Origin of the sequence: Pseudomonas sp. JL3 (assembly GCF_031570575.1) — a bacterium.
In the GTDB taxonomy this organism is placed as follows: Bacteria; Pseudomonadota; Gammaproteobacteria; order Pseudomonadales; family Pseudomonadaceae; genus Aquipseudomonas; species Aquipseudomonas cucumis.
The window spans coordinates 1-57,671 of record NZ_JAKWJK010000003.1 but is presented as its reverse complement, the minus strand read 5'-3'; the positions used below and the strand labels follow the sequence as shown (position 1 = coordinate 57,671).

The 57,671-nt window shown below is 54.1% G+C and carries 52 protein-coding genes and 2 pseudogenes (1 of these 54 running past the window's edge); 36 read left to right on the top strand and 18 right to left on the bottom strand.

Annotated elements, in window-relative coordinates; translation table 11 throughout:
- Positions 1-384, bottom strand: partial view of a GntR family transcriptional regulator gene (locus MMG91_RS06480; RefSeq protein ID WP_038980174.1) — the 5' portion only. 288 nt of this gene lie to the left of the window's left edge; only the first 384 of its 672 coding nucleotides appear in the window; it begins with the start codon at positions 382-384; its stop codon lies beyond the left edge, outside the window.
- Between the two features lie 365 nt (positions 385-749).
- Between MMG91_RS06480 and MMG91_RS06475 the strand changes: the two genes are divergently transcribed.
- A complete protein-coding gene (locus MMG91_RS06475; RefSeq protein ID WP_310659121.1) occupies positions 750-2,426 on the top strand; it encodes an MFS transporter in 1,677 nt (558 codons plus the stop codon).
- 64 nt (positions 2,427-2,490) lie between these two features.
- Here the strand turns inward: MMG91_RS06475 and MMG91_RS06470 are convergent, their stop codons facing one another.
- The 3 genes from MMG91_RS06470 to MMG91_RS06460 form a co-directional block, all read right to left on the bottom strand.
- Positions 2,491-3,018 carry a cytochrome b/b6 domain-containing protein gene (locus MMG91_RS06470; RefSeq protein WP_305449131.1) on the bottom strand — a complete coding sequence of 176 codons (528 nt, stop codon included), beginning with the start codon at positions 3,016-3,018 and terminating at the stop codon, positions 2,491-2,493.
- Between the two features lie 7 nt (positions 3,019-3,025).
- Complete coding sequence (locus tag MMG91_RS06465) at positions 3,026-3,289, bottom strand: PepSY domain-containing protein (protein ID WP_310659120.1); 264 nt, start codon at positions 3,287-3,289, stop codon at positions 3,026-3,028.
- A gap of 157 nt (positions 3,290-3,446) precedes the next feature.
- Positions 3,447-5,570, bottom strand: a complete 2,124-nt coding sequence (locus MMG91_RS06460; RefSeq protein WP_310659119.1) for a TonB-dependent siderophore receptor — start codon at positions 5,568-5,570, stop codon at positions 3,447-3,449.
- A 182-nt stretch (positions 5,571-5,752) separates the two neighbouring features.
- On the opposite strand from MMG91_RS06460, the gene MMG91_RS06455 reads away from it, so the two are divergent.
- The 6 genes from MMG91_RS06455 (at position 5,753) to MMG91_RS06430 (ending at position 11,154) form a co-directional block, all read left to right on the top strand.
- Positions 5,753-6,160 carry a metalloregulator ArsR/SmtB family transcription factor gene (locus tag MMG91_RS06455; RefSeq protein ID WP_305449134.1) on the top strand — a complete coding sequence of 136 codons (408 nt, stop codon included), beginning with the start codon at positions 5,753-5,755 and terminating at the stop codon, positions 6,158-6,160.
- Positions 6,150-6,866 carry an arsenical resistance protein ArsH gene (arsH, locus tag MMG91_RS06450; protein WP_305449135.1) on the top strand — a complete coding sequence of 239 codons (717 nt, stop codon included), beginning with the start codon at positions 6,150-6,152 and terminating at the stop codon, positions 6,864-6,866. Before MMG91_RS06455 ends, arsH begins: the two co-directional genes overlap by 11 nt.
- Before the next feature lie 10 nt (positions 6,867-6,876).
- A complete protein-coding gene (locus MMG91_RS06445) occupies positions 6,877-7,881 on the top strand; it encodes an ArsJ-associated glyceraldehyde-3-phosphate dehydrogenase (RefSeq protein ID WP_305505965.1) in 1,005 nt (334 codons plus the stop codon).
- 9 nt (positions 7,882-7,890) lie between these two features.
- Positions 7,891-9,111, top strand: coding sequence for an organoarsenical effux MFS transporter ArsJ (arsJ, locus tag MMG91_RS06440; RefSeq protein ID WP_310659118.1), 1,221 nt, complete (start codon positions 7,891-7,893; stop codon positions 9,109-9,111).
- A 340-nt stretch (positions 9,112-9,451) separates the two neighbouring features.
- The gene (locus MMG91_RS06435) at positions 9,452-10,051 is read left to right on the top strand and encodes a serine protease (RefSeq protein WP_305449777.1); all 600 of its coding nucleotides are present in this window, start codon (positions 9,452-9,454) and stop codon (positions 10,049-10,051) included.
- A gap of 200 nt (positions 10,052-10,251) precedes the next feature.
- Positions 10,252-11,154: a universal stress protein gene (locus MMG91_RS06430; protein WP_310659117.1), complete on the top strand. Its 903-nt coding sequence runs from the start codon at positions 10,252-10,254 to the stop codon at positions 11,152-11,154.
- Here the strand turns inward: MMG91_RS06430 and MMG91_RS06425 are convergent.
- On the bottom strand, positions 11,148-11,564 hold the full coding sequence (locus MMG91_RS06425) for a hypothetical protein (protein WP_305449139.1): 417 nt from the start codon (positions 11,562-11,564) through the stop codon (positions 11,148-11,150). The genes MMG91_RS06430 and MMG91_RS06425 overlap by 7 nt on opposite strands.
- Before the next feature lie 322 nt (positions 11,565-11,886).
- Between MMG91_RS06425 and MMG91_RS06420 the strand changes: the two genes are divergently transcribed.
- The gene (locus MMG91_RS06420) at positions 11,887-12,723 is read left to right on the top strand and encodes an undecaprenyl-diphosphate phosphatase (protein WP_305449143.1); all 837 of its coding nucleotides are present in this window, start codon (positions 11,887-11,889) and stop codon (positions 12,721-12,723) included.
- Between the two features lie 65 nt (positions 12,724-12,788).
- On the opposite strand, the gene rfaH is transcribed toward MMG91_RS06420, so the two are convergent.
- The 3 genes from rfaH to galU form a co-directional block, all read right to left on the bottom strand.
- Complete coding sequence (rfaH, locus tag MMG91_RS06415) at positions 12,789-13,295, bottom strand: transcription/translation regulatory transformer protein RfaH (protein ID WP_305449144.1); 507 nt, start codon at positions 13,293-13,295, stop codon at positions 12,789-12,791.
- Positions 13,292-13,723, bottom strand: a complete 432-nt coding sequence (locus tag MMG91_RS06410; protein WP_305505973.1) for a phosphomannomutase — start codon at positions 13,721-13,723, stop codon at positions 13,292-13,294. The genes rfaH and MMG91_RS06410 overlap by 4 nt, the downstream gene beginning before the upstream one ends.
- A gap of 76 nt (positions 13,724-13,799) precedes the next feature.
- Entirely contained in the window at positions 13,800-14,633 is an 834-nt protein-coding gene (galU, locus tag MMG91_RS06405) for a UTP--glucose-1-phosphate uridylyltransferase GalU (RefSeq protein WP_305449146.1), read from the bottom strand.
- A gap of 654 nt (positions 14,634-15,287) precedes the next feature.
- Between galU and MMG91_RS06400 the strand changes: the two genes are divergently transcribed.
- The 19 genes from MMG91_RS06400 to MMG91_RS06310 all read left to right on the top strand — a co-directional run bounded on the left by MMG91_RS06400 (position 15,288) and on the right by MMG91_RS06310 (position 36,173).
- A complete protein-coding gene (locus MMG91_RS06400) occupies positions 15,288-15,728 on the top strand; it encodes a low molecular weight protein-tyrosine-phosphatase (protein ID WP_238542604.1) in 441 nt (146 codons plus the stop codon).
- 45 nt (positions 15,729-15,773) lie between these two features.
- Positions 15,774-18,002, top strand: a complete 2,229-nt coding sequence (locus tag MMG91_RS06395) for a polysaccharide biosynthesis tyrosine autokinase (RefSeq protein WP_310659116.1) — start codon at positions 15,774-15,776, stop codon at positions 18,000-18,002.
- Positions 18,003-18,311: 309 nt separating this feature from the next.
- Positions 18,312-19,634, top strand: a complete 1,323-nt coding sequence (locus MMG91_RS06390; RefSeq protein WP_310659115.1) for a UDP-glucose/GDP-mannose dehydrogenase family protein — start codon at positions 18,312-18,314, stop codon at positions 19,632-19,634.
- A 272-nt stretch (positions 19,635-19,906) separates the two neighbouring features.
- A complete protein-coding gene (locus MMG91_RS06385; RefSeq protein WP_310659114.1) occupies positions 19,907-21,163 on the top strand; it encodes a hypothetical protein in 1,257 nt (418 codons plus the stop codon).
- Positions 21,164-21,170: 7 nt separating this feature from the next.
- Positions 21,171-22,361, top strand: coding sequence for a polysaccharide pyruvyl transferase family protein (locus MMG91_RS06380; RefSeq protein ID WP_310659113.1), 1,191 nt, complete (start codon positions 21,171-21,173; stop codon positions 22,359-22,361).
- A complete protein-coding gene (locus MMG91_RS06375) occupies positions 22,358-23,707 on the top strand; it encodes a hypothetical protein (RefSeq protein WP_310659112.1) in 1,350 nt (449 codons plus the stop codon). The genes MMG91_RS06380 and MMG91_RS06375 overlap by 4 nt, the downstream gene beginning before the upstream one ends.
- Positions 23,704-24,552 carry a glycosyltransferase gene (locus MMG91_RS06370; protein WP_310659111.1) on the top strand — a complete coding sequence of 283 codons (849 nt, stop codon included), beginning with the start codon at positions 23,704-23,706 and terminating at the stop codon, positions 24,550-24,552. The genes MMG91_RS06375 and MMG91_RS06370 overlap by 4 nt, the downstream gene beginning before the upstream one ends.
- 2 nt (positions 24,553-24,554) lie before the next feature.
- Positions 24,555-25,667, top strand: coding sequence for a glycosyltransferase family 4 protein (locus MMG91_RS06365; protein WP_310659110.1), 1,113 nt, complete (start codon positions 24,555-24,557; stop codon positions 25,665-25,667).
- A gap of 5 nt (positions 25,668-25,672) precedes the next feature.
- Complete coding sequence (locus MMG91_RS06360) at positions 25,673-26,722, top strand: glycoside hydrolase family 99-like domain-containing protein (RefSeq protein WP_310659109.1); 1,050 nt, start codon at positions 25,673-25,675, stop codon at positions 26,720-26,722.
- Positions 26,723-26,726: 4 nt separating this feature from the next.
- The gene (locus MMG91_RS06355; protein ID WP_310659108.1) at positions 26,727-27,854 is read left to right on the top strand and encodes a DUF1972 domain-containing protein; all 1,128 of its coding nucleotides are present in this window, start codon (positions 26,727-26,729) and stop codon (positions 27,852-27,854) included.
- Positions 27,851-28,918: a dTDP-glucose 4,6-dehydratase gene (rfbB, locus tag MMG91_RS06350; protein WP_310659107.1), complete on the top strand. Its 1,068-nt coding sequence runs from the start codon at positions 27,851-27,853 to the stop codon at positions 28,916-28,918. The genes MMG91_RS06355 and rfbB overlap by 4 nt, the downstream gene beginning before the upstream one ends.
- 45 nt (positions 28,919-28,963) lie before the next feature.
- Positions 28,964-29,842, top strand: a complete 879-nt coding sequence (rfbA, locus tag MMG91_RS06345) for a glucose-1-phosphate thymidylyltransferase RfbA (protein ID WP_008013087.1) — start codon at positions 28,964-28,966, stop codon at positions 29,840-29,842.
- Positions 29,839-30,378: a dTDP-4-dehydrorhamnose 3,5-epimerase gene (gene rfbC, locus MMG91_RS06340; protein WP_310659106.1), complete on the top strand. Its 540-nt coding sequence runs from the start codon at positions 29,839-29,841 to the stop codon at positions 30,376-30,378. The genes rfbA and rfbC overlap by 4 nt, the downstream gene beginning before the upstream one ends.
- Before the next feature lie 422 nt (positions 30,379-30,800).
- Entirely contained in the window at positions 30,801-31,079 is a 279-nt protein-coding gene (locus MMG91_RS06335) for a hypothetical protein (RefSeq protein ID WP_310659105.1), read from the top strand.
- A gap of 88 nt (positions 31,080-31,167) precedes the next feature.
- Positions 31,168-32,280, top strand: coding sequence for a polysaccharide biosynthesis/export family protein (locus tag MMG91_RS06330; RefSeq protein ID WP_310659104.1), 1,113 nt, complete (start codon positions 31,168-31,170; stop codon positions 32,278-32,280).
- A 14-nt stretch (positions 32,281-32,294) separates the two neighbouring features.
- Entirely contained in the window at positions 32,295-32,954 is a 660-nt protein-coding gene (locus MMG91_RS06325; RefSeq protein WP_310659103.1) for a YjbF family lipoprotein, read from the top strand.
- Positions 32,951-33,718 carry a capsule biosynthesis GfcC family protein gene (locus MMG91_RS06320; protein WP_310659102.1) on the top strand — a complete coding sequence of 256 codons (768 nt, stop codon included), beginning with the start codon at positions 32,951-32,953 and terminating at the stop codon, positions 33,716-33,718. The genes MMG91_RS06325 and MMG91_RS06320 overlap by 4 nt, the downstream gene beginning before the upstream one ends.
- Positions 33,715-35,817, top strand: coding sequence for a YjbH domain-containing protein (locus MMG91_RS06315; RefSeq protein ID WP_310659101.1), 2,103 nt, complete (start codon positions 33,715-33,717; stop codon positions 35,815-35,817). The genes MMG91_RS06320 and MMG91_RS06315 overlap by 4 nt, the downstream gene beginning before the upstream one ends.
- The gene (locus MMG91_RS06310) at positions 35,814-36,173 is read left to right on the top strand and encodes a VanZ family protein (protein WP_310659100.1); all 360 of its coding nucleotides are present in this window, start codon (positions 35,814-35,816) and stop codon (positions 36,171-36,173) included. Before MMG91_RS06315 ends, MMG91_RS06310 begins: the two co-directional genes overlap by 4 nt.
- Positions 36,174-36,389: 216 nt before the next feature.
- On the opposite strand, the pseudogene MMG91_RS06305 reads toward MMG91_RS06310, so the two are convergent.
- Positions 36,390-36,564: pseudogene (locus MMG91_RS06305) on the bottom strand (IS66 family transposase); the annotation flags it as partial.
- A 311-nt stretch (positions 36,565-36,875) separates the two neighbouring features.
- Positions 36,876-37,883: an acyltransferase gene (locus MMG91_RS06300; RefSeq protein ID WP_310659099.1), complete on the bottom strand. Its 1,008-nt coding sequence runs from the start codon at positions 37,881-37,883 to the stop codon at positions 36,876-36,878.
- Between the two features lie 682 nt (positions 37,884-38,565).
- On the opposite strand from MMG91_RS06300, the gene MMG91_RS06295 reads away from it, so the two are divergent.
- Positions 38,566-39,084 (top strand): N-acetyltransferase, encoded by a 519-nt coding sequence (locus MMG91_RS06295; RefSeq protein WP_310659098.1) that lies wholly within the window; start codon positions 38,566-38,568, stop codon positions 39,082-39,084.
- A gap of 161 nt (positions 39,085-39,245) precedes the next feature.
- On the opposite strand, the gene MMG91_RS06290 is transcribed toward MMG91_RS06295, so the two are convergent.
- The 5 genes and pseudogenes from MMG91_RS06290 to MMG91_RS06270 all read right to left on the bottom strand — a co-directional run.
- Entirely contained in the window at positions 39,246-40,640 is a 1,395-nt protein-coding gene (locus MMG91_RS06290; RefSeq protein WP_310659097.1) for an undecaprenyl-phosphate glucose phosphotransferase, read from the bottom strand.
- Between the two features lie 491 nt (positions 40,641-41,131).
- Entirely contained in the window at positions 41,132-41,800 is a 669-nt protein-coding gene (locus MMG91_RS06285) for a winged helix-turn-helix domain-containing protein (RefSeq protein ID WP_310659096.1), read from the bottom strand.
- A gap of 41 nt (positions 41,801-41,841) precedes the next feature.
- On the bottom strand, positions 41,842-42,597 hold the full coding sequence (locus MMG91_RS06280) for an EAL domain-containing protein (RefSeq protein WP_310659095.1): 756 nt from the start codon (positions 42,595-42,597) through the stop codon (positions 41,842-41,844).
- A gap of 11 nt (positions 42,598-42,608) precedes the next feature.
- Positions 42,609-43,340 (bottom strand): winged helix-turn-helix domain-containing protein, encoded by a 732-nt coding sequence (locus tag MMG91_RS06275; RefSeq protein WP_310659094.1) that lies wholly within the window; start codon positions 43,338-43,340, stop codon positions 42,609-42,611.
- Between the two features lie 598 nt (positions 43,341-43,938).
- Positions 43,939-44,279: pseudogene (locus MMG91_RS06270) on the bottom strand (VOC family protein); the annotation flags it as partial.
- A gap of 108 nt (positions 44,280-44,387) precedes the next feature.
- Here MMG91_RS06270 and MMG91_RS06265 point away from each other — a divergent pair.
- Complete coding sequence (locus MMG91_RS06265; protein ID WP_305506013.1) at positions 44,388-46,199, top strand: ABC transporter ATP-binding protein; 1,812 nt, start codon at positions 44,388-44,390, stop codon at positions 46,197-46,199.
- Between the two features lie 70 nt (positions 46,200-46,269).
- Here the strand turns inward: MMG91_RS06265 and MMG91_RS06260 are convergent, their stop codons facing one another.
- Positions 46,270-46,992 (bottom strand): pirin family protein, encoded by a 723-nt coding sequence (locus tag MMG91_RS06260; protein ID WP_310659093.1) that lies wholly within the window; start codon positions 46,990-46,992, stop codon positions 46,270-46,272.
- Positions 46,993-47,227: 235 nt separating this feature from the next.
- Here MMG91_RS06260 and MMG91_RS06255 point away from each other — a divergent pair, with 235 nt between their 5' ends.
- Together MMG91_RS06255 and MMG91_RS06250 are read left to right on the top strand one after the other, a co-directional pair.
- On the top strand, positions 47,228-48,178 hold the full coding sequence (locus MMG91_RS06255) for a GlxA family transcriptional regulator (protein ID WP_310659092.1): 951 nt from the start codon (positions 47,228-47,230) through the stop codon (positions 48,176-48,178).
- 183 nt (positions 48,179-48,361) lie between these two features.
- The gene (locus tag MMG91_RS06250) at positions 48,362-49,840 is read left to right on the top strand and encodes a winged helix-turn-helix domain-containing protein (protein WP_310659091.1); all 1,479 of its coding nucleotides are present in this window, start codon (positions 48,362-48,364) and stop codon (positions 49,838-49,840) included.
- On the opposite strand, the gene MMG91_RS06245 is transcribed toward MMG91_RS06250, so the two are convergent.
- Positions 49,805-52,609, bottom strand: coding sequence for a winged helix-turn-helix domain-containing protein (locus tag MMG91_RS06245; protein ID WP_310659090.1), 2,805 nt, complete (start codon positions 52,607-52,609; stop codon positions 49,805-49,807). The genes MMG91_RS06250 and MMG91_RS06245 overlap by 36 nt on opposite strands.
- Positions 52,610-52,838: 229 nt before the next feature.
- Here MMG91_RS06245 and MMG91_RS06240 point away from each other — a divergent pair, with 229 nt between their 5' ends.
- Positions 52,839-53,414: a flavodoxin family protein gene (locus MMG91_RS06240; protein ID WP_310659089.1), complete on the top strand. Its 576-nt coding sequence runs from the start codon at positions 52,839-52,841 to the stop codon at positions 53,412-53,414.
- A gap of 35 nt (positions 53,415-53,449) precedes the next feature.
- Complete coding sequence (locus MMG91_RS06235; RefSeq protein WP_310659088.1) at positions 53,450-54,274, top strand: alpha/beta hydrolase; 825 nt, start codon at positions 53,450-53,452, stop codon at positions 54,272-54,274.
- A gap of 33 nt (positions 54,275-54,307) precedes the next feature.
- Here MMG91_RS06235 and MMG91_RS06230 read toward each other — a convergent pair whose 3' ends face one another.
- Positions 54,308-54,772: a helix-turn-helix domain-containing protein gene (locus MMG91_RS06230; RefSeq protein ID WP_310659087.1), complete on the bottom strand. Its 465-nt coding sequence runs from the start codon at positions 54,770-54,772 to the stop codon at positions 54,308-54,310.
- A gap of 278 nt (positions 54,773-55,050) precedes the next feature.
- Between MMG91_RS06230 and MMG91_RS06225 the strand changes: the two genes are divergently transcribed.
- The 3 genes from MMG91_RS06225 to MMG91_RS06215 form a co-directional block, all read left to right on the top strand.
- Complete coding sequence (locus MMG91_RS06225) at positions 55,051-56,046, top strand: MBL fold metallo-hydrolase (RefSeq protein WP_310659086.1); 996 nt, start codon at positions 55,051-55,053, stop codon at positions 56,044-56,046.
- Between the two features lie 46 nt (positions 56,047-56,092).
- The gene (locus tag MMG91_RS06220; RefSeq protein WP_310659085.1) at positions 56,093-57,016 is read left to right on the top strand and encodes a LysR substrate-binding domain-containing protein; all 924 of its coding nucleotides are present in this window, start codon (positions 56,093-56,095) and stop codon (positions 57,014-57,016) included.
- Positions 57,017-57,414: 398 nt separating this feature from the next.
- A partial coding sequence (locus tag MMG91_RS06215; protein WP_310659084.1) for a DUF6124 family protein occupies positions 57,415-57,671 on the top strand: 257 nt, incomplete at its 3' end.

Sequence of the window (57,671 nt, the reverse complement as noted above, 5' to 3'; positions counted from 1 at the left end):
GTCCTCGCCAATGAACTCCTGACAGATACGCTCGGCCCGGGCGAAGGTTTCTTCGGTCATGTTGGGGATGGCCAGGCGCAGTATTTTGTCTTCCAGCAACATCCGCACTTCGAACATCTGCGCCAGCTCGGCATCGGACACCCGCGTGACCATCGCCCCGCGATTGCGCTGGAACATCACCAGCCCTTCAGCCTCCAGCCGCTTGAGGGCCTCGCGCACCGGAATCTTGCTGACGTTGAACTGGCGGGCAATGTCGTCCTGGCGAATCGGTTCGTCTTCGGCGAAATGCCCGGCGACGATGGCGTCGCGCAGATGACGGGTGATGATTTCCGAAGTCGAAGGCGTATTGCCAAGGTCGGGGGCGTTGAGTTTGGGTAGGTTCACGGCGGCGGTCGTTTGGAGTGAGATGGCGATAGGGTATACGAAATTCTTTCGCTGCGAAGTTCCAGACGATGGCCGCCCCGAAGAATAGGTATCAGCGGGGCGCTACCCAGACGCTTCGCGTGGGATCTCACCGGTCTGAATAGTCATTCGACAGCGCATCGGCCCGGATTCGAGCGGGATGCCCCGAGTGGATATCTGCGCGAAGCCGATTATGCTTCAAGGAACTTCGCAGCGATGCGAGGCCGCCAGCCTGTTTCCATGCTTCGCGCAGTCCTTGATCCGATGACATCAGCCCTGGGGCCTGGGTACGGTAAAAAGGTAACGAGGTACTCCGCCCTATAACAAGAGCAAGACGGAGAACACTCATGGCCGCAATCGACAACACATCCACGGGCAGCGCGCCCCACCACGGGATCACCAGGGAGGAGCGCAAGGTCATTTTCGCCTCGTCCCTGGGCACGGTGTTCGAGTGGTACGACTTCTACCTTTACGGCTCCCTCGCCGCGATCATAGCGAAGCATTTTTTCGCCGGCGTCAATGAGACAACGTCCTTCATCTTTGCGCTGCTCGCGTTCGCCGCGGGCTTCGCCGTACGCCCCTTCGGCGCGATCGTGTTCGGTCGACTGGGCGACATGATCGGGCGCAAGCACACGTTCCTCATCACCATTGTCATCATGGGTATCTCCACCGCCATAGTGGGCTTTCTGCCCGGCTATGCGACCATCGGCGTGGCGGCACCGATCATCCTGATCACCCTGCGCCTGTTGCAAGGCCTGGCCCTGGGCGGTGAGTACGGTGGCGCGGCGACCTATGTGGCCGAACATGCGCCGAAAGGCAAACGCGGCTACTTCACCTCGTGGATCCAGACCACCGCGACCCTCGGCCTGTTTCTTTCGCTGCTGGTGATCCTCGCCTGCCGCACCATTCTCGGCAATGAGGCCTTCGAGGCCTGGGGCTGGCGGATTCCGTTCCTGCTGTCGATCCTGCTGCTGATCATCTCGGTGTACATCCGCTTGCAACTCAGCGAGTCACCGGTGTTCTTGAAGATGAAGGAAGAAGGCAAGTCCTCCAAGGCGCCGCTGACCGAATCCTTCGCCCGCTGGGAAAACCTCAAGATAGTGATCATGGCCCTGCTCGGCGGCACTGCCGGCCAGGCGGTGGTCTGGTACACCGGACAGTTCTATGCGCTGTTTTTCCTGCTGCAGACGCTGAAGATCGACCCGCAGACTGCCAACTATCTGATTGCCGGCTCGCTGCTGATCGGTACGCCGTTTTTCATCATATTCGGCAGCCTGTCCGACCGCATCGGCCGCAAGGGCATCATCATGGCGGGCTGCATCCTTGCGGCGCTGACCTACTTCCCGATCTTCCATGCCTTGACCCAATACGGTAACCCCGACGTATTCGCCGCGCAGGAGAAGAACCCGGTCACGGTGATCGCTGATTCGAGTAAGTGCTCGTTCCAGTTCGACCCGGTGGGTAAGGCCAAATTCACCAGTTCCTGCGACCTTGCCAAGACTGTGCTGGCGAAGAAGGCCATACCCTATGAGAACGTGAAGGCCGAACCGGGTGCCATCGCACAAGTCCGCATCGGCGAGAAAGTGATTCAGAGCTTCGAGGGCACCGGCATGCCGGCCGCTGACTTCAAGGCCCGCAACGATGCCTTCGTCGCTACCCTCGGCACCGCCCTCAAGGACGCCGGTTACCCCGAGAAGGCCGACCCGGCCAAGACCAATTACCCGATGGTGTTGCTGCTCCTGACCATCCTGGTGATCTACGTCACCATGGTCTACGGCCCGATCGCCGCCTGGCTGGTGGAACTCTTCCCGGCGCGCATCCGCTACACCTCGATGTCGCTGCCGTACCACATCGGCAATGGCTGGTTCGGCGGCTTTCTGCCCACGGTGGCGTTCGCCATGGTCGCGGCCACGGGGGATATCTACTACGGGCTGTGGTACCCCATCGTCATCGCCGTGATGACGGCCATTCTTGGCACGTTCTTCCTGCCGGAAACCAAGGATCGGGAAATTCATCACACATAGGGTTGGCACTCGCCCTTTCCCGCGAGGGGGAGGGCAATGTGCGGTATCAAGGAAGCTTTGAGAGCTAGCGCTTACGACGGTGGCCCGTGATCATCGACAGCGGCAGGTTTTCACGCAAGCGTACGCTCTCCACCAGCGCTGCGAGGAGATGCACGCAAACCAATGTGAGCAGTGCATCGGCCATAAACTCATGGACATCACGCAGCCAGTCTTCGCCCCAGAAGTAGTCCACTTCCTCCATCAGGAAACCGCTGATACCCAGGCCGGTCATCAACAGCAGCATGAGAACCATCACCAATGCTCCGATAGGCGAGTGCCCCATTCGGTGATAGCCCTGGCCGGAAAACAGCGCCCGGCCATGCTGAGCGACACGCGTCGGGGTCGGCCAGAAGTCTGACCAACGCGCCGATGGCGGGCCGATGAACCCCCACACCACACGCACCAGTACGACAGCCACGGCGTAATAGCCGAGCCAGCGATGCCAGCCGTCGCCTTCCTCATTGAGGAAGTAGTCGCTGATGAAGACAACCGCCAGGGACCAATGACAAACGCGTACGAGAGGGTCCCAGAGGCGCAGGGTTTCTGCTTTCACATTCGTCCTATTCGATTTCTTCTTTCACGACTTTGCCGGTGACCGGGTCAAAGTAGATTTCGACTTTGCGCTTGTCTTTGTCCCAGCCGTAGATTTCGTAGCAATTGCCGGCAGTGACTTTGAATTTCTTGATGTTGTAGCCCTTGTTCTTGAGCTCTTCCTGAAATTTGGCCTGGTCCTGCCATTGGGCTTTGTCGGTTGTGGTGCATTGAGGGCCGGCAATGGCCAGGGGGGAGGCGGCAAGAAGCGAGAGCAACAGAAGTTTGCGCATGGGGTTTCCTCGAAATATTGTTGTTGTCTGACAACGCGAGAGATTCTCAATCACTCTTCGCGCGCTGAAGATTAAATGAGCTTTGAATCATTGTCACGATGTAGCGCACTGCAAACAAACGCCCCTGGATGCAGGGCGTTTGATTTCAGGTTTTCACTCAGAACCGGTAGTTGGTGCTCAGCTCCAGAGTGCGTGGCGCTCCGGGGGTGATCAGGTCCACCGAGCCATGGGCCGAGGCGTAATAGTCCTTGTCGAAGACGTTGCGCAAGCGTAGCGCCATGTCCCATTTCGGCAAGTTGTAGAGCAACGCCGCGTCCACGGTGGTGTAAGCGGGCATGACCACCTGGTTGTCCAGGGCGGTGTAACGGTCATCGACATAGTTCGCCCCCATGCCCACACGCCAAGTGTTGGTCAGTGAGCGCACCAGCCACAGGTTGGCACTGTGGCGCGGGGTCAGGGTCGGTGTCTGGCCTTCGTTGGCGACGCCGTTGGTCCGGCTGTTGGACTTGGTGATCTCGGCGTCCAGATAGGCATAGCCGGCATAGACCTGCCACTTGTCACTCAACTGCCCGCTGGCGGTCAACTCAAGACCGTCGGTGCGCTGCTCGCCCGACAGAACCAGTTTGGTCGGGTTCGCCGGATCGGTCGTTTTCATGTTGGTGCGTTCCAGACGGAACAGCGCCGCCGTCAACGCCAGGCGATTGTCGAGCAGGTCCCACTTGCCACCGATCTCGAAGTTGGTGGTTTGCTCCGGCTCAAGGTCCTGGTTGCTAGTGCTCAGGGCGAAGACTTCGGAGGAGGGTTGATAAGAACGACTCACCGAAATGTAGTAGGACTGAACCTGATCAGGCTGATAGACCAAGCCTGCACGCGGGCTCCAGGTGTTGTCGGTTCGGGACATTGAGGCACCCGTCAGGTCATCCGAGTATTCCTGGTCGAACACGTCATAGCGCACACCCAGCAAGGCTTTCCAGTGCGGGGTCAGTTCAATCAGATCCTGGACGTAGAAACCGGCCGTGTCCTGGGTAGTGGTGCCCTTGGCGGTTTGTCGGTTGGCCTGGAACGGCACATCGACCAGGCCATCGCGGTACACCGGGACCCGCGCTACGTTGGATTGGCTGAAGACGGATTGATCCTTGACCTGACGCCCCAGTTCCACGCCATAGAGCAGGTTGTGGTTCATCCCCGCGAGCCTGGCCTGTTGCTTCAGTTCGGTCTGGTTGAACCAGCCGTCTTCCTTGCGCTGCACATTGCCGCGATTGAGTTTTACCAGCAATTCGCCGTTGGGCGCGGTGACGAAACGGGTCGGGCTGGAGTCGGCGAGTGTGTTGTTGCGATCCAGATCGTAGTGGTAGTAGCGGCTGGTGTTGCTCAGGGTGAAGTCGTCGTTGATGCGGTAGTCGACGCCAGCCGTGAACGAGAACACTTCGCTGCGGGTGTAATCGTCATCCGGATCGGCGGAACCGAAACGCTTGTCCCGATCGACATCGACCGGGCGATCGCCCCGCGCGGGAATGCCGAAGTCGATCAAGCGTTTGTCGTAGAGGTACGTCGCCCCCAGGTTCAGCTCAAGATCGTCGGAGAGTTTGAAGTAGGCCGAAGGCGCAATGGCCTTGCGATCGATATAGCCATCATCGCGGAAGGTGTCGCTGTTCTCCAGCGCACCGGTCACCCGGAATGCCTTGTCGTTTTGCTGCTGATCGGCCCAGCCAGCATCGAACTGCGTGCGCTTTTTCCCCTCGCTGTCGAAGCTGACACCCACCTCCTGCTTGGGGGTGAAGTTGGGTTTCTTGCTGATGCTGTTGATCAGGCCACCGGATGAGCCGCGGCCATAGAGCACCGCTGCCGGTCCCTTGATCACTTCCACGCGCTCGACGTTGGACAGATCGCGGAAGTACAACGCATCGTCACGAACGCCGTCGACGTACATGTCGCCGATGGCACTGAAGCCGCGAATGGTGACCTGGTCGCGCTGACCATCGCCATTGGAAAGGCCGATGCCGGGAACGTTTTTCAGCACGTCTTCCATCGATTGCGCGCCCTGATCCTTGATCACGCTCTGGGGGATCACGTTCACCGTTTGCGGGATATCCCGTAGCGGGGCGTCGATCTTCAGTGCGCTGCGGCTGTCGGTCGGCTTGTAGTTCTGCTCGCTGTAATCACTGGTCACAGCGGTTGCAGGCAGGGCCAATACCGATTGGGTTTCTGCTTGCAAATCAGGTACTGCAAAAAGCCCCAGCAGTGAGAGAGAGGCGGGGTAAATGCGCGGTAAAGCCACCATGAGCTCCTTTTTTAATTATTGCGCTAATGATAACGATTATCTTTTGTAAGTAAATAAATATCATTCACATACAGGGCCGACACATTCGCCGTTGACCCATACATGCGGTAAAACGTATATTCGAAAAAACGCATATGCCGGTATTCATCCGACTGCGTGAACACCAAACGTTGAGAAACCCAATGGCTGACCAACTGACGCCGACCACTGTTTTCAAATGCCTGGCTGACGACAACCGGGCCCGCATGATGCTGCTCATCGCCCGTGAGGGAGAGCTGTGCGTCTGCGAGCTGACCTGTGCGTTGAATGAGAGCCAGCCCAAAGTCTCCAGGCACCTGGCGCAATTGCGCACATGCGGATTGCTCTCGGACCGTCGGCAGGGCCAATGGGTTTATTACCGACTGCACCCGGATCTGCCGGGCTGGGTGCATCAGGTGCTGACCGTGGTGCTCGAATCCAACGGGCACTGGTTGAGCCCGGATGCCAAACGCCTTGAAGAAATGGGTGACCGTCCCGAACGGGCAGCTGCCTGCTGTCCGGTTCGAGGACTCCAGAGCACTATTGCGCAGGACAATGACCATGCACGATGACCACATGCCCCAACTCGATACCGAACTGGTTGATCTCCCGTCGACCGACAAGCTCGGCATCGAACAAACCTCCAGCCACAAGCCGCGCATTTTGCTGTTGTACGGATCGACCCGTGAACGCTCCTTCAGTCGCTTGCTGGTCGAGGAGGCCGCCCGGTTGCTACAGCACTTCGGCGCCGAGACGCGGGTTTTCAATCCGTCTGGTTTGCCGCTGCCTGATGATGCTGGCGACGATCACCCGCGGGTGCAGGAACTGCGCGAATTGATGTTGTGGTCGGAAGGGCAGGTCTGGTGTTCACCAGAACGTCACGGTTCGATGAGCGCGGTCTTCAAGGCGCAGATCGACTGGGTGCCGCTCGCGATGGGCGCCGTACGCCCGACCCAGGGCAAGACCCTCGCCGTGATGCAAGTGTGCGGTGGCTCGCAGTCATTCAATGTAGTTAATCAGCTGCGGGTGCTGGGGCGCTGGATGCGCATGTTCACCATTCCCAACCAATCCTCCGTACCAAAGGCTTATATGGAATTCGACGATAACGGCCGGATGAAACCTTCGCCGTTCTACGACCGTGTCGTGGATGTGATGGAAGAGTTGGTGAAATTCACCTTGCTGCTGCGCGACCGTCAGGACTATCTGGTCAATCGTTATTCCGAGCGCAAGGAATCGGCGCAAGAACTCATGAAACGTGTCAATCAGCGCTCCATTTGAAGGGGGAAACATGACTATCAAAGTGGGCATCAATGGTTTTGGCCGCATCGGTCGCCTCGCTCTGCGCGCAGCCTGGCGCTGGCCAGAATTTGAGTTCGTGCAGATCAACGATCCGGCGGGCGACGCGGCAACCCATGCGCATCTGCTGAACTTCGACTCGGTGCATGGCCGTTGGAATGACCAGGCCGACTCCGAAGGTGACAGCATTGTCATCGACGGCAAACGAATCAAAGTGACCGCCAACAAGGCGATTGCCGACACCGATTGGTCGGGCTGCGATCTGGTGATTGAAGCCAGCGGCAAAATGAAGACCGTCGCGGTGCTTCAGGCTTACCTCGACCAAGGCGTGAAACGTGTGGTGGTCAGCGCTCCGGTGAAGGAGCAGGGCGCGCTGAACATCGTCATGGGCGTCAACCATCAGCTGTTCAACCCGACGGAGCATCGCATCGTCACCGCCGCGTCGTGCACCACCAACTGTCTGGCGCCGGTGGTGAAGGTGATCCACGAGAAACTGGGCATTCGCCACGGTTCGATCACCACCATCCACGACCTGACCAACACTCAAAGCATCCTCGATCAGCCGCACAAGGATCTGCGCCGAGCGCGAGCTTCGGGCATGAGTTTGATCCCGACCAGCACCGGCTCGGCCACCGCCATTGCCGAAATCTTCCCGGAACTGCGCGGGCGTCTCAATGGCCACGCCGTGCGCGTACCGTTGGCCAACGCTTCGCTGACCGACTGTGTCTTTGAGGTGGAGCGCGTCACCACTGTCGAAGAAGTGAATCAGTTCCTCAAGCACGCGTCCGAGAACGAACTGAAAGACATCCTCGGTTTCGAGGAGCGTCCGCTGGTGTCCATCGACTACCGCACCGACCCGCGCTCATCGATCATCGATGCGCTGTCGACCATGGTCATCAATGGCACCCAGGTCAAAATTTATGCCTGGTACGACAATGAGTGGGGTTACGCGAACCGCACCGTCGAACTGGCCAGAATGGTCGGCCTGGCCGTTTAAGGAGCGGTGATGAAAGCGTTGTCAGCCCTCGCGCCTCAAGTGCGGCAGTACCTGCTCGTGACGGGCAATTACTGGGCCTTCACCCTCACCGACGGTGCTTTGCGCATGTTGGTGGTGCTGCACTTTCACGCGTTGGGCTACAGCCCGCTGCAAATCGCGGCGTTGTTTCTGTTCTACGAACTCTTTGGTGTGATCACTAACCTGGTGGGTGGCTACCTCGGCGCCCGATTGGGCCTGAACCGGACCATGAACATCGGGCTGGGAATGCAGGTTGCGGCGCTGTTGATGCTGACAGTGCCAGTGGCCTGGCTGACGATTCCTTGGGTGATGGGCGCGCAGGCGTTGTCGGGGATTGCCAAAGACCTGAACAAGATGAGCGCCAAAAGCTCGATCAAGCTTCTGGTGCCCGATGGACAGCAGGGCAAGCTTTACCAATGGATAGCCATCCTCACCGGTTCGAAGAACGCACTCAAGGGTGTCGGTTTCTTTCTCGGCGGGGCATTGCTCGCCCTGATCGGGTTCAAAGGGGCATTGCTGGCCATGGCGGGTGTGCTGGCGCTGATTTGGGTCAGCAGCTTGATCCTGTTGAAAAAGGATCTGGGCAAGGCGAAAGCCAAGCCCAGGTTTCGCGACATTCTGTCCAAGAGCCGGGCCATCAACATTCTGTCAGCGGCCCGAATGTTTCTGTTCGGCGCTCGCGATGTCTGGTTTGTCGTGGCGTTGCCGGTGTACTTGAGCAGCGTCTTTGGCTGGGACTTCTGGAAGGTCGGTGGATTCCTCGCCGCCTGGGTGATCGGCTACGGCATCGTGCAATCGTTCGCCCCGCGAATCACCGGCAAGAAACGAGGGCATGTTCCTGATGGTCGCGCTGCCTTTTTGTGGGCGCTTGCTTTGGCGGGCCTGCCCGCGGCAATCGCTCTGGGCCTGAACAGCGGATTGTCGCAACAAGTGGTGCTGTTAGGCGGCTTGATGGTCTTTGGTGCGCTGTTCGCGGTGAACTCCTCGCTGCACAGCTACCTGATCGTGTCCTATGCCAAGGAAGACGGCGTGTCGCTTGACGTGGGTTTTTACTACATGTCCAACGCCATGGGACGGCTGATCGGCACCGTGCTCTCGGGCTGGGTTTATCAGGCTTTCGGGCTGGGGGCGTGTTTATGGATATCCAGCGCATTTGTTATTTTCGCGGCATTGATTTCTGTGGCGTTACCGAGGCATGCCGAAGCGAGTTAAATTGGCTGGCGGCGGCTGTTTCACTGGCTTTACTCGAAGTATGTAACTTTCATTTCTATTTTTCTTACTTGTGGTTTGCCATTTTTCAGGCGTCAAATATTTGCAATTTCTTATATGGATCGAAAAGCAATTAGCCTTAGCACAATTCATTCATACGCATTTATTAAAACCTCAGCCATAAATAAACGCACCAGACCAGGCTGCGAGGAAAACTGCAAGAACCTGACAACTAAAGATTTGCCACAACAAAAAATCAAATCCTCCTTATAAGTCGGTGATAATCATGATTAAAATCATGACCTACTTTTTAATAGGAGCTGGTATTGCAGGATGCAACGGTATGGTAAAGCCCGACTTGTCGGGACCTGCCAATGATTCATACTTTTCCGTCTTCTCGGGCTTTCCCTTGCCCTATCTGTACATGGCCTCGGCCGTGCAATGGAACGAAGACTACGCCGTCACCACTCGCCACACCCCCCTCATCCGTAACGTGGAATACAGCTGCAGCACTGGCTGCGACCTTGTTTTCATCCAGCACAAGGCCGACGGTCGCTACCCGTCATGGCGCGCACCGCGTGTGGGTGAACACATCACTGCCGTGGGGGCGAGCCCCTACATGACGACCGTCACCGGGCAAGGCAAAGTGTACCCGGCGCCTTTCATCAATAGCGATGAAGGCAGCGGTGAACGCTATGCCATCCATGATGCCCCGATGATAAAGGGGATGTCGGGTGGTCCCGTCATCGGTAATGACGGCAGCATTGTCGGTATCAATGTCGGCTTTTTCTCCACCACCCTTAATGATGTGAGTTTTCACCCTGGGTTAAAGGGGGCTGAGCGAGTCAGCATCTTTATCCCTTACTCGATCATTCAGCGTGAGTGGGAGCTGATGCAGGTGAAGCTTAACGATCCGCATGGCGCGAAATATGCGAAGAAGTAACTTCGCGTCGTCAATCAATTAGCCGCCAGGATGTGGATCATCGTGTTGGGTACGATGATCCACATCCTGGCTGGTTAGTTGAATCCAGGCGTATATTGATTGTGTCGATCCAGGTCATTGAGGCGATAGCAGATCGCTGGCGGCGCGACAGACGAGAGGCTGGGGGCTAGCAGATATCCCAGAACGTTTGGAGGTGTGACATGAGCCAATATCAACGACTCTTTCTAATAGCCGGCCCCACCATGCGTCACACGCCGGCGCTGCAGCGGGCCGTCGCCCTTGCCGAAGCCACGGGCGCAGCGCTGCATATCACGGTGTTCATCGAAGATTTCAACATCCTGGGTTTGATCCACGCCAGTGCGCGGTTTCGTGAGGCTTGTCAGCAAGAGAACGAAAAATGGCTCAAGGATGAAGCCGATCTGATCCGTGGGCGCGGGATCAACCTGAGCACCGAGGTGCTTTTCACACGCGACGCACTGCAAGAGATCCTGCAGCACGTGACAACAACGCAGGCGGATCTGGTCATCAAGGACGTGCAGCATGAGTCGGCGCTCAAACGCGTTTTCATCACGCCTCTGGATTGGCATCTGCTGCGTGAATGTCCGGTGCCTGTCCATCTGGTCAGCGAAGTCAGTTGCCCACTTCCGCGCGTGATCGTGGCGGCAGTCGATCCGTCGCATCCAGAGACTCAGATCACCGGAATCAACGACCTGATCATCCAGGCTGCGAACGAATTGGCAATGCAGTGCAATGCAGAAATGCATCTGCTGTATGCCTACGATCTATCGCAGACGCATATATCCGATGCGGGCGCGGGTGCAGTGACGATGCCCGGCTTCAACAGCGACGTGCGTAAGTCTTTGCACAAGTCATTCATCACATTGGCCGATCACTACGGCGTGCCCACCGAACGGCAACACTTCGTTGCAGGGCCGCCCGGTAAAGCGCTGGCTGACTTCGCTGCGCATCACCGGGCCGACGTTATCGTCATGGGCAATGCGCATCGCAAGGGGCTGGAGAAGTGGGTGGGCAGTACCACGGAGCATGTGCTGTATCGGGTGCCCTGCAACATTCTCGCAGTCGCCGGGCAAGCGGATCAATGAATGGATCCGTTGTTAAGTGAGCTGGAAAGGGGCCCTCGGCGGCCGGTTCGGGATTTTTTCAGGGCGCGTGCCGAGATATCCCGGTAGGTGTCACTATCGGTCGCCGCGAGCAGCTTTGCACCGTCCTTCAATGTGGCCATAAAGGTCACCTCGGTGTTTTTGCCGGCAAGCAGATAGCCGGCGATGGCTCCGACGGGACCGAGCAACATGGCACCCGCGAGCCCCAGGCCTATGGCGGACTTAATATTCTTGTTGGAATCAGTGTTCTGAATGGTCAGATCTTTAAACTCCGAGACCGGGAAGCTGGTTCCAAGCCGGGGTTTGAGGGACGTTTTGAGGGTGATGGTTCCAAGGTGATATTCCCCGTCGCCCTGCGGGAAGTCACCGGCGAGCACTATGATCTTTGCCATGTGGAATGTTCTCTTGGGCGATCATTTTTGGGTAGGACATTGCGCGCGCCCAAAGTCAAAACGTCAACGATCCGACGATGAGTGGCGTCCATGATTCGCGATCCACAAGTAGCAGTCCTGCAAAACAATTTCATTCGCAGGCGCAGGCCATTTGCAGGAGGCCGGCGCTGGTGTTCCGACATGGACGTTTTATAACGTTTAGCTCAACCAGGCAGAGAGTGCGCTTTAATCCTCCGCTGGTCCGACAGGTTTAATCGCGATCAGGACAAATGCTCGGCATCATCAACAGACCTTTCAGCCGAGAGGGTTTAACGGGGGATTAATGGACTTCTGGACCACCACGCAGGTATCGATTCTAGGGTTGGTTGAAGGGCTCACAGAGTTTTTGCCCATCTCCAGTACCGGACACCAGATTATTGCCGCGGACTTGCTCGACTTCGGCGGTGAGCGAGCCATGGCGTTCAATATCATCATTCAGTTGGGGGCCATTCTGGCGGTCGTCTGGGAGTTTCGTCGCAAGATTCTGGAGATCACTACCGGTTTGCCGACCCAGCGTAATGCGCAGCGTTTCACTCTGAATTTGTTGATCGGTTTCTTGCCCGCGGTTGTTCTGGGTGTGATGTTCGCCGACAAAATCCATGAGTATCTTTTCAACCCGATCACCGTAGCCGTGGCGCTGGTGATCGGTGGAGTCATCATGTTGTGGGCCGAACAACGTGAGCATGTGGTGGTTATCGATCACGTTGACGAAATGCGCTGGACCGATGCCTTGAAAGTCGGTTGTGCACAGTGCCTGGCGATGATCCCCGGCACTTCGCGCTCGGGATCGACGATTATCGGCGGGTTGCTGTTTGGCCTGTCACGCAAGACGGCTACCGAGTTTTCGTTCTTCCTGGCGATGCCGACGATGGTGGGGGCCGCGGTGTACTCGGGCTACAAGTACCGCGACCTGTTCCAGTCCGCCGACTTGCCGGTGTTTGCCCTGGGGTTTGTAGCCGCGTTCCTCTTTGCGATGATTGCCGTGCGCGGTTTGCTCAAGTTCATCGCCAATCATAGTTATGCAGTGTTTGCCTGGTACCGGATTGCGTTCGGCTTGCTGATTCTGGCGACATGGTTTTTGGGTTGGATCGACTGGAATCATCTCCCAGAGGGGGCGTAGGTTTTTCTGCGCACATAAAAACGCCGCTTGTTGAGCGGCGTTTTTATGTGGACGTGATGGTGGATCTAAATCTTGTTAACGCCCGCCAATGGCAGGCTGATCTGCTGTTCACGCTGCAGGAAATTCATCATCAGCAGCACTCGTTCCTCGCCGTCCATGGCCAGGAACACCGCCTCGAGATCGGAGAACGGGCCTTCAGTGATGCGCACCGTATCTCCGTGCCTCAACAATGTTGTCACAATCGCCTGGCTGTCTCGCTCCTGGAGCTCGTCGATCAGCGCATCGCGGATCGGCAGTGGCTGACCGCCGAACCCGACAACTCGCGAAACGCCACGGGTCGAGCGCAGCGGGCCCCAACTGTCCTGAAGGCTCAGTTGAATAAACAGATATCCCGGAAACAACGACTCGCTGATCACTCGACGCTGCCCGCGCAAAACGCGCTCACGCCGGTAGGTCGAGCGAAAACAGGCGTAGCCCTGGCGCTGTAAATGCTCTTCGGCGCGTTCATCCTGTTTGGGCTTGCACTGAAGCAGATACCAGGCTTTGGCGGCGTGCTCTGCAATCGCGTTCATGTAAATGCCTCCTGCGCGTCGATCTGCTTCAGCAGTTCGGCGGTTTTGTGCTGCATGAGCGAGCTGTCGCCGCGACTTTCCACGGTCAGGCACGTCACGCCATCATCGTTCAGAAGACGCAAGCTGAGACGCCAGTCGGCAAAGACCAGGTTCAGTCCATCGCTCTCGTCGATGTCGAGGGCGTCGGCGGCGTAGCGCTGCCTGATGCTCGCCAGTAACGCCGGACCATCCTTGACCTGACGGCGGATTTCCCCGGAAGAGGGGAAGGCACCGATGCGCTCTACCAGCAGCACCGGCGGTTTCTGCACGCGGGGAAAGATCAGCTCCGACGCATAGGCGCGCACGATGAGGTACGCGAGGTTGTTTTTAAGGTCAGCGCCATACGGGCGGCGACTGTCATCTGCCTTGAAACCGCTCAATGTCTTCATAGAGGCTTCGTCCATAGGGTAATAAAGACCAAAAAATCAATTCGATAACGCACACGATTGTCAGGGTTCAGCGCCGTCACAAGGTGTTTTGATGCAAGTGCTCGAAGCAGAAATTGGTAGCTTCGATGTAACCTTCGGCGCCGCCGCAATCGAAGCGTCGGCCCTTGAATTGATAAGCCAGAACGCAGCCGTCCTGGGCCTGTTTCATCAACGCGTCGGTAATCTGGATTTCACCGCCCTTGCCAGGTTCGGTGTCAGCGATCAGGTCGAAGATGTCGGGGGTCAGAATGTACCGGCCGATAATGGCCAGGTTGGACGGGGCGTCTTCCGGGCGGGGTTTTTCGACCATGCTGTTAACCCGGTAAATACCCTCGCGAATCAGTTCGCCGGCAATCACTCCGTACTTTTGAGTCTGCTCACGCGGCACTTCCTGGATCGCCACGATCGAGCAGCGGAATTGCTCGTAGAGCTTGAGCATTTGCGCCAGCACGCCATCGCCCTCAAGGTTCAGGCACAGGTCATCGGCCAGCACCACGGCGAACGGCTCATCACCGATCAACGAACGACCGCTGAGAATGGCGTGACCCAGGCCCTTCATCTCTACTTGGCGGGTATAGGAAAAAGTACAGGTATCGATCAGCTCACGAGTGCCTTCCAGGAATCGCTCCTTATCAGTGCCGCGAATCTGGTGTTCGAGCTCGAAGCTGACATCGAAATGATCCTCCAGCGCTCGCTTGCCCCGGCCGGTGACGATGGCCATATGTTGCAGACCGGCGTCGCGCGCTTCCTCGACGGCGTACTGGATCAGCGGCTTATTGACGATCGGCAGCATCTCCTTCGGCATGGCCTTCGTGGCGGGCAAAAAGCGGGTCCCATAGCCGGCTGCGGGGAATAGGCATTTACGAATCATGAAAGCGTCCTTGAAAGTAGACAGGTGGAATGGCTAATGGCAGTAGGAAAGGTTCGACGGGTTGTCGGAACCGGTAACGCTGAAGAGTGCGGGCTCTAAATGGCTCGATCACTCGAGAAAAATGTTGGCAACGCTGCATGGGCAGCGAAAGGCCTGTACGCCATGTTTCGCGCAAGGCGGGGGCAGAGAAAATCGGGTGGTCGGTTGGCCGGCGAGCATGCCTGGTTGTTCCACTGCATGCTCCTGACGCAACTCGCTGTAAACAAAGTTATTGCCCAAGGCATCTCTTACCCAACTTCTAACCGAATGTCTGACGCCCTGGCAATGCACTAACGGAACGGCTATATATTAGCCACTCGCTATTTCGGTGTAATTTAGATTGAACGGTCGTGGGAAAACGGCAATTGTTAGAAATTGTCTGGATAAATTCTCGAACTGTTATTTTCGGCTCTCAAAGAGTGAAATGTTATTTTTTGTCTGAAGAAAAAGTTGGGGGCTGTTCGAACGTCATGGTAATAAATACGCACTGATGGTTTGAAAGTTCCAGCTGCAGTTACTGGGGTTATACATACCCGGATTCATTCGTAGTTTAAAGCTCTTATGTTCGGCAAGTGCTATGTCACCGCCACTGTTGACAAGACGGGGAATGTTATCTTGCTTAAAAGGGTTTTGATTGTCTGCGTCGGCAATATTTGCCGCAGTCCCACCGCGGAGTATCTGCTACGCGGGGCACTCGTTCATTCCGATATCGAGGTCAGTTCGGCTGGCCTCGCTGCCTTGGCGGGCAAACCCATCGAGCCGACGGCACACGCCGTACTCAAGGAACATGGTCATCTGCCCGATGGGCATGAGGCCGTTCAACTCACGTCTCAAGCCGTCAGCGAGGCGGACTTGATTCTGGTGATGGAGCGACGGCATGTCAGCGGGGTACTCAACATTGCCCCTGAAGCGCGAGGCAAAGTGTTGCTACTGGGCAAATGGCAAGACGATCGCGAAATCAGCGACCCCTACCGTCAAGGCAAACCTGCATTTGTGCACGCTTATGCGTTGATCGAAGAAGCCGTACTCGCATGGGCTCAGCGCCTGGCGCGCTGATGGCCACTCCTTTTTGAATCGTAATACAGGCAAAGAATCCGACTTATGCAGCAAGCACCGGTAGTTAACGTGCGGGACGACGACAATGACGAGATTGATCTTCTCGGCTTGTTTGGAACACTCATCGACCATAAATGGCTGATTGCCGCGGTTACCGGTGCCTTTATGGTGGCTGGGGCCGCGTACGCGGTGCTTGCGACCCCGGTATACCAGGCGAATGCGCTGTTGCAGGTCGAAGCGAAAAAGAACGATTTGTTGGGTTTCTCCGATGTCAGCAGCATGTTGGGAAAAGAGTCGCCTTCGGCGACCGAGATCGAGCTGATCAAGTCTCGTGCGGTGATTGGCAAGACGGTCGATAACCTGAAACTTGATATTGTCATACAACCGATGTACTTCCCGGTGGTCGGTGAGTTCCTGGCTCGTCGATTCCAGAGTAAAAATCCCGGTGAAATAGCCGACCCCATGTTGGGGTTGAACAGTTTCGCCTGGGGAGGGGAGTCACTGAAGATATTCAAACTGGATCTGCCCGACTCGCAACTGGGCAAGAAGTTGACCCTGACCGCGGGTGAAAATGGTCATTACACCTTGGTGGACGAAGACGACAACGTATTGGCAGCCAGCCAGGCTGGACAACTTTTCGAACAAAATGGCGTTGCGTTTCAGATAGAAGAAATGCACGCCAATCCTGGAACCCGCTTCAGAATCATCCGCAATTCTCGCCTGACCAGCATCCTCGACTACCAAGAGGATTTGGATGTAACCGAGCGTGGAAAAGAGTCGGGCATGATCGGCCTGGCGCTGGAAAGCACAGATCCGAATCAGGCCATTAAAACCCTCAATGAAATTGCCGCTATTTATGTGCGGCAAAACGTAGAGCGCACTTCAGCTGAGGCAGCGCAAAGCCTGGCGTTTCTCAAAGAGCAACTTCCGGTGGTCAAGAAGGACCTGGAAAAAGCCGGGAATGCCTTGAATGAATACCAGACACGCAGTAAGTCCGTGGACATCACGCTCGAAACCAAAGCCATTCTCGATCAGATTGTCGGGCTTGATACCAGCATCTCCGAGTTGAAGTTGCAGCAAGCCGAGATGGACCGCAAGTTCACCCGCCAACATCCCGCCTATCGTGCATTGTTGACCCAGATTGGTGAGTTGAGCAGCAAGCAGAAAAGTTTGGCGTCCAAGGTGGAGAGCCTTCCCTCCACCCAGCAAGAGCTGCTGAGCCTTACCCGGGATGTAGAAGTCGGTACGGCCATTTATACCCAGCTGCTGAACAAGTCTCAGGAGCTGGATGTGATGCGCGCGGGGACGGTCGGTAACGTGCGTCTGATCGACACCGCGGATGTCAATTTTTTCAAACCGGTCAAACCGAAAAAAATCTTGATTGTATTGATCGCCACGATTCTTGGCGGCTTCCTGGCGGTGGTCCTGGTGCTGGTACGCAAGGCATTGAACCGGGGGCTGGAAAGTCCGGAAGCCATCGAGCAACTTGGGTTGCCGGTCTACGCATCGATTCCTTACAGCATTCTGCAGAAAAGTGAAGAAGACAAAGTCTCTCGCGGACGGGGACGTTCCGGCGCAGGTTCTACATTGCTGGCCGTCACTCATCCCACCGATCTGGCCGTCGAGGCGTTGCGCAGTTTGCGTACCAGTCTGCACTTCGCCATGCATGAGGCCGGCAATAACCGCCTGATGATTTCCGGGCCTAGCCCTCAGGTGGGTAAAACCTTCGTGTCGGTCAACCTCGCGGTGGTGATAGCACAAACCGGGTTGCGGGTATTGTTGATCGACGTCGACATGCGCAAAGGCTATCTGCACAAAGTGTTAGGTGTTTCTTCAGACAATGGGCTCTCCGATATCCTGGCCCGACGCTGCGATGTAGCCACTGCTATCCATAAGACCGAAATTGACAACTTCGATTTTGTCAGTCGAGGCCAAATCCCGCCCAATCCTTCCGAATTACTGATGCACGCCAATTTCAGCGCGCTATTGGAGCAGGCAAGCAAGCAATACGATCTGGTGATTCTTGATACGCCGCCGATATTGGCGGTGACAGACGCGGCGATCGTCGGGCGCTTGTCTGGGACTAACCTGATTGTGACGCGCTATGGCCTGAACCCGGCGAAAGAAATCGAATTGACAGTCCGCCGGTTCTCCCAGAATGGCGTTGCCATTAAAGGTGCGATTTTTAACGGCGTGGAGAAAAAGGCCTCCAATAAATATGGCTACAATGATTATGGTTATTACAACTATGCCTATGCCTCCGACAAAAACTGATGAATATCGAACAGGTCACGTCCTAAGTTCAGATGTCTGACGGCGTTACTATTGTTCTTGAGTTTTTATCGTTTATTGCTGCGCCGGATCATTAGCTATTAAGCATGATCAAATCGATATTTCATGGAAACACTACGTCTTGGGGAAGATGACGGAAAATCCTGGGGCGGTAGCGTGCCTTATGCCGCCCCTTCCTCATCGGCCATTCTGACCGCCGAACTTTAAGGCTATCAAGGAGCCTAGGATCTCTTAGGTTTCCAAGTGGACGGCGTGAGCCAAAAACCAACGTTTGTATCACAGGTAATCATCATGAAAGTCACTGTATTCGGAATTGGCTACGTAGGTCTTGTTCAAGGGGCGGTGCTAGCCGAGATTGGTCACGATGTAGTGTGTGTGGACGTAGATGAGCAAAAAGTAAGAAACCTGGAGCAGGGGATTATTCCAATCTATGAGCCTGGACTGGAAGTCTTAGTCAAAGAGAACTACGGCGCCGGAAGATTGAAATTCACTACCGATGCTATAGCTGCAGTAAAACATGGAGAGGTTCAATTCATTGCGGTAGGCACACCTCCTGATGAGGACGGATCTGCGGACCTGAAATATGTACTGGCCGTTGCCGAAACGATAGCAAGTAACATTGAAAGCAATTGTATTATCATTAACAAATCTACTGTTCCTGTTGGGACGGCCGATAAAGTGAGGGATCGAGTTGCGAGCGTACTTTCTCAACGCGGCCGCACTGATCTCTCATTTGATGTTGCATCGAATCCAGAATTTTTAAAAGAAGGTTCTGCAGTATCTGACTGCATGCGCCCGGATCGGATAATTGTCGGGACCGAGCAAGCCAACACCGAAGCAGTCATACGTGACCTATATGCGCCGTTTAATCGTAATCATGAAAAAATAATTGTCATGGACGTTCGCAGCGCTGAGCTGACGAAGTATGCAGCCAACTGCATGCTTGCAACAAAAATCAGCTTTATGAATGAGATCTCCAACCTCTCGGAGATGCTCGGAGCTGACATTGAAATGGTGCGTAAAGGTATCGGTTCGGACCCTCGAATAGGCTACCACTTCATTTATGCGGGGTCCGGATACGGCGGCTCCTGTTTCCCAAAGGATGTGAAGGCTCTTATTAAGGCTTCGGAGCAATTGGACTTCGATGCGAAAGTTCTAAAGTCTGTCGAATCACGAAATCACGAGCAAAAATCTGTTCTATCGAGAAAAATCCTAAAACATTACGACGGAAAAATAGAAGGTAAAGTTTTCGCGCTTTGGGGTTTAAGTTTCAAACCAAATACGGATGATATGCGTGAAGCTCCAAGTCGAGTTCTAATCGAAGAACTCTGGAAACATGGAGCCCACGTGCGTGCATTTGATCCGGAAGCTATGGAAGAAACTCAGCGAATTTATGGGAATCATGAAAATCTGAGTCTCTGTGGTACCAAAGAGGAAACTTTAAAAGATAGCGATGCCCTCATAATTATAACGGAATGGCAAGCATTTAAAGCTCCGGATTTCGATAATATAATACAGAAGCTTCGCAATCCCGTAGTATTTGATGGAAGGAACTTGTTTAATCCGAAAAAGATGCAAGATCTTGGGATCGAGTACTACTCAATCGGCAGATGAAGTAGTTGCCTTCGTTCATCTAAATGCTGTCTAACAAAATAACACCATAGAGTCTTTTGATTGTCGCGACAATAGCTTTTAAAAGACTCGACTCTTAATAATAGACCATCTATCAGCTGTGCGATGCGCGTCAAGAGTCATTGGTCTGACCTGGTTCAGGAAATTAAAACATAGTTCTGAATAGGTGGTCAGCCTAATGACTAGATCATATAAGCCCTTTCAGAAAAAAGTGAACGTACTTTAATTTGTCGTAGAGAAAGCGAAAAGTTACGATGGTGTTATTAAAAAAAGTACTAAATACACAGCTGATCTCAGCAGCGCTCAGAGTGACAACTCTTGTCTGCAAGCTCGTTTTCGTAATTTATCTAGGCGGAAAATTAAGCCTTTCCGATCTTGGGGACTACGGTCTGATTGCAGCTATGACCAGTTATTCAATTTATTTCATAGGGCTTGAGGCACACTCATACGTAAATAGAAAAGGGATAGGAGGGGATTCGAATAAATGGCGAGTCCTGATTAATAACCAGCTTGGGCTATATCTATTCACATCATTAGTCTTTGTTGTGATAACCCTGCTGTTGAGTCAACTGCATGCCATGCAATTCAAGTACATTTATTTTTTCTTGGGGATTACATTGGTTGAACACTTCGGCCAAGAGTCCTACAGGACACTAATCGCACTAAGAGATCAACTGGCTGCGAGTTTAAGTCTTTTTTTTCGCGCAGCATCTTGGGTAATAGCAACGGTTCTTGTGTTTCAGTTGGAAATATACCGGGTTGAACTGACGGATATATTTTCTCTGTGGTTAGCATTTGGAGCTGTCAGCACCATAGCTACATACATATATATTTCAAAAAAGTACACTAATACTTGGTATTTTACGCCCAAGCTTGATTATCACTGGTCAGTGTCCGCGATAAAAACCGCTTTAATTTTTCTCATGGCAACACTAAGCCTTAGGCTAATGCAGGTTTTAGATCGCGTCATTATCAACGCTACATCCGACAAGGAAACGCTAGGGATCTATGTTTTTTATACGAGCCTAAGCTTGGCGGCGAGCGCTCTATATATGTTCTTTGGGCCCAGCAGGATATATCCAGTCCTGGTAGCCCTTCATAAAGGTGATGACAAGGCGCAATTTAAACTCGTATCCAAAAAGCTCTTGCTTATATCCTTTCTCATGGGGGCTTTTTTTTGCTTGGCTATACCGTCATTTCTTGTAGTCGCTTCATTTTTTAGTAAGTCACAGCTATTCCATATACAGCAAAATCCGCTGTTATTGATATTGGTGTTAGCAGCCTTGCTAGCAAACGCAATAAACTTAGGCTATCAGTATATTCTCTACTGTAAAAATCTTGATAGAGTCATATTGTTATCCAACTGTATTGGGTTGTCCGCAAGTATTCTTTATTTGGCAATAATTTATTGGATATACCAGGTTGATGCAATCAATGTAGCTGTCGCAGTGTTGTTGTTTTACCTCGCGAGCATAGCATTTAAAATTTTCATAAATAAGCAGACTCAATAGGATGCCCATGAAGCAATATCAAATCGTAGGACCATTTGACAGATACAACTATGGAGACCTTTTGTTTCCGCTTATTCTGGAAAAAGCGCTGCAGTCTGAGTCCGGATCCATAGTAAATTACTACGGCTTAATTGATAGTGATCTATCCCAATATAGTGGAAAGCCGACCAGGTCAATTAAGGACTTTTACCAACAGACCAAAAGCGGTGATCACGTCATTATCGCTGGTGGTGAGTCTCTCTGCACTAGCTGGGCGGACCTTTACTCGTATTTGAGCCCGAAGTTTAATAAGGTTTACAAATCTAAGTTAGTTAGAGCGTTTGATAGAAGAACTATGCTCGTGTCAAAAATAGCGAAGCACCTATGCGGTGGTGCAAGCGATTTGCCATTCTCATTTAGCTCTTCAGAGTTGAATATGGATATTGACATCTCTTTGAACTGTGTCGGTGGTGCTGCAATTGTGTCGTGGACAGATACTAAACGCAGATTCCTGAAGAAGAAAATACAGAACCATAAAGCTATAGGTGTCAGAGACCGTAAAACATTTAGCGTACTGTCGGAAAAGGGAGATTTACCTTCGCTAAAATTAGTTCCTGACTCAGCCATTCTCATGGAAAGATTGTTGTCTGAAGAAATGGAACAGAGAAAACACTCATTCAGTCATTATAAATCTATTCAGAACGACTATATATTTTTCCAAGTGGGATGTGAAAAGACCGACGATTTAGACGAAGTGATATCTAATTTAGATTCCGTTTTGTCGAAAAGTAGTTTTGATTTGGTTCTTTGCCCAATCGGGCATGCGTTAGGTCATGAAGACCTGTTGCCGTTGAAGACTATACGAAATGCCTTAATTGGAAAGCATGGGGCTAGAGTTATTCTGATCGAGCCGGTTATAGATGTTTATGAAATAATGATGCTGATTTCGAAGTCCTCAATGTATATCGGAACAAGCCTGCACGGTACGATTACATCGTTGAGTTTTGGTGTTCCCTATATAACCTTCAACAAACAGATAAAAAAGCTAGAAGAGTATATTAAAACGTGGGGGGCTCCAGGTCTCACTACTCAATATAACGCAAAGGACATCTCTGTAGCCTTTGATAAAGTATCAGGTATTACAAAGCAGTCTATATTGGAACACACCCGTCCACAAAAAGACCTAGTGACAGAATTTATATCGGAACTGACATCATGAGCATTGCTGCAGAATTTTTTTTTCTGCTAATGTTTTTTGCTGCCTCCGCGCTAATTCATTCGGAGAAAACAGCAAACAAGAAACTATTTCTGTCGTTTTATGTTACTTATATATTTTTCTATGACTACATTAATTACTACTTGGGTCTGGCCTTCGGGGCAGACGTTATTGTTTTTAAGCTAGGTACGGAGATTTTCCTATTATCCGCACTACTTAAGATATTTCTTCATGGTCGCATGAGCGTACAGGCAATCAAGCCTCTACTTGCATGTGCTTTACTCGTTGCGGTTGCTGCAATCATTGGCCTGAACAAAGGATACAACCCAAAGAGTATTTATATTGACTTCCGAAGTGCTCATCTCCCAATTATCTTTTCAATAGTGTTGATTGAGGCGGGGGGGATTAAAGGGGTAAAGTTCGAGCATGTATTTAAGACTGTGGTGCTTCTTACGTTATTTAACGGTGTGTACTCCATCTACGAATATATGGCCTTCAATGGAAACTACGAAAATATATGGAGATATCAATCTCTTCTTAACTCAAAAATGGAGGTGAATAGTGATTACAATGAAGCTCAACTTGCTTATCAGATGGTCCGTGATGACAATCTAAGAGCTGCTGGCTTTTTAGTTTCTGCGCTGATAGCCGCGTACATATATGGGTTTATAGCTATACATTTAATTTGTAATATTCTTGTTTTTAAGAAGTCCAGGCGGGTTTTCTTGGATGGTATGCTTCTTGTTGCGTACATTGTGTTCTCCTATATAACGCAAGTGCGAACCAGTTTCTTGATGGTAGGCATTGCACTTCTATTTATATACTCATTGAAGTTAGTGAAGTCAGGGAAAGCTAAACAGGCGGTGGCTATTGGTGCATCTGTCTCTTTGGTAACGGGGTTGTTTGTTTTTCTGTCTTCTAACGTCGGAGTTAAAGACGCATCCTCACTTGGACGGATAGCTCAGTACAATACTTTTTTTTCTGACTTGACATTGTTAGGCGGGGGCTTAGGTAGTTACCCTAGATCATTCGATTCTTTTTATATATACAGTATTTTGGAGTTGGGAGTTTTCTCATTAATTTTGTATTACACATTATTTAGAATGAGCGTTACTCGGAAAAATCCTAGTCTTGAGCAAAAACGCTTTGGAATCTACACGCTTTTACAGTTTTCGTTATTTTTGTTTGTGTGCAGCTTTCAACACATATCTGGCTCTATGTACTATTTTTTAATTGTGTTCCTTCTTTCATATAACCATTTGTCCACAGAGCGTAAGGAACATTATTTAAAGAATAACCTCCCATTCAGGGTGGTAAACCCAATTTCCTATGAGGTGCGCCATCAATGAATACTAGAATAAATTTCATAGTGGTTTTGTACTCTACTGAGCCGGAAAACTCCAAAACTCTACGATCATTGAGTAATGTGGATTTCTCCAACTATGGAATTGATGCTACTTTCTGTATTCAGGATAATTCGCTGAGCGGGTTTGATCTAAGCTCAATCGAAAGGATGTTAGGGCGAGTTAATTATTATCATAGCGGAGAAAACAAAAAGCTTTCCATTGTTTACAATGAGCTCATTAAAGATAATTGTGAGTGTGATTACTACATAATACTGGATGATGATTCGGTTATAGATAGTTCCTATCTGTTGAGTTTGCTTCCATTTTTCGAGTCAGATGTAAAAGTCGCTATCCCACTTATAAAGCATAATGGTGACTTGATTTCTCCTGGGCGAGTTTCTGGGGTTCGAGGACACGCCCTCAAAGAATCTGACGTAGATATTGGGGTTGTAAAGTCATCTAACCTAGTAGCAATGATGAGTGGGACTGTTTTATCCAAAAGCATAGTTGAAGAGCTAAGGTTTGACGAGAGGTTAAGTTTCTACGGAGTGGATACCAAGTTCTTCCTGTCATATTCAAGAATATATGATGTTATTTTTATCCTTAATACAATTTTGGAACATGAGTCAGCGCTGCGCGACAATTTATCAGACTTCAGTTCTTTGAAAAGAAGGCTGACAAATCTGATTTTATCTAAGGTTTACGTATTTGATGATGTAAAATTTCATCGGATTAAAATTTCACTTTACGTACTTGCATTCGTGTCCAAGAAAATTATCACAACAAAAAACCTTAGCTACATTCTGTTATTGAACACCATCCGATCAATCATGACCAAGGCAAAATAATTATGACTGTCAAGATTCTTTGTCTCCACCAAGGTTCAGAGCTTTATGGGTCGGATAGAAGCTTTTTAAGTGCTGTCGAAGCATTGGCTCGTCATGTTGCTACTCACTCTATAGTTCCTTCTCCTGGAGATCTAGCACCACTCTTGGAGAGAAGTGGATCTACAGTCTCCTACTATCCATTCGGTGTATTGCGAAAAAAAAGTTTCCGCCGTCCTTTGCGATATCTATGGGAAATGTTATCTGCGGTGAAGCACTACTACCTGTCGTACAAAATGCATGATATTGTATATATCAATACCACCGTAATGTTTTCGGCACTCCTCTCCGCCTCGCTTTATCGAGGAACAAAAAAGACTTTTTTTTGTCATGTGAGAGAGATTCCGGGAAGCAAATCAATTTTTATTTTCAAAGCACTGTTAAGACTATCCGGTGCAAAATTAATTTTTAACTCTCAAGCGACTAAAAATGCATTTAACCTTAAAGGAGATGTGATTTATAACGGGGTGGAAGAAATATCATCGCCTTCGATGGTCTCTCAAGCAGCTCAGAAAACAAAAATTCTATTAATTGGTCGAATAAATACTTGGAAAGGGCAGGCGTTCTTTCTGGATTCGTTAAGTTCTCTTGCGCCAGAGCACCTGTCTAATTTAGATGTGCGCATAGTTGGAAGCGCATTCGAAGGCTATGAGTATCTTGAGACTGAGTTGTGTCAGAGAGTCAAAGGTTCTGAATTAAATGGAATTGTTAGTTTAATTCCATTTTCCGCCGATCCGACTGAGCATTACACGTGGGCTGATTATGTAGTTGTACCATCTATTAAACCTGAACCATTTGGCAGGGTGGCTATCGAAGCATTCTCTATGGGTTTACCCGTCATAGCTGCAGGGCACGGTGGTTTGGTCGAAATTGTATGCCAGGATAAGAATGGTTTTGTATTTGAGCCGAATAGTTCCACAGCGCTATCCCAAGTACTGAAAAATCTTCCATCTCCGAGTAGTTGCGATTATCGGGAGTTGTCAGTCGATGCTCTAAAAACATATCGAGCAAAATTTTCCTTAACCCAATACGCCGAGAATATTGCAAAAACTGTGCTGGGTAGAACTAATAAGGACTAGATGCCTTGAGAACTATATTCCTTCTACTGTGTATTACATTCTCTATTTTCTCTAATGCTGCAGATAAAATTGACGTTGGCGTATTTTATTACCCAGGCTGGAACCAACCACACACAGATCCATGGGCGAAAATCAAACCTTACCCGGATAGAGAGCCTTTGCTCGGGTGGTATAAAGAAAGCTCCCGAAAAGTCACGGCACAGCATGTGCGGTGGATGAGTGACTACGGAATAGACTATGTGCTCTATGATTGGTATTGGGATAATACTTATGGTGTTACTAGAACGCATGCCATAAATGCGTTCATGGCATTACCTCAAGATAAACTGGAATTTATGGTTATGTGGGCTAACCATACAAAGACCCCGGCCAGTCTGGATCAGTTTGATGAAATAGTGGCTTACTGGATAAAACACTATTTCTCCCATCGCAACTATAAGAAGGTTGATGGAAAACCTGCCGTCTTCATATTTTCGCCAGAGCGCTTTGCCTCCGATGCTCGTCGCTTTGGGTATAGCACCTCAATGCTATTGGAACGCGCTAACCATGCATCTGAAAAAGCCGGTTTTGGAGGCGTCTATTTTATTGGAAGTGTAAATCCTACTAAAGGTCACTCCCCCAGGGATCTGGAAAGCTCTGGATATAACGCATTATCGGCATATAACTATCAGGATTTGTCTAGCGGAGAAATCAAGAATACAAGCTTATCCATGAACTATAAAGAGCTAACAGTTGGGTATCAGCAAAAATGGGATTGGGTTCTTAATAATAGTGATATTCCTTACTTCATTCCTGTGACTTCAGGTTGGGATAAGCGTCCGTGGGGTGGAAGCTCAATACCAGATCACGATAATTCATCTAGTACACCACAGCAATTTTCAGAACAGTTGCAGTCAGCAAAAAAATATGTCACGGACAATCCACAAAAAACTCTTGGGAATATAGTTATTTGCTGTTGGAACGAATACGGCGAAGGCTCTGTTATAGAACCGAGCAAGAAGTTCGGTACTGAGTACTTGCAACTTATTAATAAAATCTTAAGAGGGAATAACTGAGCGTATGATTTCCAAGAACCTCTACATCCTCGGCATTCGCGGCATCCCCGCCAAACACGGCGGTTTTGAAACGTTTGCCGAAAAGCTCGCCCTCTATCTGGTTAAGCAGGGCTGGAAAGTCACTGTCTACTGCCAGGAAGACGGTTCCGGCGGTATATCGACCAGTGAATGGAAGGGTGTTCATCGGATTCATATCCCGATCGCCAATACCGGCGTGGCGGGCACGGTGTTTTTCGACTGGAAGGCCACCATCCATGCGCTGGGGCAGAAGGGATTGTTTCTGACCCTCGGCTACAACACGGCGGCGTTCAATATTCTGCAGAGGATCAAGGGCCAGACCAATGTCATCAATATGGATGGCATCGAATGGCGGCGGGAGAAGTGGGGACTCGTGGCGAAAACCTGGTTCTGGCTGAACGAGCGGGCGGGTTGCTGGATCGGCAACCACCTGGTAGCCGACCATCCGAAAATCAAGGATCACCTGGTCACCCGGGTCAAGGATTCGAAGGTCACTATGATCCCCTATGGCGGGGACCGGGTGAACGAGGCAGACCCTGCCGCGCTGGCCGGTTATGGCCTGGAGCCCCATGGTTTTTCGGTGGTTATCGCCCGGCCGGAGCCGGAGAACTCCTTTCTGCAGGTCGTCAAGGCTTTCAGCAGCAAGCGCCGTAACCATAAGTTGGTGGTGCTGGGTAACTTCACGCCAGAGAAGAACGAGTACCACAAGCGGGTGATGGACGCGGCCGGCGAGGAAGTGATCTTCCCCGGCGCTATCTATGAGGCGGCGGTGGTCCGGGCCCTGCGGTTTTTCAGTCGCTTTTACATCCATGGCCATCAAGTAGGGGGTACCAACCCTTCGCTGGTAGAGGCATTGGGCGCTGGCTGCTCGGTGATTGCCCATAACAACCATTTCAACCGTTGGGTTGCCGGTGATGCGGCGGTGTACTTCGACGACGAGCACGACTGTGCGACGTTGTTCGAGAAGTATCTGCGCGACGATCACAACCATTTGATCGCGGCGATGAAGGCTGAAAGCACCCGTCGCTTCAACGAAAAGTTCACTTGGGAAAACATCCTTTCCCAATATGAAAAATTACTGATCCAGTGGTACCCCAGGGAGTACAGCAAGTGACCCAACGTATTATTGTCACCGGCGGTGCCGGTTTTATCGGCTCCGCCGTCGTTCGCCATCTGATCGACAACACGGATGTGAGCGTACTCAATATCGACAAGCTCACCTACGCCGGCAATACCGAGTCCCTGGCGTCGGTGGCGGGCAGCCCCCGGTATGAATTCCAGCAGGTGGATATCTGCGACACCGAGGCGCTGCACGAACTGTTCGCGCGTTTCCAGCCCGATGCGGTGATGCACCTGGCGGCCGAGTCTCATGTAGACCGTTCCATCGACAGCCCGTCGGACTTCATCCAGACCAACATCGTCGGCACCTACAGCATGCTGGAAGCCAGCCGTCGCTATTGGTCAGGGCTGGCGGCGGAGCAGAAACAGGGCTTTCGCTTCCACCATATCTCCACCGATGAAGTCTATGGCGACCTGGAAGGCACCGACGACCTGTTCACCGAAACCACGCCCTACGAGCCGAGTTCGCCATACTCGGCATCCAAGGCTGGCTCCGACCATTTGGTGCGCGCCTGGCACCGCACGTATGGCCTGCCGGTGCTGGTCACCAACTGCTCGAACAACTACGGGCCTTTCCACTTCCCCGAGAAGCTGATTCCCCATGTGATTCTCAATGCCATCCACGGCAAGCCGCTGCCGGTATATGGCGATGGCTCGCAGATCCGCGACTGGCTGTTTGTCGAGGACCATGCCCGAGCGCTGTTCGAAGTGGTGTCGCGCGGCACCGTTGGCGAAACCTACAACATCGGCGGGCACAACGAGAAGCGCAACCTGCAAGTGGTGGAAACCATCTGCGAGTTGCTCGATGAGCTGCGTCCCCGTGATCAAGAGGTGGGCTCTTACAAGGACCTGATCACCTTCGTCACCGATCGTCCCGGGCATGATCGTCGTTACGCCATCGATGCGAGCAAAATCGAGCGTGAGCTCGGCTGGCGACCACAGGAAACCTTTGAAAGCGGTTTACGCAAAACGGTTCAGTGGTACCTGGATCATCAAGTTTGGTGGCAACGAGTCCTTAACGGTGAGTACCGCCCGGAGCGTCTTGGCCATATCGGTTGAACCATTTAAACCCTGCCTCTATTAAACTTTTAAGGGAATCCTCATATGAAAGGCATCATTCTGGCGGGAGGCTCCGGCACTCGCTTGCATCCCATTACTCGTGGTGTATCCAAACAACTGCTGCCGGTCTACGACAAGCCGATGATTTATTATCCGCTATCAGTATTAATGCTGGCGGGCATTCGCGAGATATTGATTATTTCCACACCGCAGGACTTGCCCAACTTCCAGAACCTGCTGGGTGATGGCTCTTCTTTCGGCATTGAACTCAGTTATGCCGAACAACCTTCTCCTGATGGTCTGGCTCAAGCCTTTCTGATCGGCGAGGATTTTATTGGCGACAGTAATGTGGCGCTGATTCTGGGCGATAACATCTTCTATGGGTACGGTTTCAGCGCCTTGTTGCGCGAAGCGTCACAACGACAGACCGGTGCCACCGTCTTTGGTTATCGAGTCAGCGATCCAGAGCGTTTTGGCGTTGTCGAGTTCGACAGTAATGGCAAAGCGATCTCGATCGAAGAGAAGCCTAAACATCCGAAGTCCGACTATGCCGTCACCGGCTTGTATTTCTACGACAAAGATGTGGTGCGCATTGCAAAGCAAGTGAAACCTTCGATACGCGGCGAGCTTGAAATCACTGACGTGAACAACGCCTACCTGGAGCGCGGGGACCTGCATGTCAGCGTACTCGGGCGTGGTTTTGCCTGGCTGGACACCGGGACCCATGATTCATTGATGGAGGCCGGGCACTTCGTCCAAACCATCGAAGCGCGGCAGGGCTTGAAAGTGGCCTGTCTGGAAGAGGTGGCGTACCACCAGGGTTGGTTGTCGGCTGCGCAATTGGATCAACAAGCCACCGCGCTATACAAAACCGGTTACGGTCAATACCTGGCACGGGTGCTGACAACGGAGCCTGCGAAATGAATGTCATCAACACCCGGCTGCCTGGTGTACTGATCATCGAGCCTAAAATCTTCGGCGATGCCCGCGGGTTCTTTCTTGAGAGCTATCACCAGCAACGTTATCGCGATGCCGGCATCGAGTTGCCTTTCGTCCAGGACAATCACTCGCGCTCGCAGTATGGCGTGTTGCGTGGTTTGCACTTCCAGCGGACTCGGCCCCAGGGCAAGTTGGTGCGAGTCACCCAAGGGGCAGTGTACGACGTGGTGGTAGACATCAATCCTGAATCCGCGACATGTGGTGAACATGTGGGGGTCAAGTTGACTGCCGACAACCATCTTCAGCTATGGGTGCCGCCAGGTTATGCCCACGGCTTTTGCGTGCTCAGCGATATCGCCGATTTTCAATACAAATGCACTGACCTGTATTTTCCCGAGGACGAGGGTGGGTTGCTCTGGAACGATCCGGAGCTGGACATTGCCTGGCCTTTGGAGTCGCCCCAACTTTCGGAAAAAGACCAACGCAATCCACGGTTGCGCGCGGTGTTGAACGGGGAATGACTGACTCGTCATTGTCTATAATTAACATTAACTATTTATGACCTGATGTTATTTAACAATGACGCTTTTGGCGCACTGCAATTTCGCGGACAAAATGCCGTGAAAATCCTGACTAATAATAACAATTGGCGCAAAAATAGGAATGAGTTGCATCTGGTGTTTTCAGGAAAAAACCATGATCTCGCTGGAAAACTCTTGGAAAATGCGCTCAATTTCCAATTTCCACTGTCTTCTGTAAATGCTTTACCCGTGAGGTGACCAGGTTTGGCATATGGCATGTAATACCTATAAATGACATCCTTCAGCAGAGGCGATGGTATGAACTGGCTGGTTCAATGGGCCGGTTTATTCGTTCTGCTGTTCCATTCCCGGTCCCTTAGTATCAAATCTAATGAAAGTTTGATGTCGAGAAGGAGTCTGATATGAAGAAGCTACTTACGGCCAGCTTGCTGGCTGTCATGAGTACCGCGGCATTGGCAGCGGATGAGCCCACCAATACACCGGCGAGCGAAGCAGTGAGCGAGCCGTTGTCCTTGAATACCCCGCTGGTCGGGAACGTTACGGTCGCCGAAACTGTGCTGATCGGCGCGGCCGTTCTTGGCGTAGCGGCGGCTGCTTCAAACTCCGGTGGCAATTCCAATGGCGGTACCTCTGGCACAGGTGGCACCACCGGCACTGGCGGTACGACCGGTACCAACTAATACCCCGCGAAGTGTGTTGTTCAAGATCACTCAGATTCCTCTGGGTGATCTTGTTTTAGATTTGCCCTCGACTAGCGTAGTGCCATTTATGATCCGTAGATTATCTGTTGTTATGCTGGCAAGCATCAGCTTGCACGGCTGTATGTTTTCGCCTGGTCAACACATGGACACCAGTCAAATGGTCAGTGACGGCTCTGGGGAAAGTAGCCGGGTGGAGCTTATTCCCATCACGCCTAAATTGATTGCCATGGACGCCGCCACGCAAGTTCGCGAATCGGTCCCTTCGATATTGACGTCCTATGTGCCTAGCGGTTATCGCGTGGGCGCCAATGACCTGTTGTTTATCACGGTCTGGGATCACCCCGAGTTGACAGCTCCTTCTGGGCCGCAACAGCAAATCGATGCCAACGGTCGTCTGGTGCGTCCGGACGGCACGCTGTTTTATCCCTACATCGGTAATATTCCAGCCGCCGGTAAAACCATCGAAGAGTTGCGAGCCTTTATCGCCGAGCGCTTGTCGCAATTTGTCGAAAGCCCTCAGGTCGACGTCAGCGTTTTGCGTTTCGCCAGCCAGACAGTGGTGATTTCCGGTGCGGTGCTCAAAGCCGGTCAGCAACCGATCACCACCAACCCATTGAGTGTGGTGGAGGCCATTGGCGTGGCCGGGGTGGACCCGTTGAATGCTGACCTGTCGGGCCTGACGTTGACCCGTGACGGGCGCGAATACAAGCTGGATCTGGACACGCTCAATCGCCAGGACTCACAGCTGCAGGGCGTCTACCTCAAGGGTGGCGACCGATTGTACTTGCCTTATAACGACCAAAAGCGAATCTATGTCATGGGTGAGGTCAACCAGCCTCGCGCGCTGAGCTTCAAGAGCAAATCGATCAACCTGACCGATGCTCTGGGCACGGTGGGTGGCTTGAACCAGACCACCTCCAATGGCAACGCGGTGTACGTGATTCGCGGCGCGGATAACTTGGAAACCGAACCGGCCAAAGTGTTCCAGCTCGATGCCGAATCCCCTTCGGCCCTGGTGCTGGCCACCCGTTTCGACTTGCAGCCGCAAGACATCGTCTATGTCGGCCCGGCCGGCGTGACGCGCTGGAACCGTTTGATCAGCCAGCTTCTGCCTACGGCCGCAGTCCTCGGGACCGGCGCCAGCTCTGTTAATAACCTCAGCGAAGCTAACAACAGATAAGGCTCTATCCCGTCGTGAAAATTTTGCCTACCAGCGCCGGTCTGACGATGGCGCTCTTGCTGTGCGGGTGTAACCCGTTGATGAAGGCCTCTTGGGACACTCTTGAACAGTCCATCGCGGGGCCTGCCTCCATCAACTTGACCCGCGCTCAGGTCGACGCCGTGCCTTATCCGCAGATCCTGGTCACCACCATCTCCAGCGAGGGGGTGATGGCCAGGGCCCGTCGGCGGGGCGATCTGGAGTTCTGGATCGCTTCCGGCAAGCAAGTAGTGATGATGCGCGACGGTCTTGTGGTGCGCACCGTTGGGCTGGGTGTTTCCCTGGATGGCACTCGCTTCGATGATGAGTCGCCGTTCAAACGCGGCCTTCAGCATTTACCCAACGGTTATACCAGCACGCGCTGGATCGACATCTATGACGGCAACCATATCGGTATCGCGGTCAACAGCCGTTTCAGCCCGCACGGCATCGAGACCATCAGCATTCTGGACAAGGATTACGCCTTGCTGCGCATTGACGAGCAGGTGGATGCACCCACCCTGAATTTCCACGCCACTAACCGCTACTGGGTCGACCCCCAGGACGGTTTTATCCTGCGCAGCGAGCAGCATCTGACGCCGCAGCTGTTCCTCAAAATCGTGCAGTTGCGCCCTGATCGGGGAGCTGGCCGGTGAAGTGTCCGAACCTTCTATTGCTTGGCTTGCTCTTGATCGGCCCGAGCGTGGGGCACGCTGGCGTCACGGTCAGCGGTGATGTGCGAAGCCCGGGCGAATTCGATGTCAAACCCGGGGCACGTTTGCTGGATGCCATTCACAACGCCCAACCCAACGCCGAGAGTTATTGGCTGGGGGCGGCCTGGCTGCATCGTTCATTGGAGGATCAGCAGACCCGGCTGAAGGCCGGCGTACTGTTCGATCTGAAACTGGTGCAACGGGGCGCCTTGCTCGATGGCAAGCACACGCGAGCAAATTTGAGTGCGCGCCTGTATGAGCAGATCGAGCGACTGCCGGTTACCGGCCGCCAGATCGCGGTGCTGGACCCGATCGCCGTGGAAGTGGGGTTCGCCCGCAATGCTCGGCTGGATGACGGCGACCGTCTGATTTACCCGATGCGACCCTCGACCGTGGAAATTCTCGGGGCAGTCGTGCAGCCCTGTCAGGTGCCTTACCGTGCTCTGCAGGAAGTGAGTGCCTATGCGCGCGATTGCGCCATTCTCGACGGCGCCGAGCGCGATTATCTGTGGCTGATCCAGCCCAATGGTCAGGTGCGGCGCGTGGGCGTGGCGGCATGGAATCGTGAGGAGGGCGTCGTGGCTGCTCCCGGCAGCAGGATTCTGGTTCCGATCAGGAGTGACGACCTTGAGACGCCAACCCCCGAACTCAATCAGCAACTGGCCGAGTTTCTCGCCACCCAACCCATGGCTGAGGTGGCTCCTTGAAGTGCCCGTTCAAGTTACGTTTTGCTGCTGCATTGCTCCTGCCTTGTGGATTGGCTCATGGTGAGCCGCGTTACACCCAAAGTGATTTCGGTGGCGTCGGTCTGTTACAGACGCCCACCGCACGCATGGCCCCCGCAGGGGAATTGAGCGCCACCGCCAGTCGTACCGATCCTTACTCGCGCTACAGTTTTTCCTTGCAGCCGCTCGATTGGCTGGAGGGATCGTTTCGTTACACTGCGATCACCAACCGCGCTTACGGTCCCGAGGATTTTAGCGGCGATCAGAGCTTCAAAGACAAAGCCATCGACGTCAAGGCACGGCTTTGGGAAGAAAGTCACTGGGCGCCGCAAGTCGCCATCGGCGCTCGGGACATCGGCGGTACCGGCTTATTTTCCAGCGAATATTTTGTCGCCAACAAGCGTTATGAAAACCTGGATTTCAGCCTCGGCATTGCCTGGGGCTATCTGGGTAATCGAGGGGATTTCAGTAACCCGCTGGCGGTCTTCGGCAGCAAGTTCAACGACCGGCCAGAGAGCAGTGCGGCTGTCGCCAGGGCAGGGGACGTGAACACCAACGCTTACTTCAGGGGCCACCCTTCGTTGTTTGGCGGGGTTGCCTATCAAACGCCGTGGGCGCCGCTGAGCCTGAAGCTCGAGTACGAGGGCAACGATTACAAGAATGAACCGCTGGACAACTCGATCAAACAAGACCTGCCGATCAACATTGGCGTGGTCTACAAGCTGGCCGACAGCATCGATCTGAGTGCCGGCTGGGAGCGGGGCAATACGGCGATGTTCGGCATCACCTTGCACACCAACTTTGTCAGCCGCAAGGCACCGGTCAAGACCTATGACCCTCCGGCTGAGCCATTGCCGGCGCAGGCGCCGACAACCCCGGCTGACCAGGTCAACTGGGCTGATGTTTCTGATCGGCTGCAGCAGAATGCCGGCTATAAAGTGAAACGCATCACCCAACGCGGTTCGGAGCTGATGGTCTATGGCGAGCAGTCCCGCTATTTCTATTCGGCCAAGGCCGTTGGGCGAGCCAGTCGGATTCTCGATAACAGCGTCAATCAGGATATCGACTGGTTCACCTTGGTAAACCAGCGTTATGACATGTCCATCGAGGAAACCAGCGTACCGCGGGAAACCTTCCGCGCGGTCGTGAACAACGACCAGCCGCTGAAGGATCTGCACCGTACGGCCGAGATCAATCCGGCGACAGCGCACCGGGAAACCACGCTCTACACCCAGGCGCTGGAGCCGTTCAGCTACGGCTTTGGCCTGGGCTACAAACAGAACATCGGCGGTCCCGACGGACTGCTTTATCAGTTCACCGCCGATGCCGACGCGGAGTACCGTTTCACCCGCAATACCTGGTGGAGCGGTTTGCTCAGTGCCAACCTGCTGAACAACTTCGACAAGTTCACCTACGATGCGCCGAGCGGGCTGCCGCGAGTGCGCACTGATTTGCGCCAATACATGACCACCTCCGATGTGACGATGCCGACCTTCCAGTTCAACCATGCGGCGCAGCTGGATCGGGATTTGTACGGGATGGTCTACGGCGGCTATCTGGAATCCATGTTCGCCGGCGTCGGCAGCGAAGTGCTGTATCGACCCACGGGGAAACGCTGGTCGGTGGGCGCAGACCTGAACTTCGTGCGTCAGCGGGACTATGATCAGGGCTTTGGCCTGCGTGGCTACAAGACCGTGACGGGCCATGTCACCAGCTATACTGAACTACCCAATGACATGCTTGCCGCGGTCAGTGTCGGGCGTTATCTGGCGCGGGACTGGGGCACCACAGTGGACTTGTCGCGGGTGTTCAAGAACGGCGTGAAGTTTGGCGCCTGGGTCACTCTGACCAGCGCGTCGAAGGAGGAGTATGGTGAGGGCAGCTTCGACAAAGGGATCTATGTTTCCATCCCGTTCGACGAGTTGATGAGTACCTCCACCATGCGTCGGGCCAACATCGTCTGGGCGCCGCTGACCCGCGATGGCGGTGCACGTCTGAGTCGCACCTACTCGCTGCAAACCATGACCGATGGGCGTGACAGCGACTTGTTCTACAACAACTTCGAGAAAATTATCGAATGATCATGTGGCTCAAAGGGCTGGTCGAGTTGCCATTCTGGCTTCGGGGTCTGATCTTTATCGCGGTGACCGTGATTCTGCTGTTCGCGGGTCTGCGCTCTCAGCCGGTCCCGGAGCTGTTCGTCGAAGAGGACAAGCTCCATCACTGGATCGGCTTTCTGGTATTTGCATGCAGCTGCCGTCTGGCCTTTCCCAATGTGAAATTTCGCTGGATAGCCGTGGGGTGTTTGCTCACGGGCGTACTCATCGAGGCCGCGCAGGGGTTGATGCCGCTGCGCACGGCTTCGCCCTACGACATGCTGGCAAATACTGTCGGCGTGTTGATGGGGTTATTGATTTCCAGGTACTGGGTGCGCTGAAAAGGCGCGAAATACCAAGCAGTCCTGCCGGCATGTTGCAACCGTAGATCCTCTCTCTATCCCTCTCAAGCAACACCTCTCTTGCCACTTCATTCAGTCAAATGCCTGTAGCCGCAGCCGAGCCTGGATTCGGCTTCACGGGCGCTGCATGACGTGAGGCCATCTTCGCTGACAAGCCAGCTCCTACAAATACCGTGAACGACGCGAACCCCCTAGGAGCCCGGCTTGCGGGGTCGCGGGATCGGCTGTCTGCTCTGGCTTGCGCCCGAAATGGCGCTGACGCAGCAGCGCGTTTTCCTCCTGATCTTGACCTTTCCGACTCGCACTCACTCAGCATTTGCTCAAGCAGTTGCTTGATCAAAACAGGGGTGTCAGGAAGGTCTTTGGGCATGGAATCATGTCCTAGATTATACCGAGTCAGGCGACTAATCGAGGCGTCAAAACCGCCAATAAGAGATCAACTAGATACTTTATGGCAGGGGGCGCTGCTATCGAAATGGTTACACAAACTCAGGTGGTTAAAGATAAACACCTTAAGCCTTCGGATGTAAAAAGCTATGGCAGATCCTCCCAGATACTATTGCATCGAAGCGGAGGATCTGACTTAGCTCATCAGCTAGTCCTGAAGCTACAAAGATGGCCGATTTTTAGAGCGTCTATCGATAGGGTAGGACTGATTACTGCGCAGCCAAGATTTACTGATTAGGTTCTAACTTGTAACTCTGGGCGGCTTTTGTTTTTAAAGTTAAAAATTGTTTTTTGTATAGGGGATTCAATTAATAAGTACACTATGTGTCCGATCACAATTGAGAAAGCTGTCAGTATCAGGCATGAGACAAAGCTTGGGGGTAGAAATTTTGCGCCAGCTTTGATCACATACATATGTATTAAGTAGGTGGTGTAAGAGCTGTCACCTAAGAGTTTGGGTGTGACTAGTGTTTTCTTCAGCTTTAGTCCGCTGGCCCCATAAATAATGAGGGCTGCACCAAGTCCTGCACTTAAAAATCGAGTGTTGAAATGTGGGCCATCAAGATATGCGCCGGTTGTTAAGGCCAGAAATCCAAAACCCATCAGCAGTAGGGCGTGTTTGCTAGAAGGGGTGGAGAGTTTGGCTATGATCATCCCTAGACAAAACTCTAATATGATAGGGTTTGTATAAAGCGTTAAGTAGTAATTGTCGAATTGGCTATGAGCAAGTGACAGCATGCAAAACATAAGGATGATTGCAGCGAGCCCCTTGCGGTAGTTAAAGGCAGTGAAGGCTGCGAAAACAATATAGAAAAACATTTCATAAACTAAAGTCCATCCGACTGGAATGATGGTGGACTGTACATCGCTGTTTGGGATTTTTGTAGGAAGAAACAAAAGGCTCTTGATTAAAAAATCAAGGTCAATGGTCTTTTCAGATAGCGATGGTTTGTACATTATCGCAAGCGCGATTAATATTGTAATGGTCCAGTACATTGGGGTTATTCGTACTAGTCTTTTATAGAGGAAGGATTTCCAGTCTAGCCTGCTTTCTTTGTATTTTTCTGTGGTTTTTACCATCAGGAAGCCGCTAATTACAAAAAAAATGTCCACGCCTGTCGCTAATATGTAATGAGCGAAAGGGGAGTTGTAATTTTTGTAAATAACCATAAAGCTTATTGCGTGAAAAAGCACGACCATTGATGCGGCTAATCCTCGCATGTAGTGAATTCCAATAAGCATTTTATTTCTCCTTCTGGGATTGTTTCGGTTGGGATGTTTTGGCTTTATGGTGTTCTATGTTTTGTGTGTGGTCAGGATTTATAATTTTCAATACTCTTAAGGGGCTGCGGATGGAGTGCGTCCGAACAAGGTTCTTTACCATTTATTTTGAGTTGGCGCGCGTTATGATGGCTGACAAATAATAACCTGGTGGACTTGTTAGGCTTTAGAGGGGAGGCTTGAGGCGCGTTTGCTTCGTGCGCTAAGTTAGATTCGAAGGGTTATACAGTGTACGAGCCTACCCTGCTGTTTGCTATGTCGAAGGGGCAATGAGGTTGACGAAGTATCCACTCTTGTGTGTTGGTTCCTTATGCTCGTCAACCATAACGTTTATCGGATTATTTGTAAGCGCCCAGCCAACACACCTTCCGAACTACAACATTAAGCGCGATGATGTCCGCATATTTTGATCTGGCCCCGAAATGTTCGACATCAAGTTGGGGGATGTCATGAAAAAGTAGATCCGCATCAACGTCATCTGGCTCTTCACCTTCGCCGAGCAGGCCATGTAATTACTGGATTACAGCCTTAAACACTGAATAGCGCTGAAGCGCTACCGGACGATGGGGCTGTGCTCATCGACAATAACCAAGTCGAAGGGAGTTTCCATCAATCTCTTCATGCGAATAAACCGGGGAGGTATATGATCAACATTCGTGAAGCAACTAGAGTCGACCTCGATGTTCTATGTGAAGTCGGCTGTGAGACCTATCGAGAGCATTTTTCGGCCATCTGGTCTCTCGCCGGCATGCAGAGCTTCCTCAATCAAGACTTCTCACCCGGCACGCTCAGTCAGTCACTCGAATCATCCGCCAGCCATTTGTGGCTTATAGCCTCAGACGAAAGCGGTAGGGTCGTAGGTTTTTCCAAAGTTAACTGGTCAACGCCAGCGCCGCTGACTGGCACAATGGGCGCGGAGCTTCAAAAAATTTACTTCCTCAAATCTGAAGCAGGACGAGGGTATGGGAAACAGCTTCTGCGTTTCATTTGCAATCGAGCGATAGAGCGCGGAGAACGGTTGCTCTGGCTTGACGTACTCAAGATCAATTCAAACGCCCGGCGCTTCTATCAGGATTTCGGTTTTCAAGCGATCGGTGAAATCCCTTTCAAGACTGACCTGGCTGAAATTGGGATGGTTGTAATGGTGTGTGAACTTTCCTGATAAGCGCGTCCGATGTGAGAACGCAGCCTTTGGCAGCGGCTACAAAAGAGAGTGCGAATGAAATGAGAAGGAGGGGCTCCGGACAGTCAGAGATCTGACTGCCCGGACTGCAGCGTTGTTAGCCGCAAGCTGTAGAATGGGCGGGGAGGGAATCGCAGCGGTTAATAGATATCCTTGGAAAACAGCGTGAAGGGGGTCTTGATCAGGATCTTGATGTCGAGCCACAACGACCAGTTGTTGATGTAGTTGAGGTCAATCTCCACCCGCTTTTGCATCTTGTCGAGTGTCTCGGTTTCGCCGCGGCAGCCGCTGATCTGGGCCAGCCCGGTGATGCCCGGTTTGATTCGATGGCGGGCCATGTAAGCCTGAATCTTTCCGGTGTAGTAGTCGTTATGGGCGATCGCATGGGGCCGCGGCCCGACCAGCGCCATATGGCCTTGCAGCACGTTGAAGAACTGCGGCAACTCATCAATGGAGGTGCGTCGTATGAAACGGCCGACCGGAGTAATGCGCGGGTCTTCACGACCGGCCTGGCGGACCTGATGATCGTCATGCAGGCGCATGGAGCGGAACTTCCAGACCTTGATGATCTTGCCGTTCCAGCCATGGCGCTCCTGTTTGAAGATAATCGGGCCTGGGGAGGAGATCTTCACCGCGACGGCGATTATCAGAAGCAGCGGACTGAAGCCGATTAGCGCCAGGGCGGCGAGGCTTCGGTCCAGCATTGTTTTGCTCAGCGCCGCTGTCGGGTAACTGGTCAGCGGGCTTTCATTGAGGTGGATGGCGGGCAGGCCATCCAGTTCGCTGACGGAATGATTGAGCAACGTCATGCTGCCCAGGTCGGGAACCCAGACCACATCGACATTCGAGTCGAGAAGGTCGATGTACAGCGCTTCGACCTGTTTGGCTTCGCTCAAGGGCAGTGCGATGTACAACCGCCGGATATCGTGCACCCGGATCAGCTCGCGCAATTCCTGCAACTGACCCACGATTCTGTGGGCATTGACGTTGGTAGACAACTCGTTGGGTTTTGAGCTGATCAGGCCGACCAGCGGCGGATATTCGGTTTTGGCCAGTTTGTCCGCCAGATTCACCGCCAGTTGGTCAGTGCCGATAATCAGCGTGTTGTTTTGGCTGTGCAATTGCCGATGGTAATGCTTGGAAAAACTGTGCAAAGGCAGGTACAGCAAGGCCTGTACGCAATAACCGGCTACAGCCCAGACCAGGATGATCTCCCGGGAGAACAATTCGCTGGTTTTGCTGATAAAGCCGATGCTGGTCAGTCCGGTCAGCGTCAGCAGCCACCCCAGCAGCAGTCGACCCAGGCCGGTGAGATAACCATGCTGCTTGTGATAAACCAGCAGCAGGGAGTAGGAGGGGACCGAACCCAGGAGAGTAAGCACCGCCAACACACGATAATGGGCTTCTATTTCCCCTGTCTGATAGAGCGCTAGAGCAAATAACAGCGCGTTGACCGACGTGATGGCAATTATCCATTGCCCCCAGAAGGTCAGTCCTTTGGATATGCTGTTTCGATTAATACGATTATGTACCATCGCGGTGTCCCTCGGGCCTGCGCCACATTGTGTATCAGTCGACGGTTAATAAAAGGCAGCCACGCACAAGGGCTGAGCGAACGAGGTTCAGTCAGAAGTTATTGTTATTATTAGAAGGGAATAACGCGGGCTTATGGCTGGCCATCCTGGCTTTGTTTTCAAGTCAGCTGATACGGTTGTCTCAGTGTCAGGTTTTTATACTAGTACCTAAATCTTTGTGTGTGTCTGACGAATTATAACGGACATACTTTCAGGGGGGCTTGTTATAAAAGGTCGTGCTCTTTTGTTAGGAGGATATCGCTCAATCGTCTATATAATTGCAGCATTCGATAAACGTTTGTCGGGCAGGAGAGGGATGAAACGGAGGCGAGCGCCAAGGGAGCGTTTATGGCGATAGTCAGGGTATGCAGTGCAAGGAGGCAGGTCATGGAGATGGGTGTATCAGTTGAGGTGGGAAATCGCATTTATTGTTATTGTTTTTGCGACCTCGCTCAGTAAGCGACTCTTATTCTTTGTGCCAGGCAGTAGCCTCGGTTTCTAACCGAGCGGACCAGTCGTTCGCCATTAGCAGCAGTCTTGAACTTTTTCTGCAGCCGGCTCAGGCACATTTCAAGTCCGCTATATTGGTCCGGATCTTTATCAATGCGTAGAATAAGATCATTTTTGCTGAGTACCCGTCGATCGCTGAGGACCAGTTGGGTGAGCATTAACGATTCGGTACCGGTCAATGGAATAGTGATATCTTCTTTGACCAATGTTCGATCGTCAGCATTAAACCACCAGATATCAGGATTGCCCTGAGACTCTTTAACCCGACTGACTGCCGAGATGAACTCTTCGTCGGCCACTGGTTTCTTGAGAAAGCCATCCACACCGAAGTGCGAAAAGTGATGGAGTTCCGAAGGTTCAGAGTTTGGGGTTATGAGGATGATTTCCGCATCTTTTTGATTTTTACGGATGAAACTGACATCGCTCAGCGATATGTCCGCCTGGTCGAGCAGGATGTGCGTGAATCGACTCTTTCGGATGCGTTCGCTGCTGAGTTTACCTGACTCGATTTCAAAGGATAAATACAGGCGTTGCGCGAGAAGCGACTCGATTGCTTGTCGTGCCAGTTGGTCGCGGGTGAAAATCAGAAAGCTGTTATTCGGAGTATTCACAATAAGGTTCCTTCCTAGTCTGGTGAAGTTTTTTTCAAAACTTAAATAAGCTCGGTCGGCGAGTAGTACCTCCCCTGAAAAAAGTCGAAGGGCATGCTGCGAGCCAGTGTGTGTAGTGCTTTGTGCTCCACCCGATCCGCCACGAATTTGATCTTGCTGTCATGGATCATGCCGCTCAGGCAGTCATAAGACCTGTTGAAAAAGTCCTGGCTGTTTTCGACCATGATGTCGAAGTTGGATTTGGTCAGGTCCACTTTTATGTAATCGAACAGCGCCAGGCTGATCAGTTTTTCGGTGCTGTCGTCGCTTAAATCATAGCCATCGAAAGCGATCTCGATCCCATTGTCTTTTAGTAGGTGGATGTGATTGATAATGGTTCTTTTTTCTTTCAGGTTGAACGACAGGAGCGAATTGCTGTTAATACTGGGGATTAGCTGTTGCTCATGCTTTTTGAGTATCGCTTGAGCATCGTTCATTTCCTTGATAAGCGCTTTATCCAATAAAGCAGATTGATTCATGGTCACGAACAGCTTGTTTGGCGCCGGGGCGGAATGGGAAGGCATGGCCTCAATCTGTGAGAGGGCATTCAATTGGATCCGAGTCAGGACTTCGTAATAAGTCGCCAGTGGATGATCGGAATGCAGCTGCTGATACCCCTTGTTCAGAGGTGCTTCCTGTTTGGTCGCCTTGGCATAAATTTCGCTGCCGAACAGTTCATCGTTTCGTTTCAGAATCGATTGCCTGAAGAATACCAATGCGAAGTTTTCGTGCATTATGGCTTGCCTGCTGGGCTCCATTACCTAGTCCTTTAAGAGTGAAAGTTTGTTTGATTGACTGACACGACTCCTCGAAGCAGTCGATAGCCATAACCACGAACACTGTGAATGATATTAATGCCAAAGTGTTTTTTGATTTTATTTCGAAGCCGGCTTATGGATTTCTCCAAGACGCGTGAATCATAGAGTTTTATATTCAAACCCATGGATTCGGCCATGCAGTCATGGTGCAGGATATTACCTTCTGCGTTAATAAGCGCATCCAGGGCTTTCATTTCCTGATAGGCCAGATCCAGTTTGTATTCATCGTTGTATAAATGCAGGCATGTTTGGTCCAGGGTCAATTTGACGCTGGGCTGCCATTCAGGAGTTTCGAACAACTCTGAGAGTAACCTGGCTTTTTCATCCTGATCGTTCGGTACATTGATGCAGTGATCGGCTCCGGCCAAGTAACATTCAATCTTGGTTTGCGGAGAGCGATAGTTGATTGCAACGATAATGGCCAGTTCTGTCGGATTCGTACGTAACTTTTTGATCAGCGCCAGGCAGTCATTAAGGATAGAGGGGCTTTCAATATCGATCAGTACGGTATCGAGTGTTTGCGTTTCGATATCCAGGCTTGGCGGGTTTGGATAATCTAATGTATAAACATGTGTGAGATTAGGTACAAATAATTGTCGAAGTTTCTCTGTCGAGCGCCAAGTGCGCCCAATAGCGAGAATACCCCTCTGGCTATTTTCGATTTTGCTCTCAGTGCTCATCATGTAAATTACTCATATGTGCTGGCGTTGCAATCTTAATACACAAAATACTGACGTTATCTGACTTTTTATAACATTTCCCGTCGTGAATACACGTCACTCCATGCTCAGTAGTTTTAGCTGATTCAATGACATAGGCAAATGCCGAGGCTTAAGCCCATTTGTTTTTGTGATATCGGGCTTAGTTGGTACACCCCTTTCAGTCGGACTAGGCTCTTTAGGTTGACTTTTCTATGAGCAACACAGATGCGATGGCTAATTGCCCATCTGGCTGCAAAACGAAGCACAACTGAGGAGTCTTGCGTATGAACTGTGCGGATGTCCGCATTTTTGAAAATTGGATTTGATTTATAAGGATATTCCACGGTGTTCTAGGGTGATGTCGGTGCACGTTGGGGAGGCGATCAGTACCGCGTTCGCCTCTTTTTAGGGCGAATGAAAGGGAGACCATATTAATTGAGTCATTTGGCATTATATTCGTAATATTTATGTCAAGGGGGAATTTGAGCGTGTGGTTATTCTGTTTGGCGATTGAAAAAAAATCCCAAAAGTTGATATTAAAGAGCCATTAAATTTTATGTACTAACCGGGGAGGAGCCGGTCACTGATCCTTTTCGCAATTAACCATCCACGCCACGCCACGCCAAACCGATCGATCAGCATCCCGAAACGTTCCACCCAGAACGTCGCCACCAGCGGCATTTGAATACCGCCGCCTTCCGCCAATGCAGCAAACACCCGCTCTGCCTCTGCCACACTGTCGATATTCAACGAAACCGAACAACCGCTCATGCCAGTGGTGGGGCGATCAGGTGTGGTGTCCGACCCCATGATTGCCTGGTCCCCGACCAGCAGACGCGTGTGAATGATCAGGTTATGGCAGTCCGTTGGAACATGGTCGCGAGCCGGAGTTTCGTCGAAGGTCATCATGACTTCTATCTTTTGGCCTGGCCGGCCTTATCGCGTCCTGTCCCCGTAGAGTGGATGGCTCATTCCACGTACTGTAGAACCTGCCGCTCCTCTGACATCTGCCACCGAGTCCACCGTCCTATGCCCGTCCTGACCCGTTTCGCCTCTTTGCTCGACCAGGCGAGACGTGCCTTGTTGCTGGTCTGGGGAACATCCCGTGGGCTGTTTCTGGGGCTGGTACTGGCGACCCTCATCGCCGGTGTGCTGCCGGCGCTGGCGGCCTGGTTGGGGCAGCGGATTGTCGACGCCGTTGTCACCGCCATGCAGTTGCACGCCCAGCAGGGCAGTGCGCCGTTATGGCCGGTTGTGCGGTATGTGCTGTTTGAGGCAGGCGTGCTTGCGTTGCTATCCGGAACACAGCGTGCATTGTCGGTTCAGCAATCGCTGTTGCGGGTGCAGTTGGGGCAGAAGGTCAACACGATGATTCTGGAGAAAGCCCAGACGTTATCGTTGGTGCAGTTCGAGAATTCCGAGTTCTACGACAAGCTGGTACGGGTGCGGCGCGAGGCATCGACCCGGCCGTTGGCGCTGGTGATGAAGTCGCTGGGGCTGATCCAGAACCTGATCGTGTTGATCAGCTTTGGTGTGTTGCTGGTGCATTTTTCGCCGTGGGCACTGGTGCTGCTGGTGGTTGGGGCGTTACCGGTGTTCTTTGCCGAAGCGCACTTCTCCGGGGATGCCTTTCGCCTGTTCACGCGCCGGGCGCCGGAGAGTCGGCAGCAGAATTACATCGAGACGCTGCTCTCCCATGAGGGCTACATCAAAGAGGTGAAGCTGTTCGGCTTCGCGCCGCTGCTGTTGAAGCGTTATCGGGACACGTTTGCGCGTCTGTACGCCGAAGACCGGCGCCTGACGCTGCGTCGCGATGGCTGGGGTTTTGTGCTGGGATTGCTGGGTACCGCTGCGTTCTATGTGGCCTATGCCTGGGTCGTGGTCGATACCGTTCACGGCCATATCACCCTCGGCCAAATGACCATGTACCTGGTGCTGTTCAAGCAGGGGCAGGCCGCTGTGAGCAGCAGTTTGAGCGCAATCAGCGGCCTTTACGAGGATGGTCTTTACCTGTCGAGCCTCTACGAGTATTTGGCCGAGCCCGTTATTGCCGATAACGGAAGCCTTACCATGGGTGCGGTGCCCGGCGATGGTTTACGTTTTGAGAATGTCGGTTTCCGTTATCCGGGGGCGAGCCGCGACGCTTTGCTTGGCATCGATCTGCACCTGATGCCCGGGCACAGCGTTGCGCTGGTGGGGGAAAACGGTTCGGGCAAAACCACGCTGATCAAGTTGCTGACTCGGCTGTATCGTCCCGATCAGGGCCGTATTTTGCTGGACGGCAGCGATTTGCAGTCTTGGGACGAAGAGGTGCTGAGACGGCGCATCGGCGTGATTTTTCAGGACTACATTCGCTACCAATTCTCGGTGGGCGAGAACATCGGCGTGGGCGATACCCTGGCGTTCCACGATGAAGCGCGTTGGCAGCTAGCGGCCGCCGAGGGCATGGCCGCGCCCTTTATAGAGCGTCTGGATCGCGGTTACGCCACGCAATTGGGCCGGTGGTTTGCCGGTGGGCAGGAGCTGTCCGGTGGGCAATGGCAAAAGATCGCCTTGTCTCGCGCCTACATGCGCCGCGACGCCGATATTTTGATTCTGGATGAGCCCACCTCGGCCCTGGACCCGGCGGCGGAAGCGGCGGTGTTCGAGCATTTCAGTCAACACACCGAAGGCCGCATGACGTTGCTGATTTCTCACCGGTTCTCCAGCGTGCGCAATGCCGACCACATCATCGTGCTGGATCAGGGGTCGATCCTTGAGCGAGGCGATCACGACAGCCTGGTCGCGGCGGGCGGGCGTTATGCGCAGTTGTTCAACGTGCAGGCTCGTGGTTATCGGTAGTTTGAGGCTTCATGAGTCTGTTCCGGGAATGTGGCGAGGGGGCTGCCCCCTCGCCACAAGGTATGGGGTTTCAAGGCATTTCCGGCAACTCTTGCGGCCGCAAATCAAACACCAGCACCTCGGCATCCACGCCGTTGCTCAAGCTCAGAACCTGTTCTTCGCGAACCCGCACACCATCGCCTTCCTGTAACTGTATGCCATTGAGTTCAACACTGCCGCGCGCCACATGCACGTAGGCGTAGCGATCGGGGGCCAGTTCCAGCGTGGCGCTTTCCTTGCCGTCGATCAGGCCGGCGTACACCCGCGTATCCTGTCGAACTTTCAGCGAACCGTTGGCCCCGTCAGGGGAGATGATCAGTTGCAAGCGTCCGCGTTTTTTCTGCGGGCTGAAGTGCTCTTGCTGGTAGCGCGGTTTGGCGCCGCTGACGTCCGGCACGATCCAGATTTGCAGGAAGTGCACCGGGCGTGTTGTGGAGTGATTGTATTCACTGTGCGCCACGCCACTGCCGGCGCTCATCAATTGCACGTCGCCGGGACGGATCACCGAACCGGTGCCCAAAGTGTCCTTGTGTTCCAGCGCACCTTCGAGCACATAGGAAAAAATCTCCATGTCGCGGTGCGGGTGCTGGCCAAAGCCTTTGCCGGCCGCCACGCGGTCGTCGTTGATCACCAGCAGGTCGGAAAAACCCTGCTCCCGCGGGTTGCGGTAATTGGCGAAGGAGAAGGTATGGAACGACTTCAACCAACCGTGATTGGCCGCGCCGCGATCCGAAGCTTTACGAAGGGTCAGCATGATGAATCTCCTGTCAGGACGTGAATTCGTCCGAGTGAGGAGAAGGTTAATGTTTACCGGCTAGTGCAATAAGTAGATGAAAATTGAAATACTGTCTCTTTCAGGTTGACAGTGGTGGGGTGGGGTTCATGTATTCTTATTGTTACAGTTGGCCATAATGCCGGGCTCGCTCCCACTTGGATCTGGTGTTCGGCGCAATGGTATTAAACAGTTCTCCTTTAGTGACCTTGAATCCATGAAAACAGTGGCAATGGTGTTGTTCCCCGACTTTCTTCTGCTCGACATGGCCGGTCCCATGGAGGTGTTTTCCATCGCCAATCGTTATCTGGCACCAAGCGACCGTTACGAGCTGGCGACCATCGGCACCGAGCATGGCGCGTTGCGGGCCTCCAACGGCGTCAGCGTCCAGGCCGATCTGCACATCGATCAGGCGAACGAGCACTACGATTTGTTGCTGGTACCGGGCGGGCCGGGGGCCTACAACGAAAGGCATCCGCCGCTGCTCGGCTGGCTCAAGGGCGCCGTCACCCGGGCAAACCGGTATGGTTCGATCTGCACCGGTGCCTTCGTGCTCGGGCATGCCGGGTTGCTGGACGGCTATCGCGTGACCACTCACTGGCATTACACCGAACGGCTGATCAAAGGCTTTCCCAAAGCCACCGTGGAGACCGATCAGATTTTCGTACAGGATCGAGACCTCATCACCTCCGGCGGTGTCACCGCAGGCATTGACCTGGCGCTGGCGGTGGTTGCCCAGGACCACGGCAAGAAAGTCGCCCAGGACGTCGCCAAAGTGCTGCTGGTGGTGATGAAGCGCCAGGGCGGGCAGGCGCAGTTCAGTCCGTTGATGGCGGCGGTGGCCTCCCAGGAAACGCCGATCACCCGGGTGCAGAACCATGTGCTCGAACGCCTCGATGAGGCGTTCAGTATCGAGCGCATGGCCAGTCTGGTGAACATGAGTGCACGGCACTTCGCCAGGGTCTTCGCCCGGGAGGTGAACATGACGCCGATGGAGTTTCTGCAAAGCGCGCGCATCGACCGCGCCCGGAACCTGCTGGAAACCAGCGACCTGCCGCTCAAGACCGTGGCCTATAAAAGTGGCTTTGGCAGCGTGCGGCACATGCGTTTTCTGTTCAGTGAAAAGCTCGGCCTGACCCCCACCCAGTACCGCGAACAGTTCAGCTAGCGCGATTGTCCGTCACGCGCACCGTGATGGCCGTGACGCTCCTCCCGTGGCCGTTGTACCGTCACCCATGCCTGCCAAGATACCTGTGAACTCTTTGCCATGGAGGTGCGGGAATCTGGATGGACGGGGGCGACGGTTTTTCAGTACCTTGAGCCGGGCCAGGTTTTCAGCGCGTGAACGTGCATGAACAGCCTCAGAGATATAAACAGCGATTCGGTGCTGCGGTTCGGGCCTTATGTGTTTCACCTGCGTCAGCGACTGATCCTGGACGGTGAACGGCCGTTGCGCATGGGTGGGCGGGCCCTGGAGATTTTGCAGGTACTGGTCGAGCACGCCGGTGCGGTGGTCAGCAAAGAGGCGCTGATTGCCCATGTCTGGCCGACCTCGGTGGTCGAGGAAATCAACCTGCGCGTGCACATCGCCGCTCTGCGTCGAGCGCTTGGCGATGGGCCGAACGGGCAACCGTACATCCTTAATATTCCCCAACGCGGTTATAGCTTCATCGCCCCGGTGCAGCGCGACCGGGCGGGCACGCCGGTGCTGGTCGAAACCGTGCACAAGCCTCTACACAACCTGCCTGCGCGGCTCACACCGGTGACCGGTCGCGACTCGATCGTCGGCAGTGTGGTCCGGCAGTTGCCGGTTCGGCGCTTCATGACTCTGGTCGGCCCCGCCGGCATCGGCAAGACCACCGTGGCGTTACGCGTGGCCGAGTTGCTGTTGCAACACTATCGGGACGGTGTCTGGATGGTTGATCTGGCCAGCATCGATGCCCCGTCGCAACTTCTCGCTCATCTGTCGCGCACGTTGGAACTGGATGTCGGCGCGGCGGCGCTGGCACAACGGCATGCCTTGGTGGTGCTCGACAACTGCGAACACCTGCTCGAGCGTTGTCGGGCAGTGGTGGACGATCTGCTGGCCTCGGCGCCACGGCTCTCCATTCTCGCCACCAGTCGCGAACCGTTGCGAGCCGTCGGGGAAACAGTCCTGCGCTTACCGGCCTTGAAGGTACCGCCGCCTTCGGCGCTGTACAGCGTGGCCGAAGCCATGGGCTATTCGGCCGTGCAACTGTTGGTCAGTCGCGCCCGAGCCCGTCAGCAAGGGTTTGTCCTGCGCCAACAGGACCTCAAGGCAGCGCGCGAAATCTGTCGGCGACTCGACGGACTGCCCCTGGCCATTGAACTGGCGGCGGCGCAGATCGATGCGCTGGCGCTGGTGGGAATGCAGGCGCAACTCGACAACTGTTTCCAGCTGTTGAGCCAAGGCCGACGGACCGCCGTGCCACGGCATCAGAATCTCAAGGCGGCGCTGGACTGGAGCTATGAACGGCTGAGTCTTTTGGAGCAAACCGTGCTGCAGCGGCTGGCGGTGTTCAACATGGCGTTCACCCTGGACGCGGCTATTGGCGTGATCAGTTGCGCGGTGCTGCGGCCCACCTGTCTGGTCGAAATCGTGGAGCGGCTGGCGAGCAAATCGCTGTTGTCAGTGGAGCAGGGCAGCGGCGTGACCCGTTACCGCTTTCTCAACACCACGCGCACCTACGTCCTGGACAAACTCGAGCACAGCGGTCACTTGCGCACCTTTGAACTGCGTCATAGCCGCTACATCAGACGGGCTCGCTGGACCTCAAACGGGCATGTGTCGCTGCAACTCGTCGAGTAACCGGCGGACTTTCGTCAGGTCCGGTGTGGCAAAACCTTCGGTGAAACGCTGGTAAATCGGCGCCAGCAACTCATGGGCCTGACGGAACAGCCCCTGACGTTGCCACAACTGGGCCAGTGACGTGGCGCTGCGCAATTCCCACGCCAGCGCTCCCTGGGTTTTTGCCACGGCTAAAGCCTCGAGCAGTACCGCTTCGGCCGCGCTGACATTGTCCGGGCAATCCTGTGCCAGCAACGTGTCGGCCCGAGCCCGCAGAATCTCCGCCGTGCTCCAACCCGCCGCGCCGTTTTCGGCCCGTTCCAGCAACGCGTCATCGATAAAACGGCTGTCCAGCGTGACCATGATTTCCTTGATCAACCCGGTGTCCGCTCGCGGTGACGAGGGCGAATCGGCCCCCCCGATAACCTGCGCGTAATGTTTGGCCCAGGTGTAGAACAGCAGCACCGAGTGTTTCTTCGCCTGCTCAAGCAGCAAGGTCAGGAGCTCGCGGGCGACCGGCGTGTTGCCATTGTAGTGGGCGATCAGGCAACCGGACAGCGCCAGGGTGTAGCAGATGGACGTGCCATGATTGATTTGCATCGCGATGTCGAGCGCCTGTCGTGCGGTATGCCAGGCTTTTTCCGGGAGCCCTTGCAGCCAGAGAATGCGCGCCAGAATCGTCAGGGTCGCCACGCTCTGGTCGTATTGCACGCCAAAACCATGGGTGAAACGGTTGAGTTGGCCGCTCTGGGCCAGGCATTGAATGACCTGTTCGACATTCTCCCGCGCCAGAGCCTGATCCCCGGCAAAATGCAGGGCCAGGACCCGCAAGCGTTGGGTGCTGAGGGCCGTCACCGCGTCGTCGTGTGGCCTCAATCGCTCGAATTGTCGGCTCTGCTCCAGGGCCAGTTGGTAGTGGCCGCAACTAAGATCAACCGCCAAGTGCCCGGAAATCGCTTTGAGCTGACCGGCCATATCGTTGCAGTGTTCGGCCAGGTGTTTGGCGCTGACGAAGGCTTCGACGGCTTCGGTGCTATTGCCCTGGGTGTGGTAGCAGGAACTGCCGAGGGCAAGCTTGAGGTTCATGGTCAAACGCGGGCAGGGCTGGTGCGTCGCTTCGAGCAACGCCAGGGCTTTGCGCACGTACACCCCGTATTCCTTGAGCAGCGACAGCTCTTGCCAGAGCGGTGCCGAGGTCGCGGCGAGACGGATGGCCAAGGCCTGCGGCCCTTGAGCGTTCAAGCCCCAATCCAGGACTGCACGAATGTCGTCCAGGCTGCGGGCGTAACGCTCGGTCCAGCGCTCGCTCTGGGTGTGTTCCCAATCACTCTGCGCCTGCTGCATCAAGGCCAGGCAGCATTCGGCGTGGCGCTCTCGGGTGTCCGCCAGCTCTTGGGCCTGGTCGAGTTTTTCCAGCGCATAGCCACGCGTGGTGTCGAGCAGACGGTAGAACACTTCTTCATCGCCGACTTCCACGTTCAGCAATGACTTGGCCACCAATTGGGTAATCGAGGCAAACACTACATCGGGCTCGATGTATTGGCCGACAATCACGGCAGCCGCCGATTCCAGGGTAAAAGCGCCCCGGAATATCCCCAGTCGGCGCAGGCACGTCTGCTCGCAGGCATTGAGCAGTTCGAAGCTCCAGTCCAGCGTGGCGCGCAGGGTCTGATGGCGGCCCATGGTGGTCGGGCAGCCTTGGGCGAGCAGGCGAAAGCTGTCTTGCAGTTGCGACAGCAAGCCGCTCAAACCCAGGTTGCCAACCTGCGCCGCCGCCAGTTCGATCGCCAGCGGTATGCCGTCCAGGCGCCGGCAGATTTCAATCGCCAGCGGCAGTTCGGCTTCGCTCAGTTCGAAGCTGTCGTGGCTGGCCATCGCCCGCTCGACAAACAATTGCAGCGCCGAAAACGTCAGGGCCTGAGTGCGGTCGAGCACGGCGATGGGCGGCGGACAGTCCAGCGATTCCAGGCGTTGCACGCATTCGCCTTCGGCCCGCAGGCTCTCGCGGCTGGTGGCCAGAATGTGCACTTGGGGCGCCGCGCGCAGGATGTTTTCGCTGAGCAACGCAATGGCATCGATCAGGTGTTCGCAATTGTCGATGACCAGCAGCATCTGCCGTTCGCGCAGGAACGTGGCGAGACCGCTCATGGGCTCGGCATCGTGCAAGGACAAATCCAGCAGCGTTGCCAAGTGCGTGGTGATCATCACAGGGTCGTTGATCGGTGCCAGGTCCAGCAGGCGAATGCCGTCTCGGTAGTGGCCAATCAGTTGCTCGGCGACGCGCAGGGCCACGGTCGTCTTGCCGATCCCGCCGGGGCCCACGAGGGTGATGAAACGCTGTCGCGACAGTTGCGCCAACAGGCTGTCGACCAGCGCCTGGCGACCGATCATGCGGGTCCGGCGGACTGGCAGGTTATGACTGCCCGATTCAGGGGGCGTGTTTTGGGGGCGCTGTTCGATGGGCTCCAGGGAAAACGGCGCGACAAAACTGTAGCCGCGCTGGGCAACGGTAACGATGTAACGCTGGCCTGTCTGACCGTCGCCGAGGGCTTTGCGCAGTGCCGCCATGTGCACCCGCAGATTGATGTCTTCCACCACGCTTTTGGGCCACACCCGGGCGATCAGTTGCTGCTTGCTCACCACCTGCCCGGCGTGTTCGAGCAGGATCAACAGAATGTCCATGGCTCGGCTGCCCAGGCGCAGGGGCTGGTCGGCCTCCATCACCAGGCGTTGTCCGGGGTAGATCCGGTAAGGGCCGAAATGGAGGGCCTGTTCGGGAGAAAGGGTCAACGGGTCACTCCTGCTTGCATCCGTCTATCACGCGGTATCCGGCATGTTCCTCAGGTTTTTTCGGCAGCGCAATGCGGTGTCGGGTGCACGGTAGAAAATTAACAACGTTTAACTCGTGCTGTGTCCGGTCTACGCTTAAAAATCCATTTCTTCAATTAGCCGAAGGTATCGGCCTTCAAGCAACAAAAAGCGTGCCGCAAAAAGGATGAACACTTCTGGAGGAGCCGGAATGAGCAACGTGGTGGTGGTCTATCACAGCGGCTACGGCCACACCCGGGTCATGGCCGAAGCCGTGGGCCAGGGTGTGGATCGGCACCCGGGCAGTACCTGTCGACTGATTCCGGTCGAGGAAGTGGACGATCACTGGGAACGCTTGCACCGTGCCGATGCAATCATCTTCGGCGCCCCCACTTACATGGGCAGCGCCTCGGCAGCCTTCAAGGGTTTCATGGAAGCCACCGCGTCGTTCTACCTGGCCCAACCCTGGCGCGACAAACTTGCGGCCGGGTTCACCAATTCCGGTTGCCTGTGCGGCGACAAACTCAACACCTTGCTGCAGATGTCGGTGTTCGCTGCGCAGCATTCGATGATCTGGGTCGGCCTCGACCTGCTGCCGGCGCGCAGCAGCATGGGCCTGTTCGACGGGCAACTGAATCGCCTCGGCAGTTCGTTGGGGGCCATGGCGCAGTCGAACGTTGAGCAGTCCCCTGACTTTGCACCGCCACCCGAAGACCGCCGCACCGCCGCGCATCTGGGCGAGCGGGTGGCGCGCCTGGCCGAACGGCTGGCCCACACCTCTCATTAACCGCCGTAAAACCCCACGCATGAGGAAATATCACGATGAGCACCTTCACCACCCGAGACGGCACCGAGATTTACTACAAGGACTGGGGCACCGGCCAGCCGATCGTCTTCAGCCACGGTTGGCCGTTGAACGCCGACAGTTGGGAATCGCAAATGATCTTCCTGGCCTCCCAAGGCTACCGGGTCATCGCCCACGACCGCCGTGGTCACGGACGCTCGAGCCAGCCATGGTTCGGCAATGACATGGACACCTACGCCGATGACCTGGCGCAACTGATCGAGCATCTGGATCTGCAAAGCGCCGTGCTGTTCGGCTTCTCCACCGGCGGTGGCGAAGTGGCGCGCTACATCGGTCGCCACGGCACCGGTCGCGTGGCCAAGGCCGGGCTGATTTCCTCGGTGCCGCCGCAGATGCTCAAGACCGAAGCCAACCCCTGTGGCCTGCCGATGGACGTGTTCGACGGTATTCGTCAGGCGTCTCTGGTCGATCGCTCGCAGCTGTACAAGGATCTGGCCAGTGGTCCGTTCTTCGGTTTCAACCGCCCGGGCGCCAAGCCGTCCCAGGGCATGATCGACTGGTTCTGGCTGCAGGGCATGATGTCTGGCCACAAGAATGCGTATGACTGCATCAAGGCATTCTCCGAAACCGACTTCACCGAAGACCTGAAGAAGTTCGACGTGCCGACCCTCGTGGTGCATGGCGACGACGACCAGGTGGTGCCGATCGAAGCCGCGGGCATCGCTTCGGCGAAACTGGTCAAGGGCTCCACATTGAAGGTCTATCCGGGAGCCCCGCACGGCTTGACCGATACCCACAAGGATCAACTCAACGAAGATCTGCTGGCGTTCATCAAGGGCTGATCAACATCAAAAGATCGCGGACTGCGCCGGCGCCTACAGGGTCATGTGAATGCCCGTAGGCGCTGGCGAAGGCCGCGATCTTTTGCTGTCGAGAGAGGGAAGAGTACGCATGGCACGGCAGCGCCAGGCAAACGGTGTAACGCCTTCGCTGCGGGTAAAGATATGAGAGAAATGTGCCTGGTCGCAGAAGCCACATTCCAGGCTGATTTGCGTCAGGGTCAGGTCGGTGTTCCGGATCAACTGTTTGGCTCGGGCGATGCGTTGCTGTCGGATCCAGTCCTGCGGTGAAACACCGGTACTGCACTTGAACGCACGGGAAAAATGGCTGCGCGACAGGGCACAGGCCCGTGCCAGTTCGGTCACTTCCAGGGTGTCGCCGAGGTGGTCGAGGATCAGTTGCTTGACCAGGGTTTCACGCCAGGGGCTAAGGCCGCCCGTGGTTTTTTTTTGCGTTTCAATGGCACACGCTTTGATTGCGTTTTGCTGAAAGTGAGCCATGGCCAATGTCCGTGTCGATGGGCGCGCGCGGGTGCACTGCGCGGTTAGCCAGCACGTTCCCTTGTCTAAAAAACAAGTCTGCGCAGAAGGCTCATTCTTGGTCGCGAGGGCTTTGGCTTGCGAGTTAAACGTTGTTAATTCCGCAGTCAGGCTGAAGGCTGAAAATGCGCCAACTGAGCACATCGCTGCAATTCGAGCCAATGCACGGTCATGCAAGATTGACGACGTGTGGCGGCCTGGGCAGGGCCGCATTTTCTGACTCGATCAAGGGAGATCTCATGAAGCATTCGCGCGTTTGCATGCTGGGCGGACTCGGCTTGGCATTGGCGCTGATGTCCGGCACCAGCCTGGCCCAGGCACCGGCTCAGGAGAACACTCAGGTGCCCGGTTATTACCGGCTCGCGGTGGGTGACTACGAAGTGACGGCGTTGTTTGATGGCTACAACGACCTGTCGCCCAAACTGCTCGAGGGGCTGACCCAAAACCAGATCCGCGCGTTGCTGGCTCGCCGCTCGATTGAAACACCGGGAGTGCAAACCGCGTTCAACGCGTTTTTGGTGAACACCGGCAAACAACTGATTCTGGTGGACACCGGGGCGGGGCAGTGCATCGGCGCCACGGCGGGTCAGCTGTCGGCGAACATGAAAGCCGCCGGTTATCAGCCAGAACAGGTCGATACCATTCTGCTCACCCACTTGCATCTGGATCATGTATGCGGGTTGGTGGATGGGCAGCGCAAGCCCGTGTTCGCCAACGCAACGGTCTACGCGGCCAAGGCCGAAGCCGATTACTGGCTTGACCCGCAGGCCATGGCCAAGGCACCGGCCGGCGCCAGGGAGTTCTTCAAGATCGCCCAGGACTCCACCGCGCCGTATATCGCGGCGGGCCGCTTCAAGACCTTTGCTACCGGGCACTCGCCAGTGCCGGGCGTTGTCGATGCCGAGCTGGAGGCTGGGCACACACCGGGCAGTACCACGTATCGGTTCAACTCCCAGGGCCAGAGTATTTTGTTCATGGGCGATCTGGTGCATAACCTGGCGGTGCAGTTCGAGCATCCCGAGGTATCGATTCGTTTCGACGTCGACAGTCAGCAAGCGATCAAGAGCCGCGCCAAGGTTTTCAGCGATGCGGCGGTCAGCAAGATCTGGGTCACGGCGGCGCATTTGCCGTTTCCGGGTGTCGGCCATATCAGCTCAGTGGACAAGCATTTCCAGTGGGTACCCATCGAGTACGGGCCTTACAAACGAGCGGCGAAAGTGCCGATGATCGAGTAAAGTCCGACAGACTCGCGCCTGGCTGAACACCAAAGGAACCCTGCCCATGAACCGTAACGATCTGCGCCGCGTCGACATGAACCTGCTGGTGATTTTCGAAGCCTTGATGTTCGAAAAGAACCTGACCCGGGTCGCCGAAAAACTCTTCATGGGCCAACCGGCAGTGAGCGCTGCGCTGGGGCGGCTGCGTGATCTGTTCGACGATCCGTTGTTGCTGCGCAACGGTCGCGGCATGGAGCCGACGGCACGGGCGCTGGCGATTCTCAAGGAGCTGCAACCGGCGATGGACACCATCTCGGGAGCGGTCAGCCGCGCCAAGGAGTTTGACCCGGCCACCAGCTGCGACGTGTTCCGCATCGGGTTGTCGGACGATGCCGAGTTCGGTCTGTTTCCGCCGTTGCTGCGCCAGTTGCAGGAAGAGGCGCCGGGGATCGTGGTCGTGGTGCGCCGCGCCAACTATCTGCTGATGCCGGCATTGCTGGCGTCGGGAGAAATCTCGGTGGGGGTGAGCTACACCACCGACCTGCCGGCCAATGCCAAACGCAAAAAACTGCGCGACATTCCCTGCAAAGTCCTGCGTGGCGATGACCGTCCCGAACCGCTGACCCTGGATGATTATTGTGCAAGGCCCCATGCGATGGTGTCGTTTTCCGGTGACCTGAGCGGCAACATCGATCTGGATCTGGCCAAGGTCGGTCGCACCCGCCGGGTGGTGTTGGGCGTTCCGCAGTTCAGTGGATTGCGCGCGTTGCTCGCCGGCACGGAAATGATCGCCACTGTCCCGGACTATGCCGCGTGCGCATTGGTCGAAGGCTGTGCGTTACGGGCCGAAGATCCGCCATTTCCCATCGACGCGGCGCAACTGTCCATGGCGTGGAGTGGGGTGCACGACAACGATCCGGCGGAGCGCTGGTTAAGGTCGCGGATCAGTCAGTTCATGTCGGTGGCGCTGGATATTCCAGTGGTTTAAGGGTGTAACTACAGATATTCAGAACTCCTCAAACCCTCTGGGAGCGGGCTGTGTTTAATAGTGTTTAGCGTTACTTCCTGAAAGCTACAGATCCTTGCGCCGTTGCCTACGACTGCGCCAGAATCCGCCGGCTTGTGCGCTTTGGGCCTGGTCTTTATCGTTTCCGCATCGCTGCCAATCAGCGATCGGGTTTAGCGACTCGGACTATTCAAAGTGCATCAGTGCTCCAGACTTTATTGCCGACTTTTGACGTCTGCAATTACGTTATGGTGGCTGTATGCGGGAGACCCTCGGGTCTACCGGGTGCCTTTGACCGGTTCGCTAACCTGCATACAGTCGCCACCCATACTTGTTTAGCGACAGGTTCTGGTGGTGCTATTTTCCAAAGGAGATTCACCATGTTCAAAGCCACACCTAACCCGCCAGAAACCGACGACGTTTCCCCCTACGATCCCCTCGATCCCAAAAAACTCAACGAAGCCGCCGAACGCGCCCTCGATCACTACTTCAAACCGTCCGACCCCAAAACCCCGCGCAAACCGAGCACGATTTACACCGTCGCCCCGGGCATCGACATCGAAGAGCTACTGGCCAATGCCAGCGAGTCCTTTGCCTCGGCCAAGGTGATCGCCAGTGACTGCGCCGGGTTTCTGGA

Coding starts and splice junctions, on each gene's coding strand:
- MMG91_RS06475 (WP_310659121.1), top strand. CDS start 750: ATGGCCGCAATCGACAACACATCCACGGGCAGCGCGCCCCACCACGGG.
- MMG91_RS06465 (WP_310659120.1), bottom strand. CDS start 3,289: ATGCGCAAACTTCTGTTGCTCTCGCTTCTTGCCGCCTCCCCCCTGGCC.
- MMG91_RS06460 (WP_310659119.1), bottom strand. CDS start 5,570: ATGGTGGCTTTACCGCGCATTTACCCCGCCTCTCTCTCACTGCTGGGG.
- MMG91_RS06455 (WP_305449134.1), top strand. CDS start 5,753: ATGGCTGACCAACTGACGCCGACCACTGTTTTCAAATGCCTGGCTGAC.
- arsH (WP_305449135.1), top strand. CDS start 6,150: ATGCACGATGACCACATGCCCCAACTCGATACCGAACTGGTTGATCTC.
- MMG91_RS06445 (WP_305505965.1), top strand. CDS start 6,877: ATGACTATCAAAGTGGGCATCAATGGTTTTGGCCGCATCGGTCGCCTC.
- arsJ (WP_310659118.1), top strand. CDS start 7,891: ATGAAAGCGTTGTCAGCCCTCGCGCCTCAAGTGCGGCAGTACCTGCTC.
- MMG91_RS06435 (WP_305449777.1), top strand. CDS start 9,452: ATGGTAAAGCCCGACTTGTCGGGACCTGCCAATGATTCATACTTTTCC.
- MMG91_RS06430 (WP_310659117.1), top strand. CDS start 10,252: ATGAGCCAATATCAACGACTCTTTCTAATAGCCGGCCCCACCATGCGT.
- MMG91_RS06425 (WP_305449139.1), bottom strand. CDS start 11,564: ATGGCAAAGATCATAGTGCTCGCCGGTGACTTCCCGCAGGGCGACGGG.
- MMG91_RS06420 (WP_305449143.1), top strand. CDS start 11,887: ATGGACTTCTGGACCACCACGCAGGTATCGATTCTAGGGTTGGTTGAA.
- rfaH (WP_305449144.1), bottom strand. CDS start 13,295: ATGAACGCGATTGCAGAGCACGCCGCCAAAGCCTGGTATCTGCTTCAG.
- MMG91_RS06410 (WP_305505973.1), bottom strand. CDS start 13,723: ATGAAGACATTGAGCGGTTTCAAGGCAGATGACAGTCGCCGCCCGTAT.
- galU (WP_305449146.1), bottom strand. CDS start 14,633: ATGATTCGTAAATGCCTATTCCCCGCAGCCGGCTATGGGACCCGCTTT.
- MMG91_RS06395 (WP_310659116.1), top strand. CDS start 15,774: ATGCAGCAAGCACCGGTAGTTAACGTGCGGGACGACGACAATGACGAG.
- MMG91_RS06390 (WP_310659115.1), top strand. CDS start 18,312: ATGAAAGTCACTGTATTCGGAATTGGCTACGTAGGTCTTGTTCAAGGG.
- MMG91_RS06385 (WP_310659114.1), top strand. CDS start 19,907: ATGGTGTTATTAAAAAAAGTACTAAATACACAGCTGATCTCAGCAGCG.
- MMG91_RS06380 (WP_310659113.1), top strand. CDS start 21,171: ATGAAGCAATATCAAATCGTAGGACCATTTGACAGATACAACTATGGA.
- MMG91_RS06375 (WP_310659112.1), top strand. CDS start 22,358: ATGAGCATTGCTGCAGAATTTTTTTTTCTGCTAATGTTTTTTGCTGCC.
- MMG91_RS06370 (WP_310659111.1), top strand. CDS start 23,704: ATGAATACTAGAATAAATTTCATAGTGGTTTTGTACTCTACTGAGCCG.
- MMG91_RS06365 (WP_310659110.1), top strand. CDS start 24,555: ATGACTGTCAAGATTCTTTGTCTCCACCAAGGTTCAGAGCTTTATGGG.
- MMG91_RS06355 (WP_310659108.1), top strand. CDS start 26,727: ATGATTTCCAAGAACCTCTACATCCTCGGCATTCGCGGCATCCCCGCC.
- rfbA (WP_008013087.1), top strand. CDS start 28,964: ATGAAAGGCATCATTCTGGCGGGAGGCTCCGGCACTCGCTTGCATCCC.
- rfbC (WP_310659106.1), top strand. CDS start 29,839: ATGAATGTCATCAACACCCGGCTGCCTGGTGTACTGATCATCGAGCCT.
- MMG91_RS06335 (WP_310659105.1), top strand. CDS start 30,801: ATGAAGAAGCTACTTACGGCCAGCTTGCTGGCTGTCATGAGTACCGCG.
- MMG91_RS06330 (WP_310659104.1), top strand. CDS start 31,168: ATGATCCGTAGATTATCTGTTGTTATGCTGGCAAGCATCAGCTTGCAC.
- MMG91_RS06310 (WP_310659100.1), top strand. CDS start 35,814: ATGATCATGTGGCTCAAAGGGCTGGTCGAGTTGCCATTCTGGCTTCGG.
- MMG91_RS06300 (WP_310659099.1), bottom strand. CDS start 37,883: ATGCTTATTGGAATTCACTACATGCGAGGATTAGCCGCATCAATGGTC.
- MMG91_RS06295 (WP_310659098.1), top strand. CDS start 38,566: ATGATCAACATTCGTGAAGCAACTAGAGTCGACCTCGATGTTCTATGT.
- MMG91_RS06290 (WP_310659097.1), bottom strand. CDS start 40,640: ATGGTACATAATCGTATTAATCGAAACAGCATATCCAAAGGACTGACC.
- MMG91_RS06280 (WP_310659095.1), bottom strand. CDS start 42,597: ATGGAGCCCAGCAGGCAAGCCATAATGCACGAAAACTTCGCATTGGTA.
- MMG91_RS06275 (WP_310659094.1), bottom strand. CDS start 43,340: ATGATGAGCACTGAGAGCAAAATCGAAAATAGCCAGAGGGGTATTCTC.
- MMG91_RS06265 (WP_305506013.1), top strand. CDS start 44,388: ATGCCCGTCCTGACCCGTTTCGCCTCTTTGCTCGACCAGGCGAGACGT.
- MMG91_RS06260 (WP_310659093.1), bottom strand. CDS start 46,992: ATGCTGACCCTTCGTAAAGCTTCGGATCGCGGCGCGGCCAATCACGGT.
- MMG91_RS06255 (WP_310659092.1), top strand. CDS start 47,228: ATGAAAACAGTGGCAATGGTGTTGTTCCCCGACTTTCTTCTGCTCGAC.
- MMG91_RS06250 (WP_310659091.1), top strand. CDS start 48,362: ATGAACAGCCTCAGAGATATAAACAGCGATTCGGTGCTGCGGTTCGGG.
- MMG91_RS06240 (WP_310659089.1), top strand. CDS start 52,839: ATGAGCAACGTGGTGGTGGTCTATCACAGCGGCTACGGCCACACCCGG.
- MMG91_RS06235 (WP_310659088.1), top strand. CDS start 53,450: ATGAGCACCTTCACCACCCGAGACGGCACCGAGATTTACTACAAGGAC.
- MMG91_RS06230 (WP_310659087.1), bottom strand. CDS start 54,772: ATGGCTCACTTTCAGCAAAACGCAATCAAAGCGTGTGCCATTGAAACG.
- MMG91_RS06225 (WP_310659086.1), top strand. CDS start 55,051: ATGAAGCATTCGCGCGTTTGCATGCTGGGCGGACTCGGCTTGGCATTG.
- MMG91_RS06220 (WP_310659085.1), top strand. CDS start 56,093: ATGAACCGTAACGATCTGCGCCGCGTCGACATGAACCTGCTGGTGATT.